The organism is Chitinophaga niabensis, from assembly GCF_039545795.1.
Classification (GTDB): domain Bacteria; phylum Bacteroidota; class Bacteroidia; order Chitinophagales; family Chitinophagaceae; genus Chitinophaga; species Chitinophaga niabensis_B.
The window spans coordinates 6,287,354-6,345,024 of the sequence record NZ_CP154260.1 but is presented as its reverse complement, the minus strand read 5'-3'; the positions used below and the strand labels follow the sequence as shown (position 1 = coordinate 6,345,024).

The window sequence follows — 57,671 nt, the reverse complement described above, 5'->3', positions numbered from 1 at the left end:
CCATGCCGCCGGAGTCGTACGACATGACCTTCCGCGCAAAACTCTACCTCGCGAAATTTGTAGAAACCTACGCCAATATCCCAACTGTTGGAGCCTCCGGCGCAGTATTCGGAATATTGTTCGCATTCGGGTATCTTTTCCCCAACAACTATTTGTTCATTCTGCCCATTCCTTTCCCCATCAAAGCAAAATATTTCATCGGTGGATACATCCTCCTGGAGCTGTATATGGGCATTAAAAATTCAGGAGAAGATAATGTGGCACACTGGGCACACCTGGGTGGTGCATTATTTGGTTATCTCTTGCTGAAGTTCTGGAACAAACGGAACCGGCGGACACTTTATTGATCTCAAAAGCTTAAATTTGTATACAAATACCAGCGCCATGCAAGTAGCGGAAAAAGAGAGGATGCCCCGTTTATCACTCGGGGAAGAGAAGAACATGGTAACGCAGCTGCTGCTCCTGAATATCACTGTTTACATCTTACTGTTGTTCATACGGGTGATCTATATGATGGAGAATTACGGCCTGCCCGCGTTTGACCGGGACATAATGGCTAATACCATGTTGCCCGCAGCCCCCATGACCTTACTCACCAAACCCTGGACCATCATTACTGCCATGTTTGCCCATATTCAGTTCTGGGACATCTTCAGTAACATGGTGTGGTTGTTCTGCTTTGGTACCATCCTTCAGAATATTTCCGGCAATAACCGCCTGGTAGTTCCTTTATATATTTTCGGCAGTATTTGCGGTATGGCGTTTTATGTGCTCGGCATGAACCTCATTCCGGCTTTCCGTACACTTGCTTCCACCAGTTCCCTGATGGGCGCAGGGGCTGGCGTAATGGCTTTGGCTGTTGGCGCCACTGTACTTGAACCCAAAGGCCGCGTTTTTCCCCTGCTCATGCAGGGTGGTGCCCCCATCTGGCTGATCACACTCATCTTCTTAGCCCTTCATGGTACAGCTATTGTTGCCGGAGGAGGAAGTTTAACCATTCTGCTTTACCTGCTGGGCGGAGCTTTCATGGGTTACATGTTTATGGCGCAATTCAAAAAAGGCCATAACTGGGGTTCATGGGTGAACGACCTGTTCTTCAACATCAGCCACATGTTCCATCCCAAAGAAAAGAAAGAAGCCCTCAAAGCAGAGATCAATACCACCCGCAGCGGTTTCCGCGCTACGCCCGTTCCCTTCACCAAAGTAGGGAATGTACCGGAGCATAAAGTGAATGAGATCCTCGATAAGATCAACGAACAGGGAATTGATATGCTCACTGCGGAAGAAAAAGAAACACTCCTCCGCGCAAGCAAAGAAAGAGAAGTATAGTTTGTAAGAACAAGCGCTTACGCAACAAACATCGCTCCCTCATGCCTGCTCCCCAAACAGGCATAGCCCTTCATACTTACCTCTTCAACAAAGTATCCCTTTTTCATACTAACTCCTCCCGCCAGGTATAGCTTTTTTAAAAGCATTATCCTATCCATATATTTAATATCTCCAACATGTGTGAAGCCCTGTCGCAGTAACCCTTTCCGGCCATGCAACAATTTTCACCACTTATATGAATTCTTTGTTTCCAGGTTCTTTTTATCACGGCTACACGCTATTTTTGTGACTCATAAATTTAGCCCCTGCCTTGAAAATTGCTCTTACTGTCATCCGTCGTTTATTGCTTTGGGGCAACGTGCTCCTTGCCGCCGGACTACTGCTTTCGTACTTTATTCCCTTTACCAATCCCAGCAGTTTCTGGCCCGGTGGTTTTGCGGGACTTCCATTTCCATTTTTCTGGTTAGCCTGTATCTTTTTCATTCCCCTCTGGATCATTTATCGCCGTAAATACTGGCTGATCTCTTTGATAGCCGCCGTTGTTACGCTGGGTGGAGTTTTCAGCACCTGGGGTATTCATCTCTTCGGTGGAAGCAATGCTAATAGCAATACCTCTTTCACCCTGATGACCTACAACTGCAGCAGCATGGGCATCAAAGGATACAAAGAAGTTCCCGAAGTGCGCAAAAGCATGTACGAAGAACTGAAAAAAGCCAGTCCGGATGTGCTTTGCCTCCAGGAATTCTACACCAACACCAACCCGGATAAACCCGATAACTTAGACAGTATCCGCAAAGAACTGAATTACCCCCACCATTATTTTGTGAGGAGCCTTATCCACTGGGATACCTGGCACTATGGCACTGTTATTTTCTCCCGCTTCCCCATCATAGATACCACAAGGGTAAAACTTTTCGAAGTTTCCAAAGGCCCTGGCACAGAAGACCTGATCGCTGCAAGCCTCCTGATCAAAGGAGATACTGTAAGGATCATATCCGCTCACCTGGCTTCCTACAAGATTCAGCAGGATGACTATCAGACCGTGGCCTCCGCAGAAGTGCACAAAGTCCGTGGCATCCTGTATAAGATGCGCCGTACCTTCAAACTCAGATCAGAACAGGCACATATCATCAGGAACGAGATAGATCGCAGTAAACATCCGCTTATTGTAGTAGGGGATTTCAATGATGTACCCGTTTCCTACACTTACCGCACCATCCGTGGAAGCCTCCAGGATGCTTTCCTGGAACAGGGTTCCGGCTTTGGCAGAACCTTTTCTGCCATCTCACCCACACTACGGATAGATTACATTCTGCCGGATAAGTTCTTTACCGTGGAGGAATTTTCCATCCATCGCAGGCGGGGTTTCGAGCACTTTCCCATTATGGCCAGGTTATCTATAAACAGAAAAGATTAACACCTTGTCTTTTAATGCGTTAAATTTATAGCGGCCAAACTATCTGCCTGTTGAAATTTTTACGACTTTTTACAAAAGGATTTTTCCTTATCGTGAACGTGGTAACTGTTCTATTTTTCCTGCTGGCCTGCCTGGCGCCCTTTATTTCGCCGGTCAGGTTCTGGCCGATCAGTTTTATCACGCTGGGTTTCCCGTTTCTGCTGGTAGTGCTGCTGTTATTCCTCATCTTCTGGATCATCTTCCATCCTAAATATGCATTGATACCACTGGTAGCCCTGGTGATCGGCTGGAAGTCTGTTTCTGCCTTTTTCTCCCTTCGCTGGCCCACCAAATGGGAAACATCCAATAAACCGGAAGGCACCATCAATGTAATGAGCTATAACGTAGCCCTGTTTGGCCTCTACGCCAAGAAAAACAGCAAGCCCACCCGCGAAGCGATGTTTGATCTCATCCAACGGCAACAGCCGGATGTACTTTGCCTCCAGGACTTTTACACTTCAGAAAAATCAGATGATTTCAATAACCGGGAAGATCTTTCCCACGTCATGAAACTGCCCTACCGTTTCTTTTCCAGCGATTTTAACCGCAATGGTACACAACACTGGGGCAGCATCATCTATTCAAAATTTCCCATTATCCTGTCAGATAAGGTAAAACTTTCTCCCGGCCCAATGGGTGAAAGCCTCATCTATGCAGATATTCAGCGGAATAAGGATACCATCCGCATCGTAAATATGCACCTGGAATCCTATCGCTTCAACGCCAAAGATTATCAGTCTATCGAAAAAATAAAGAAACAGGAAGATACCGGGCTTGTTGCCGCAAAAGGTATTGTGGTGAAAATGCGGGATGCTTATGTTCGCCGCAGCCGACAGGCCAATATTGTAGCGGACTTCATCAGAACCAGCCCGCATCCCGTGATCGTTTGCGGAGATTTTAATGATACGCCTGCTTCCTACACATATTTCACCATCAAAGGAAACCTGCAGGATGCTTTCCTCAAAAAAGGCAGTGGCATCGGCAGAACATTTACCGGCCTCTCACCCACACTGCGAATAGATTACATCTTTATCGACAGAAGCTTTACCATCAACGGTTTCCGAACTGTACATTCTGAGCTCAGTGATCATTACCCGGTCATTGCCAATGTGAGCATTCCCTAGAATTTCCACTTTTGCTTAAAAAATTCGACATTCGGGTTGAAATATCCGAAATTCGCCGATCCACAATATCAGATAATGTCAGAACAGCTTAAACTACACAATACCCTAAGCCGGCAAAAAGAACTATTCACTCCGTTATATCCCGGGCACGTTGGCATGTACGTATGCGGACCAACTGTTTCCGGAGAGTCGCACCTGGGCCATGCACGCCCCTTCATTACATTCGATGTAGTGTACCGTTACCTGTTACACCTGGGTTATAAGGTACGTTATGTAAGGAATATAACAGACGCCGGCCATTTTGAAGAAGAAGGCCGCGCCGCAGAAGATAAGATCGCCAAATTTGCACAGCTGGAAAAACTGGAGCCCATGGAACTGGTGCAGAAATACACCAATCTCTTCCACTGGGCCATGGAACAATTCAATACTTTAAAACCAAGTATAGAACCTACCGCTACCGGCCATATCGTAGAGCAGATAGAAATGATCAAAAAGATCATGGATGAAGGATTTGCCTATGAAGCAAACGGCTCTGTTTATTTTGATGTAATGAAATATTCAGAAGGTCACCATTACGGCATCCTCAGCGGCCGCGTTTTGGAAGATCAGCTGGAAACCACCCGCGAACTGGAGAACCAGGACGAGAAAAAGAACAAAGTGGATTTTGCCCTCTGGAAAAAAGCGCCACCTGAACACCTGATGCGCTGGCCAAGCCCATGGGGAGAAGGTTTCCCCGGATGGCATATCGAATGCTCTGCTATGAGCAGTAAATACCTGGGGCAGCAGTTTGATATCCATGGTGGTGGTATGGACCTTCAATTCCCCCATCACGAATGTGAAATTGCACAAAGCGAAATTGCACATGGAGAAATGATGGCGCGTTACTGGGTGCACAATAACATGATCACCATCAACGGTAAAAAGATGGGTAAAAGTTATGGCAACGTGATCCGCCTCACGGACCTGTTCGCCGGCACGCATCCCCTACTGGAAAAGGGTTATAGCCCTATGACCATCCGTTTCTTTATTTTGCAGACGCATTACCGCAGCACACTGGATTTCTCCAATGAAGCCCTGCAGGCCGCGGAGAAAGGTTTGCAGCGTTTATGGTATGCTTACGAAGTACTACAGAAATTGGTATACACCGCCAACGGTGCAGACATCAATAAAGAACTGGATGATCAGGTACAGGCCTGGTGTAATGATTGCGCCGTTTCCATGAACGATGATATCAGCACCGCCAAAGTACTGGCCAATCTTTTCGAACTTTCTCCCGTTATTAATTCATTGAAAGGCGGACAGGTAAAGATGCATGAGATCAGTGAAAATACTTTCACACTCCTGCAGCAAACCTGGAAAACTTATCTGATCGATGTACTCGGTCTCCAGCCTGAAAAACCGGCAGAAACAGATAAACTGGACGGCGTATTGCAATTGCTGATAGATATCCGCAAGGAAGCCAAAGGCAAAAAGGATTATGCTACTTCAGATAAGATCCGCAATCAGCTGCTCACTATCGGTATTCAACTGAAAGATGAGAAAGACGGCACCGTATCTTATGCTATTGAATAAATGAGTAAACCATGAGGAGGCTGATCCTGCTGGCTGCAATTACTTTCGCAGCCTGTAATAACAATAACAGTAATCAGAACACGGAAGAAGAAAAGCAGGCCAGCGTAAATGCGCCCGTATTTTCTGCAGACACTGCTTATGCTGCCGTAGAAAAACAGGTAGCCTTCGGCCCCCGGATCCCTGGAACGCCAGCCCAGGAAGCCTGTGCAGCCTGGTTGATCGGTTATTTCAAAAACCTGGCGGATACGGTTTATGTGCAACGCACAAAAGTGATAGCACCTAGAAAGAAAGAACTGCCCTGCATTAATATCATCGCTTCTTTTAATCCTGCTGCAAAGACCAGGGTGTTGTTATTCTCCCATTGGGATACCCGCCCGTTTGCAGATAAAGATGCTTTCGATAAAAAGAAACAACTGGATGGGGCAGACGATGGTGCCAGCGGAGTAGGTGTATTAATGGAAGTCGCCCGCCAGTTCCATGCAAAGAAACCTGCCATAGGCGTGGATATCCTGCTCACCGATGTGGAAGATTACGGCGAATCTGATGTGGCCGATAGTTATTGCCTTGGTACACAGTATTGGGCCAAAAATCCTCACATCAATGGCTACACGGCCCAATACGGCATCCTGCTGGATATGGTGGGGGGCCGCAATGCCAGCTTTTACATGGAAGGCCATTCTAAACAATACGCCTATCCGCAGATGAAAATGTTCTGGGATGTTGCCAATACCCTCGGTTATTCAGATCTCTTCCGCTATGAAGAATCACTGGGAGGCCCCGCATTTATTACAGACGATCATGCTTACGTGAACACACTGGCCAAGATCCCTTCCTTCGATATCATTGCCACCCAGCCGAAAGGAGATTTTATGCCGCACCACCATACTTCCAACGATAATATGTCTGTGATAGACAAAAGAACATTGCAGGCTGTAGGTCAAACCCTCCTGCATGTGATCTATGGTGAACCGTTCAATTATTAAACACATGGCACGCACTTCCACCCATCACGATATCTATATCCCGCATCTGCACAAGGATAAAAAGCTTAAACGCATTGTGATGGAACCACTGGAAGTGATCCCCATCCGGAAGAATATTGCCCTGAAACTCATTGGCTCCATCATGAGCCAGCAATTGTCTGTAAGAGTAGCTGAAGTGATCTATGCCCGCTTCCTTAACCTCTATGGCGGCAAAGAACCAAAAGCACAACAGGTCCTGGATACAGACCCTGCCGTACTGCGCAGCATCGGATTATCCAATGCAAAGGTCTCTTATGTGCACAACGTAGCCCGCTTTGTGATCGAAGAAAAATTAACAGATGCCAAACTGCATAAGCTCAGCAACGAGGAAGTGATCGCTTATCTCACCCGGATTAAAGGTGTGGGCAAATGGACGGTGGAAATGTTGCTGATGTTCTACCTGGGCAGAGAAGATGTTTTTTCGATAGATGATTGGGGTATTCAACAAGCCATGATCAGATTATATAAACTGGACGCAACAGATAAGAAAGCCTACCGCGCAAAACTATTGGAGCTTTCCGGGAAATGGTCCCCTTACAGAACACATGCCTGCCGGTATTTGTGGTCCTGGAAAGATACTAAGGCTTGATCGTATAATTCCGCAACCGCGTAGTATCCTCGAACCTGTCCAGCTCTATCAGCCCCACTCCCTTTGCATAATAATTCGTACTTAAGATCTGTGGTGGTATAAAGGGCGGAACGGAAACTTCCATCTCCACACCTATTACATTCGTATAAGCCTTACCCAGTACCGTTTTGTTACTCCCTTTCTGAATGATGGTGTAGCGGATGTTCAGCATAAAATCCCCCAGCCCTGTAATGGTGATGGGAATATCTTCAGACCACCCCTGGCCCAAAGGAACATTCTCTTTCAGGTAAGTTGTTTTGATAGGTTGCGTGGGTGCATTGGGAATACCTGTAACCGCCAGCAGTTGCACATAATCTCCGCCACCGCAATCAAAGAGAGAAAATTCCCCCGTAATATCATCTTCCAGCATACGATAGCTTTCATTCCCGATAACAGAATCTCCTTTTACCAGCAATACAAAGTCACCCGACATGGGCGGGTTCACATTCACGAACTCATAATTAAAGCTGGAGCCTGTTGTATAAGGCGAGTAATTACAAACATGACTTTGAAGCGGGCCTTCATCACTCTTTTCTTTCTTACACGCGGCCAGTACCATTATTACGAAAACTAAACATAAAAAGGGGCTCAGTTTCATGGTGTTATCAATTCTATCCCTAAGTTACCCGATATTTTTCTAAATATATAGGTCAATTTGACACTTAATTTTCGAAAATATTTAAAAGGAAACAAGATAACTTTAGCATACAAAGAAAAACCTTAATTCTTAACCCACTTTCTAAATCGATCTACAGTATGAAACCCATTCCACGTTATGGCGGAGCCATTCTCATGGCCGTATTCGCCTTATTTGCCGGAGGCATGTCCGTCTCCCATGCGCAAACAACACCCACACAAACATCCAAAAACATCACAGTCAAAGGCAGGATCAGGGATGTGCAGAACATTTCCCTTCCCGGTGTAACAATTGTGGTGAAAGGGACCAGTAAAGGAACCGTGTCTGATGAAAAAGGGAATTTCTCTCTTTCGGACATAGACCCACAGGCTGTACTGGTCCTTCAGTTCATCGGGTACGAACAGCAGGAGTACCCTTTGAATGGATCAGCCTCCGTTAGCATCCTGCTGAAAGAAACAGAAAAACAGTTGGACGAGTACGTTGTTACCGGTTATGGTACTACAAAAAAAGTGACCAAAACCGGCTCTGTTAGTACGGTAAAAGGCTCCGAGATCAAACAGGCGCCAACAGTGAACATTTCAAACGCATTAGTAGGAAGGGTTTCAGGCCTCATGGCCATCAACAACAGCGGGGAACCCGGTTATGACGGATCGCGGATCCTGATCCGCGGCCGCAGTACTTTCAACAATTCAGATCCGCTCGTAGTGATCGATGGTATTCCCCGGGATGGTTTTCAACGCCTCAATCCTAACGACATTGAAAACATCTCTGTATTGAAAGATGCCTCCGCAGCCATCTTTGGCTCCCGGGCTGCAAATGGCGTTATCCTCATCACCACAAAACGCGGCCGTACCGGCAAACCCTTGTTGAGCTACAATTTCAACCAGGGATTCACACAAGCTACCCGTTTGCCCGAAATGGCCGACGCACCCACTTATGCACGCATCGTAAATGAGATCAACAAAAATGCGGGAGACCAGCCCAAATTCACAGAAGAACAGATCGGCAAATTTGGCGATGGCTCTGATCCCTGGCGTTATCCAAACACGGACTGGATTGATGAAGTAGTGAAACCCTTATCCAGCCAATACCGCCACGATCTTTCGCTCCGCGGAGGTTCCGACAAGTTTATCTATTACGTATCCCTGGGAACACTTTTCCAGGATGGTATTTTCAAGAACAGCGCTACCAAATACCGCCAGCATAACCTGCGCGCAAACCTGGATGCGAACGTAAATAAATACCTCACGGTACGCATAGATGTGGCCGGCAGACTGGAAGACAGGAATTTTCCACCCCGCAGCGCCGGTTCCATTTTCCGTGCATTATTACGCGGAAGGCCTACTGAAGCTGCCCGATGGCCAAACGGCTTACCCGGCCCTGATATTGAATACGGCGATAATCCTGTTGTGACCAGTACCAACGAAATAGGCTACCAGCGGGATAAAACCTATGTGCTCAACTCAAATCTTGGCGCCGTGATATTCATTCCCGGCGTAGAAGGTTTGTCTATTGACGGAAACCTGGCACTGGACCAGAACTTCAATTTCCAGAAACGTTTCATCAAACCCTGGACGTTGTATACCCTGCAAGGGTTTGATGCCAACAACAACCCACAACTGGAAGCCGCCAGCCGTGGTGTAAGTGCTCCGGAAATGGAAGAATGGTATAACCAGAATCAAAGCATCACACTCAACGCCAAGATCAATTACGTGAAGAGTTTCGGGAAACACAACCTCAGCACCATCTGGGCCATAGAACGCAACGAAACCAAAGGTGATAACCTCTGGGCAAGGCGCCGTTATTTTACTTCGGATGCTGTAGACCAGCTCTTTGCAGGTAGTAACGATGAAAAGGATAATACCGGCCGTGGTTTTGATTATGCACGCCTCAATTACTTCGGCCGTATTTCTTATAACTACGATGAAAAATACCTCTTCGATTTTAACTGGCGTTACGATGGATCGCAGAACTTTCCATCCAACAAACGTTTTGGCTTTTTCCCCGGCGTATCTGCAGGCTGGGTACTTTCCCGTGAAAATTTCTGGAAACGCGCCATCGGCACTACAGTGGATTATTTCAAACTCCGCGCCTCTTATGGCCAGATGGGGAACGATCTCATCAATCCTTTCCAGTACATGAACACTTTTGGTATTGCAGAAGGCGGTACTGTATTCGGAGATAAACTGAATACAGGTATCTACACCTTGCGCGTGCCCAATGAAAACATTACCTGGGAAGTATCCAACAACCTGGATGTTGCCATAGAAGCGAAGTTCTTTAATGGTCTCTTTGGTATTGAAGCGGAATACTTTAACACCAACCGCTACAGCATCCTCACCAAAAGATCTGCTTCCATTCCCATCTACACGGGTTTAACCTTACCGGATGAAAACATCGGTAAAGTACAGAACCATGGTATTGATCTGCACCTCACGCATAAACGAAAAGTAGGTAAATGGACGTATGAAGTGGTAGCTAACATTTCCCACGCCCGCAACAAGATTGTGTTCTGGGACGAAGTACCCAATGTGCCGGAATGGCAAATGTCCACCGGTAAACAGATCGGCGCTACGCTGTATTATGAAGCCATTGGTATTTTCAGGGACCAGCGCGCAATAGATGAATATCCGCATGTTGGCGGCGCCATTCCCGGAGATATTAAATTCCGTGATGTAAACAACGATGGTCAGATCAACGACCTGGACCGTGTGCGCGTGAACCGTTCTGAATACCCTGTATGGAATTACGGCGTAACACTCGCAGCAGAATACAGGGGTTTTGATGTTACTATGCTCTGGCAGGCTGCAACCGGAGCCAGTCAGTATATCCGTACGGAATCAGGGCTCATCGGCAACTTTCCCATGAAAATAGTGGAGAACCGCTGGACGCCGGAGAACATAGATGCTGCCTATCCAAGACCCTACGACAGGGACAAAGAATATTGGGTAAGCCGCCAGAATACTTTCTGGTTGTGGAATACAGACTACCTGCGTTTAAAGACCATGGAAATAGGTTATACCTTATCCGAAACCCTGCAAAAACGCATCGGTCTGGACGATCTCCGCATTTATGTAAGCGGGCAGAACCTCATTACTATTGATAAGGTGAAGATCTTTGATCCGGAATCACCCACCGGCAGCGGACAATTTTATCCGCAAACCAGGATCTTCAACGTTGGCCTTAATGTAACCTTCTAAATCGTGCTTTATGAAAAACATCATCTTAGCTATCCTGCTGATAGCCCTGGCTACAGCTTGTAATAAAGACCTTCTCGAAAAGAAACCCTTAACGGAATACATGGAAGATGCCGTGTGGAAGGACCCAAACCTGGTGCAGGCTTATGTGAACGACCTGTATCCTAAAATGCGGCATGGCTTCAATGAAGTAATGTTGTCTTCCATGACAGATGAAAGCAGGTTTATTCATAATTACGGCGCCACAACTTCTGTAACAGAAGCCATGTCTCCTGAAGACCTCGGCGCACTTAACCTTTTCGGCGAATGGGATAAACACTACAAAGCCATCCGCACCTGTAATATCTTCTTTGAGATGGTGGGCAAAACTCCTTTCAAGAGCGAAGCACAGCGCACCAGGCTGAAGGGGGAAGTACATTTTATGCGTGCCTATTTTTATCACATGCTCATCAAATACTGGGGTGGGGTGCCTTTGGTAACACAGATCTTCAAACTCACAGATGGCGAAGCCATGCTGCTCACCCGCAATAGTTTTGATGAATGCGTAAAATACGTAGTAGCTGAATGCGACAGTGCCATTGCCGTATTGCCGGAAACACACGACAGGGATAATAAAGGCAGGGCTACCAAATTCGCTGCCATGGCGCTTAAATCAAGGATCCTGTTATATGCTGCCAGCGACCTCTTTAATAAACCCGGCAACACAAGACCTGAATTAGGATATGTAGGGGGAGACAGGGCCGCCCGTTGGCAATTAGCCAAAGATGCCGCCAATGCACTCATCCTTACGGCTAAGTTTTCTATTTATAAGCCCACAGGCTCTGCTGTAGAGAATTACACCCGGGTATTCCTGGATAAGGATAACCCGGAGATCATCTTCTGCAAATACTTTAACAAACAACAGCTGGGCACTTCCCATGATCTGTACAATGGACCCAATGGTTATCACAACTGGGGAGGCAATGTGCCGCTGGAAAATTTTGTGGAAGGATATCAAATGGCAGATGGTACGGACTTCAACTGGAGCAATCCAGCCATGGCCGCAAAACCTTATGTAGGCCGTGATCCCAGGTTCTATGCCACCATCCTTTATAATGGTGCTCCCTGGAAAAAAAGACCAACAGACGCTGTGGCCAATGATCCGGTAGGTGTTATTCAAACAGCCCGTTATGAAAGGAAAAGAGCAGACGGCTCCATTGAAGTGGTGAATGGATTGGATACCCGCCAAAGCCCCGTAGAAAACTGGAATGGTACCTACACCGGTTATTACATCCGTAAGTTCATGGATATTAACCTGGATGCACAATTCTTCCGGGGAGACCAGTCATGGCCATTCTTCCGTTACGCAGAGATCAAACTGAACTTTGCAGAAGCCTGCCTGGGGCTAAACCAGGAAGCACCGGCAAGAGATGCCATCAATGAAATACGTACACGCGGAGGTATGCCTGCACTGGATCCCAGTGTATCCGGAGATGCTTTGCTAAAGATGTATCGTTATGAAAGACGGTATGAATTAGCCTATGAAGAGCACCGTTATTTTGATGCACGCAGATGGTTAATTGCAGAAACCGTATTCAGTGGTCCTGCTAAAGCTATAGAAATTTATGGCAAACTGAACCCGGATACGCTCCTCTATAATTACAATGTGTTAACAAATGGGGTAGAGATCAGGAAGTTCTCTGAGAAGCACTATTTCCTCCCAATTATGGCCGAGGAGATCCGCCGGAACAGTAAAATGGTTCAAAACCCAAAATACTAAAACCTCCAACAGGTTTGCCTGTAGCCGGAGTTTGGCTACAGGCAAACTTAGTGTACAGGATACGCATTGTTATTTAAAAAAAATCTAATGGATTTTGTGTATTGTATGTGCATAAGTCGTACATTCGTCTCCCGATTAACAACTAATTAACCACCAAAAGACAACAAGCTTAAGCTATCGTCCACGAATGAAGTAAAAGACAGGTTCATAACATTAAGGCAACGATCTGCTCACATTTACTTAACTACCCCTTAATGTTCCGATAACGCCAGCATCTGAAATTTGTGGTGAAAAAAGAAAGGTACCAAAGTATTAGCTAGTACATAAAACCGAACGTACAAGTTAACTTTTAAACAATTAACCATCATGAAACACAGTTTTGTTTGCACACCAAAACACATTTTAACCTTAGTTGCCATTGTTTTAGGACTCAGCATGCAGGCATCTGCACAAAGTGAAACAGCTTATGCATATGCTAATAACCCGGGCTCAAACAAAACCGCAAGGGTTGCACCTGAAAAGAATGAAATGGCCAGAAAAGGCTGCAAGATCGATATTCAACAGGAAGGCGCTGAGCAGCTCCGTTTCCTGGTGCAGATCGAAAACCCTACTGGCGAGAAATTAACCTTGTTCATTAAAGACGCTAATAATAACACCTTGCACAAAGAAGCGCTGGACGTTACTTCACCAAAGTTTGTTGCCCGTTATAATTTGGAAAAGCTGGAAGACGGAGCATATACTTTTGAGATCCGTAACGGCAAGAACAAGCTGGAGAAAGCTGTAGACATTAAAACACAGCTCATGGTAAACAGAGTTGTATCTGTTGAGTAAGTAAATATTTTTAACCCCGAAAAGAAAGGCTGTATCTGTTGAGATACAGCCTTTTATATTTTATAACATTGCCTGGTAGAGCGTTTCCATGATATTAGCCCGTACGCTTAGCGAAGATATCTTGTTGTTGGACCCTCCATTCGGGCAAACCCTGTTGCTCAGAAAAACAAACACCAGTTTAGATTGCGGATCTATCCATACACAGGTACCGGTAAATCCCGTATGGCCGAATGTTGCAGCAGACGCACTTTTGCAGGGATAAGCCTCATGCCTGGTGGCGTTATCCTTTTCCGGTTTATCAAAGCCCAGCCCGCGGCGGCTGATCTCAGAATGATAAGCAGAAAAATACTGTATGGTTTCCGGTTTAATATAGGCTTTGCCGTTAAAGCTGCCGCCATTTAATAACATCTGCAGCAATACAGCCAGGTCTGTAGCATTGGAAAAAAGCCCTGCATGCCCGGCCACACCACCAAACATGGCTGCACCCGGATCATGTACATCTCCCCTTATCCACTGTACCCGAAAAAAATTCTCAAATTCTGTAGGCACCAGTTGTGATATGGGCAAACGGCTACGTGGCTCAAAACCTGTGGTCATCAGTCCCAGAGGCTCATAGAATGTTTCCCGTACATAATTATCTAACCTTTTCCCCGTGATCGCTTCCACGATCTTACCCAGGAAAATAAAATCATTATCGCTGTAGATGTATTGTCTTCCTGCAGGGATCAGTTTGCTGTCCAGGATCCTGCGGTAGATGGTATCTGTATACTGCGGTGTCATATACAACCCTTCCGCTACCCGCAAAGTATGCAGCGAATCCTGGTAAGCTTTGTAGATCATGGTATCAGGCCATCCGTTCTCATAGATCGTTTCCTTATAAAAGGGGATATAAGATACAAGTCCTGCCTGGTGCAGCAAAACATCCCGCAGGCGCAGGTGTTCTTTATTACTGCCTCTTACCCAGGTAAGGTAAGTTCCCAGTGTACTGTCCAGGTTTAATTTCCCTTCATCATACAGGCGCATCACAGATAAAGTGGTGGCACATATTTTTGTAACGGAAGCAAGGTCGTATACTGATTTGGAGGTAACCGCTTCCTTCTGACTATAGTCATAATAACCGAAGTTCTTGTTGTACACCATTTTCCCATCCTTCAATGCCAACACCTGGCAGCCGGGCGCAGCGCCTTTCATGATCATATCCCTGGCCAGTGAATCGATCCTTTCCAGTATCTGACCATTCATACCAACCGTTTCAGGTGCTGCTGTTTCCAGCAATGGTGGCGGCGGAGGAGGAGGTATAATGGAAGTGATGCCCGTGCCATAATGGAAATTATTACAAACCGTTACCGGCAGTTTTCCTTTCGGTTCCATTTTGCCAAAGAGCACCTGGGCGGTAGCTTTATGTGTAAGACTGTCATCTTCATACGCAGCAATCACAGTAGGTGCATCACAGAAAAAGCGGATCGCATAAGGATTACCAAATGCAATGGTCACCGCAGGCATTTCTTCAGACAGTTGGTTGATGAAAGCTTTTTCCGCACGGCTGATCCCAAAATCATTGGCAGGGCGGCGGCTGTAATTCTGTACCGCAATGATCACTGACTGGTAATCTGCTTTCAGACGTTTTATCATAGAAGAGATCTGCTCTTCAGACTGGCGGGAAGAAAACACATAGGCATCTGCATCCGGCCGGTATTGTTTTACCGCCTCCACAAAAGTATTGTTACCGCCATCCACGCCAACAGCCACTACGGCCAGCTTTTGAGAAATGGCCGTATCTGAAAGTGGCAACAGGTGATTATCGTTACGCAATAAAGTGATGGCCTCTTCGGAAATCTTTTTCTTTAAAGGTAACACTGCAGCATTGAGATCATTGGTGATATTATTGGCATCGATGGTTTGCAGTTGTGCAAGGCCCAGATCATATTTCGCACGCAAAACTTTTTTCACGCGGCGGTATACTTCTTCTCTGGATACTTTTCCTTTTTTGATGGATTGTGCAATCGCCGTAATACTGCCTTTTGAAGTAGAAGGCAATTCCATCAGGTCGTTGCCCGCCAGTAAGGACTGTAAAGACTCCTGCCCGTTGGTGTAATACTTGGAGATGCCTTTCATTTCCAGTGCGTCCGTAACAATCAGACCATCAAAGCCCAGGTCTTTCTGCAACAGGTTGGTCACTGTTTTATAGGAAATGGAAGTAGGCGTGTTGGCTTTGTTATCAATCGCCGGAATATACAGGTGTGCGATCATGATAGAACCCACACCCGCTTCTATGGCTCTGCGGAAAGGATATAATTCCAGCGAATCCAGTTGTGCGATGGTTTTATTAATAGAAGGAAGGTCGTAGTGAGAATCCACATCCGTATCACCATGTCCGGGAAAGTGTTTGGCACAGGCCATGATACCCGCACCCTGCATACCCCTGATCATAGCAACACCATGTGCTGCAACGCGGTATTTATCTTCTCCGAAAGACCGGTCATTGATCACCGGGTTGTTGGGATTATTATTTACATCCAGTACAGGAGCAAAGTTGTATTGGATGCCCATACGTTTACATTGTTCACCGATCGCTTTTCCAACAGCATAGATGAGGTTGGTATCCTGCACAGCGCCTAACATCAGGTTTCGGGGGAAAGAGATCACACTGTCCACAAACCGCATACCCAGTCCCCATTCACCATCCACTGCAACCAGCAAAGGAACTTTACTGATGGCCTGGTACCTGTTCACCAGTTCTGCCTGGCGGACCGGACCTCCCTGGAAAGTAACGAGCCCGCCTATCTTATTATTCCTGATATCAGCTGTTACTGCTGCAATATGGTCCGCACCCAGGTTGGAATGCATCCGTATCATGATGAGTTGGGCAATACGCTCTTCATGAGAAAGAGAATTGAATACACTATCCACCCATCGGTCTGCGGGCGTTGGTCCCTGTTTAACCTTTTCCGTTTTCTTTGCTTTGTGTTGTTGCTTTTCCTGAGAACCTGTTCCCGGTTGCCCGTTAGCGGTTAACAATAACCCGGTGAGCCCCAATACCAAAAAATGCTTCATCATTTTATAAACATACAAAATTTACCCCGCTCTTCTGCGCCCCAACCGCATCTAAAGTCTGGAAGGCCAACACATTACGGGGAAATAGCATATAAATATAGTTCGGTATTATAGTCGATAGGGCGTTTTTATCATTTGTCTATCGTTTCCCATTATTCCTTGAATTATATTTATTAATTTTCATTATTCTTTTACAGTATTTCAGCAATCTTAATTTTAATTACCAATACATTCAATTGTTTGCTATATTTGCACACTATGCCTTTCGGTAATTCCGTTAAACCTTTTTAGCTTACAACTTGTAAGAGCTTAGGCCAGGATCACTGAAAACTGTAACACGTTTTAAAAAATGGCAGGCGCAGGCTCGCCAAATGAATATTAACAACAACATGGTCAATCTGATTTTATTTGGCCCTCCCGGTAGTGGGAAAGGAACCCAGAGTGCCAACATCATTGAAAAATACGGTCTGATCCACCTGTCAACCGGTGACTTGCTCCGTTCTGAGATCGGGGGCAAAACGCCTTTGGGCCTGGAAGCACAGAAATTCATGGATCAGGGTTTACTGGTTCCGGATGAAGTAGTGATCGGTATGATCAGTTCTAAACTGGATGCCAACCCGGAAGCTGCCGGTTTTATCTTTGACGGCTTTCCACGCACTACCGCTCAGGCAGAGGCGCTGGACAAACTGCTGGCCCTAAAGAAAACGGCTATTCACACCGTATTGAGCCTGGAAGTTCCTGAAGATGAGCTGATCCGCCGTCTGCTTGAACGTGGTCTTACCTCCGGCCGCAGCGATGATGCTTCTGAAAGCATTGTGAAGAACCGCATCGTGGAGTATCATAACAAAACTGCTCCTGTGGCTGACCACTATGCCAAATTCGGCAAGTTCAGAAAGATCAAAGGCGATGGCACCGTGGAAGCCACCTTCGAACTCCTGAGCAAGGAAATAGACGAACTAGTGAGCGTAAGGGCATAATTTCCCGCCTCATTTACAGCGATATTAGAACGCAAAGATCATGTAAGGCCAAACTTTACGATCTTTGCGTTTGTTTTTATAGCCTATCCCCGGTTTAAACGGGATAATGGGAGATTTTGATTATGGAGAATTTTGTTGATTTTATACGGGTATTTTGTAAGTCGGGCCATGGTGGCGCAGGGAGCAGACACTTCATGCGTACCAAGTTCAAAGCCATGGCAGGCCCGGATGGTGGAGACGGCGGCCGCGGCGGACACCTCATTCTGAGAGGCAACGCCCAGCTCTGGACCCTCCTGCATTTACGCTGGTACAAGAACGTAAAAGCCGAAAATGGCGAAAACGGCAGTGGAGACAACTGTACCGGCGCCATGGGTAAGGATATTGTGATTGAAGTACCCCTGGGTACCATTGTGCGGGACGAAGAAACCGGGGAAGTAGATGCGGAGATCCTGCATGACGGGGAAGAAGTGATCTTTATGCCCGGTGGGCAAGGCGGACGGGGAAATGCGTATTTCAAAACCGCCACCAACCAGGCACCTGAACATGCACAACCCGGAGAACCAGGCCAGGAAGGCTGGAAGCTCCTGGAGCTGAAAGTGCTGGCGGATGTAGGGCTCGTTGGTTTCCCCAACGCCGGTAAATCCACCCTGCTTTCTTCCATCACGGCAGCTACACCCAAAATTGCCAACTACGCCTTTACCACCCTCACCCCACAACTGGGCATGGTGGAGTACCGGGATGACAAGTCGTTCTGTATGGCGGACCTTCCCGGGATCATTGAAGGCGCGCATGAAGGCAAAGGTTTAGGGCACCGCTTCCTCCGTCACATTGAACGGAATGCCGTGCTGCTCTTTGTGATCCCCGCCGATAGCGAAGATCATGGAAAAGAGTTTGCCATCCTGAAGAACGAACTGGAACAGTTCAATCCCGAACTGCTGGATAAACAATTCATCATTGCCATCAGCAAAAGCGATATGCTGGACGATGAATTGAAAACCGCGATATCTGCTGAACTGCCAAAGGATGTACCGCATGTGTTCATTTCCGCCGTTACGCAAACGGGCTTGCAGGAATTGAAAGATATTTTGTGGGAAGCCCTTATATCAGAGGAAAATAAGATTGTAGAAAAGGGGGAATAAATACCCGAAGACACTGAAAAGAAGCCGTTCGCTGGTTGCCCAAACCATAGAACGGCTTCTCTCTTTCCAGGGCAAACCCATACTTCACATAGGCTTGACATAGGCTCAAGATAGGAAATGCCTTCTCTCAGGGTATACCCATCCTCCCTGTAACATTCCTCCAGTCCTCCCCGTTTCACCAACAACAACCTCATCTATGCGCCTATCCCTACTTCTGTTCATTTGCCTTTGCCTGGTATCTGATATTGCCAGTGCTCAAAGGATCCGGTTAAAAAGCCTCCAGTTCGGCCCTTCACTTGGTGCGCAGATACAGCGGCAAGACACCACCTTAGCGGACGTCCGCAAACTGGTAAAGGATGCGCAAAACTTCCCAAAGAATGGCCTCGATACCCTTGAAAGGGAATTCGGCCGTGGCCTTTTCCAGGGAAGTATGGGACACATACAGGTTGCCCTGCTCACTACCTGGGAATTCCCCAGCGACAAAAAAATATTATGGGGCCTGCAAAAAGAATGGAGTATAGGTATTGAATACGATTACGCATCAAATCACCAGGAGCGCTGGAGTACCAGGCCATCTTTCACCTCTGTTCAGGACACCATCCACGAGGTTAACTTTCGCCGTAACAATCATGCAATTGCATTATACACCGAATTCCTCTTTAAAAAAGGATTCTCCCGAGACCGCATATCCATCTATGCCGGCTTGGGTGGTACCCTTGCTTATTCCATTGCAGACTATGTTGTGGAAAAAAAGGCCCGCAGGGAAAATTATAAAGAAGTGGCTGTAGAAAAATACCGTCATGACGCCGGGCAACGGAGAGATATTTCAGTGTTGTTCCCGATGGGTGTAATGTTCCGCCCCGGAGGGCTGCGGCGGCCTTTAGGTATAGCAATGGGCATCCGTCCCGGATTTATGATCGTGAAAGAAAAGAACTTTGATGCTTTTGTGCCCGGATTCCTTGGTTATAGCGCAAGGCTCATATATCATGTGCATTAAAAAGGGATGCACTGGCGCCCATCGCTTAGTTGTATTCCTGGTAATTATCAAAATCAGCGTTCAATGTGATCGTTTATTTAGTAGTACCAGCCGCCCATAAAATGGCATTGCCAAACATCTTTTTGAACTCAGCCGATCCCAGCAGGTTAGCATGATGCCCCATTAAAAAATATACATTCCGTGCTTTCATCTTTTCATTCATCCAGATCACGGGATGATCCCCCATTTTGATGTCAGACGGAGGCTGGTAACTGTTTTCATCCACATTCGCCAATACCTTTACATTTGGTCTGGGGTTTTTATCAAACGTATACCATTCATCATCCGGGATAGAAAAAGATGCTGGCAGGCCTTGCATCACAGGGTGGTTTTTATCCTCCACATGCACGGTAGCCGAAGCCCGTTTCGCGATATAATTCTTGAAGCGGATGCCGCCCATGAACTGTGAAAACCAATCCCACATCTTATACCCATCAAATTCCCCCAGCAAAGTAGCATGGTGAAAACCAACCCATCCGCCACGGCCTTCTTCTATATATTTGATGAAAGCAGCCTCCGCTTCTTTACTCCAGGTGTAAGGAGGGAAATTCAGTTGTATGAATACTTTGTATTGAGACAAATAAGCTTCATTGATAGAATCAGCACGGTTGATCACAGTGATCTCAAATTGCTGCTCTTTCGCATAATTGTTCAGCCACTCCAAAGCTGCTGCTACAAAGCCTTCATGCCCGCCGCCGCGTTCTGTGAGCACAAGGGCTTTGAATTTCGGCGCCTGGGCAAAACCATTAGCGATGAAAAACCGGGCATTTACACTTGTATAAGTGATCACCAACAAGAATAGCATTATAAATGCCCTGCAGCGCTGTCTCATAATAGTGGAATTAAGGAAACGAAAACTACAAACCTTCATAGTAAAATCCTATGGCTCAGCGCTGAATTTTGGGGAATGAGAGGTAATGTAGTGGTACTTTTCCGGAAGTGCCGGGTGCAATAATTTGCGTTTAGTGGGTATGGTACCAATATTGATCTCTTCAGAAGTAAAAAAGCCATGCATTTGCATATCGGAACTTCCGGTTGGAGTTATAAAGAATGGAAGGGCTTATACTATCCTGAAAAGTTGAAGTCCGTGCAATGGCTGTATTTTTATAGCCGGGAGTTGTTCAAATGTGTGGAGATCAATTCCAGCTTTTATCATCTGCCTAAAGCGCAAACGGTTTTAAACTGGGCGCTGGCTGTCCCGGATGATTTCCGGTTCTGCCCTAAAATGAGCCGTTATGTCAGCCACTATCAAAAACTCCACGATGCCGCGGATAGTCTCCGGTTGTTTTTCACCATTTTTGATCCCATAAAAGATAAGTTAGGTCCCATTTTAATTCAACTGCCGGCACAGGTTACTTTTAACCGGGAAGTGGCTGCACCATTTTTTGACCTGCTGGTTTCCGTTTACAGGGAATACTCTTTTGCATTGGAGGTGCGTCACGAAAGTTGGTTGCAGCCCCAAAGTGTAGAATTGCTGCAACAGTATGATATCTCATTGGTGATCGCGCAATCCGCGATGCCTTTTCCTTATCATGAGCTCATAACGGCTCATGATGTATACCTGCGATTTCATGGGCCGGGGAAATTATATGCCTCCCGTTATGACGATGCTACGATGTTATCTTATGCGAAAAAATGTGCGCACTGGATGAGTGAAGGGCATTCAATATGGGTATTCTTTAATAACACTTTTCATGGAGATGCTATTGAGAATGCCCGGTTGCTGGAACGGTACATTTTGGAATGTTTGCAGGAGTGACGGGCTTTTTGTTTTGTATACGCAAAAGGATGTTTTTTGTACACAAAAGGGGGTTGTTTCAAAAAAGGCAGATGACATTCTTAAAATACAAAAGGCTGCTCGTTTTTCTAAAAACAAAAAGGTCTTGCTATGCTCCAGTCTAAAACACAGGCCGGCTTCAGAAAGACCCATTCATTAAAAAACAGCGGCTCTCTCTCAACCCTTCTTCATAAAAACACAACCGCTTTCCCTCAACCCTCCTCCTCCCAAAAAAACAAAAAGGTCCGCTAGAAAACGGACCTTTTACTTTACTAACCCAAACAAACGTTTTTAATCTAAAAACGTTTAATAAACTCTTTATACAAATGGCTATGCCATTAATTGTGATCTTAAAATTTCAGGATCTCCTATGCCGTTGCAGCCTGCTCGGCTAACTTCGCCTTGATCTTCGCCTCAATTTCAACAGACACTTCAGGATTATCCAGCAGCAACTGCTTCACGGCATCACGGCCCTGACCCAGTTTGTTGCCTTCGTAGCTGAACCAGCTACCGCTTTTCTGAATGATACCAAACTCAACACCCATATCGATCAGCTCTCCGGATTTGGAGATACCTTGTCCATAGATAATATCAAACTCTGCCATACGGAAAGGCGGCGCTACTTTATTCTTCACCACTTTCACTTTCACGCGGTTACCTACAGCTTCATCGCCATCTTTGATCTGGCTCATTCTGCGGATATCCAGCCTGATGGAAGCATAGAACTTCAGGGCATTACCACCGGTGGTTGTTTCAGGGTTACCGAACATCACACCGATCTTTTCACGCAACTGGTTGATGAAAATACAGCAGCAGTTGGTTTTAGAGATCGTGGCAGTAAGTTTCCGGAGGGCCTGGGACATCAAACGGGCTTGCAGACCCATTTTGCTCTCTCCCATTTCTCCTTCCAGCTCCGATTTCGGAACCAGTGCAGCCACAGAGTCAATAACCACCACATCCACAGCGCCGGAAAGGATCAGGCGGTCTGCAATTTCCAGGGCCTGTTCACCATGGTCAGGCTGGGAGATCAGGAGCGAATCCACATCCACCCCCAGTCTGCGTGCATAACTGCTGTCAAAGGCATGTTCCGCATCTATGATGGCACAGATACCGCCTTTCTTCTGCGCTTCTGCAATAGTATGTATAGCTATAGTAGTTTTACCGGAAGACTCTGGCCCGTAGATCTCTACTACACGGCCTTTAGGCAATCCACCAACACCCAGGGCAATATCCAGGCCCAGGGAACCGGTAGAGATAACCTCCATGGGTGCCTCTGTCTTTTCACCCATCATCATTACAGCTCCTTTTCCAAAATCCTTGTCGATCTTGTCCATTGTAAGACGGAGCGCTTTCAGTTTGTCAGTATTGGTGTTTGACATAATTAGTAAGTATTTGTTACAAATTTAATGGTAGTGCAAGTTATAATTTAATTTTCGAATTGTCCTAAAAAATTTAGCATTTCTTGCTTAATACTAAGTTTAATAGCATCCGGTGTTTGTTTCAAATGGGGTAACACGCAATGGACAATACAAAGGTGCTGCCCGCTTGCGCAGAGAATGTGCGTAGTAAAAAAAGATTATTTTTTATCCCACAATGGAATAGGCGATCACCTGGGACAGGATGCCTACAATGAACCCTGCATATACTTCAGCCGTTGTATGTGCATGCAGCACAAGCCTGGAAGTTGCTGCAATACCAGCCAGCACAAAAGCCAGCGCCAGCGGCAAAGCCACATTCATCTGCATGCCCCACATCATGCAAAGCATAAAACCCAATACCCCGCCCCAGCCTGTGGTATGCATGCTGATCTTGGCGAAGTTGTTCAATACAAAGGAAACGATCACCGCAATAAAAATGCCCAGGAAAAAGGCATTGAGGAATTCAGGGCTCCAGCCCTGGCGGATAAATGTATAAAAGGTCCAGAAGTAAAAGATGATGGTGGACACATAAGGGATGATCCTGTCTCTTTGCACCTCCAGCCGGATGCTGCCCACAAAACCAAGCAGCCTGGCCAGTACCACTACCAGCAGAGGAAACAATAAAGTAGAAACAGCCACTCTTATATATAAGGTGTCGAAAGGGAAAACACGGCTATCAGATTTAAAGATCGAAAAATACTCCGGCAGCGCAGTCACAGCCACCAGCGTAATGAGCAGCGGTATGAATAAAGGATGCAGCAAATAAGAAAATACTTGTGCTGTAGCCCGCAGTCCGGACGAAAAGGTAATTGGTGCTTTCTGCTCTTCCATAATTATAGTTCCTTGCGCAGCCTTGCTACGGGGATGTTTAGTTGCTCTCTGTATTTTGCTACTGTCCGGCGGGCAATGTTATAACCCTTATCCTGCAGCATCTTAGTCAGGTTCTCATCGCTCAGCGGTTTGCGCTTATTCTCTCCCTCTATCATATCCGAAAGGATCTTTTTAACCTCCCTCGTAGATACTTCCTCACCACTGTCTGTTGACAAGGACTCAGAGAAAAAGAATTTCAGCTTGAACGTGCCGAACTCTGTTTGTACATATTTACTATTCGCTACCCGGCTAACGGTAGAAATATCCAGTTGTGTAATATCCGCTATGTCCTTCAGGATCATAGGGCGCATAGTGGTTTCATCGCCGGTAAGGAAGAAGTCGTATTGATAGTTCATGATCGCTTCCATGGTACTCAGCAATGTATGCTGGCGTTGCTTGATAGCATCTATGAACCATTTGGCGGCATCTATTTTCTGCTTGATGAACAATACCGCCTCTTTCTGACGTTTATCTTTCTTATCTCCGCGGTCATATTCCTTCAGCATATCCCGGTATCCTTCTGAAATACGCAGGTCCGGTGCATTTTTACTGTTGAGGGACAGTTCCAGCTTGCCTACATTGTTCATGATGAAAAAATCCGGGATCACATAGCTCTCGGCTTTGTTCATCACACTATAATTTCCACCCGGTTTTGGATTCAGCCGGATGATCTGGCCGATCGCTTCCTTCAGATCTTCATCTGTAAGGTTGAGTGAACGCTGGATCTTTTCGTAGTGTTTCTTGGTAAATTCATCGAAGTAATTATCCAGGATCTGCGTAGCGTTAACCACACCGGGATCTTCAGGACTCTTACGTTTCAACTGTAATACCAGGCATTCTTTGAGATCAACACAGCAAACGCCCGGAGGATCAAATTGCTGGATCAGTTTGATCAGATCCCTGATCTCCTCTTCTTCTGTTTGTACATTCTGTGAGAAAGAAAGGTCATCTACAATAGCACTTACTTCCCTGCGCAGGTAACCATCATCATCAATACTGCCAATGATCTGCTCTGCAATACGTGCCCTGCGGTCATCCAGACTCAGCATACCCAGCTGGTCCAGCAGGTGATCATGAAAAGTAGTTTCCACGCGAACAGGAATGGTGCGGGATTCATCGGGATCGGGGTAGTTATCATCCCGCAGCCTGTAGTCGGCAATATCATCATCGCCTTCAGACACATATTCTGAGATATCTATATTGTCGTATTCATTCTCACTGCCATCCGGTTCAAAATCCTCTTCTCCTTCCTTGGCTTCAAAATCTTCACTGGGCTCTTTGAATTCTTCTTCCTGACCATCTTCACCATATTCTAAAGCAGGGTTCTCTTCCAGTTCTTCTTTGATACGTTCTTCGAGTACGGCCGTAGGCACCTGCAACAGCTTCATTAACTGAATCTGTTGTGGTGATAACTTCTGTAATAATTTCTGTTGTTGCGATTGCTTTAACATGGCTCTATCCTATTTTACCACTTTTCCTCCCCATCCAAACTTAACTGATCCGGTAACAAACGAAACGTCCTGCGGTGATAGGGCGTGTCGCCATGTGCGCGGATGGCATCCCGGTGATACCTGGTTGGATAACCTTTGTTTTCCTTCCAGCCGTATTGCGGGAACTGTTCATGCAGCTGATGCATATATTCATCCCGGTAGGTCTTTGCCAGGATGGATGCCGCCGCTATCGAAGCATAAATTCCGTCTCCCTGAATTACGCAGGTATGCGGGATATTGCCATAGGGATTGAAACGATTACCGTCAATGAGTAACATCTGGGGCTGAATCAATAATCGTGCCAATGCCTCGTGCATCGCTTTGAAAGAGGCTTTCAGGATATTTATCCTGTCAATTTCCTCATTATCGATACTGGCCACCGCATACGCTATTGCCTTCTGTTCGATCACTACTCTCAATTCATCCCGCTGACTCTCCTTAAGCTGTTTGGAATCATTCAGCAAAGGATGACGAAAATCCCGTGGCAATATTACTGCCGCCGCAAATACAGGACCTGCGAGGCAGCCCCTTCCGGCTTCATCGCAACCGGCTTCCGTAAGCGTTTCCTGGTAAAATGGCAATAACAAGTTAACTTATTTTATGGGCGATAAAATTACTAAATCAGTCGCGCTACTGCAAAATCATTCCAAAATTGATAAAAATCATTCCATGTGGCGGCGGATTAACCCTAATTTTGCTACGTTTATGGATATGCAGCAAAATAAGCAGAATAAAGCTATAATAATCTGGCTTTTCACGGGAGTTTTTATGATCATCGTGCAGGTACTCCTGGGAGGCATTACCCGTTTGACAGGTTCAGGACTTTCTATCACGGAATGGAAACCCATACTGGGCGCAATCCCGCCAATGAATGAAGAAGCCTGGCAGGCTGCTTTTGCCAAATACCAGGAGATCGGTCAGGCAAAATATATTAATAGTCATTTTACCTTATCCGATTTTAAAGGCATTTATTTTTGGGAATGGTTGCATCGCAACTGGGGCCGCCTGATAGGTATCGTGTTTTTTATTCCCTTCATTTATTTTATTATAAAGAAGAAGATCGATAAAAGCATGATCGTTCCCATGATCATTTTATTTCTCCTGGGAGGCCTGCAGGGAGCCATCGGCTGGATCATGGTGCAGAGCGGATTAAATGATGAGGATCTGTACGTTAGCCATATTCGTTTAGCCATTCACTTTATTGCCGCACTGAGCCTCTTGTGGTACACACTCTGGTTCGCACTGAAGCTCAGCATTCCGCAAAAAAATCTCGTTTCAGCGCCTTCCCTCCGTAAATTATCCGGCTGGATCTTAGGACTACTCACCCTTCAGTTAATATATGGTGCCTTCATGGCAGGTCTCCATGCTGCATTGTCTGCCAGCACCTGGCCAACGATCAATGGTATGTGGTGGCCCCTGGGCATGTTCACACAAGGCGGATTCCTGGAAGATATCACCCACAATCCCATCACCATCCAATTCATTCACCGTGGCCTTGCTTACCTGCTCACTATATTGATTGCAGTGTGGTATTTCCGCGCCAGGCCTTTTTCCCAGCTGGATGCTGTTCGCGCAATAGCATTACTGGTAGTACTCGCACAGGTTTTATTGGGCGTGCTCACTGTTTTAAACAGCCAGGTGAAAATTCCGCTCGGTTTTGCACTGGCACATCAGTTTACCGGTATGGCGCTGCTCATGGTATTGGTTTGGGCCAGGTTTGTAACTAAGAAATAAAACCTCTTTTGCTGCAACGGCACACTCATTCATTTATTATTTATGGCCTTTCATATTTAAATAATTTGTAAATTTTAAATTTGCTTTTTATTTCTTCGTAATTTATACCTGTGAAAAGACTTTGGCTAAGATTCTTCTATTCTTTCCCTATTCAGCTCCTGCTGCTTCATTTCCGTAAGTACCAGGTCCTGCTGATCTTCTGGGCCATTTTATTCAGCACCATCAATGGAGGCTTCGCCAAAGTGTTTGGCGGGGATGCATTATACCTGGCGCCGGAATACATGGGGAAGGTGAATTTTTACAGCACCACTGTGATGGGGGTTGCTACGGCCATCTTTACAATGAGCTGGAACATCACCTCTTTTATCCTGCATAGCGGCCGTTTCAAATTCCTGGCCACCACCTCACAACCCTTTTTCCGTTATTGCCTGAACAATGCTATCATCCCCGGTGCGTTCCTGTTTAATCTTCTATGGCGCGGATGGCAATACCAGCGCTGGCAGGAACTGAATTCCGTTCCACAGGTCCTGCTGCTGGCAGAAGGTTTCATCTGCGGATTCCTGGTTGTTATCTTTTTCTCTTTCTTTTATTTCTTCAATGCAGATAAAAATATAGGCAGACGTTTATACAAGAAATTCGGCAACCCGCGCAACTTCCTGAAAACAGTTTTAAAACCTACGCAGGAAAGAGATGAGAATGCATTACCCGTTATCAATTATTTCTCCAGCCCCTGGCGCGTCCGCAGAGCCAGGAATGTTGATCACTATAATAAACACTATCTCGATAACATCTTCAAGCAGCACCATTTTGCTGCCATGATAACAGTAGGCCTGGCATTGGTATTCCTCGTGATCATGGCCTACCTGATGGACTACAACGCTTTCCGTATACCTGCCGGCGCCAGCGTAATGATCTTCTTTGCTTTCCTGATCGGCGTTGCCGGAGCTTACGCTTATCTGCTGGAAACATGGGCCATTCCCATACTGATCGGGCTTATCCTGGGTATGAACTGGATGGTGAAAAATCAATGGATCGATAACCGGAACAAAGCATACGGGCTGGATTACATGGAGAAAGATAAACGCCCGCTGTATAGTGTGCAAAGCCTGCAGGACTTTTTCACAGCCTCCCGCAGCGAAGGAGATAAAAAACAAACCTTACAGATACTCGAAAACTGGAAAGCCAAATTCCCCGCCGGCTCCAAACCTCCGTTCATCGTGATCAATACCAGCGGCGGCGGCAGCCGTTCCGCTGCATGGACCATGAATGTACTGCAGCGGTACGACAGTCTTACGAAAGGAAAACTACTCAAACACACCATGCTCATGACGGGAGCCTCCGGAGGAATGATGGGCGCCACTTATTTCCGGGAATTATATCTCCGGGAACAAATGGGCAAACTGAACGGCCCTGATCTATACGACAGTCTTTATTGCGACAGGATCTCCCGCGATCTGCTGAACTCTGTATTCAGCTCTTTTGCGGTGAATGATTTCATCACACCTTTCAGGCATTTCTACATTGGCAAAAACCGTTACGCAAAAGACCGTGGTTATGCATTCGAAATGCAGCTGAACATTAATACGGACAATGTGTTGAATAAAACGGTTTCCGACTACCGGGAAGCAGAGTTCACAGCAAAGATCCCTATGATGATCTGGTGCGCAACCATCAATGCAGACGGGCGCCGCCTTTTTATTTCTCCGCAACCGGTAAGTTATCTCTGCGCTGCAGATTATCAATATCCTACCCGCAGTATCCGGGATGTTGATGGTGTAGATTTCGGGCAATTCTTTAACCTGCAGCATGCTGAACATCTGCGTGTAACCAGCGCCATCCGCATGAGCGCTACATTCCCATATGTATTACCCAATGTATTCCTGCCCAGTAACCCTATTGTGGATGTAATGGATGCCGGCATCAGGGATAATTTCGGGCAGGAAACCAGTCTTCGTTTCCTCTACACCTTCCGGGAATGGATCAATGAAAATACCAGTGGCGTAATCTTCATGCAGGTAAGGGATACACGTAAAAACGATGTAAGCCCCATCAAACAAAAGAAAGACCTGGGAGACCTGATCTTTGAACCGCTCTTTTCCATGCAGGCGCATTGGATGAGCATGCAGGATTTTCACCAGGATCACCTGATCAATTATATGGAGGGTTATTTCCCCGGGAAGTTCAAACGCCTCATTTTCCAATATGTTCCGCAACAGGCTGAAAAGGCCGCTGCGCTTAGCTTACACCTCACACCACGTGAAAAGCAGGATATTGCACGGGGCCTGGAAAACCCGGGTAACATACAGGCGTTCCAGTTATTGCAGGAGGCTTTAGAGGAATTCAAGTAAGGCTTTCCTGAATTGCCCGAAACTTTCAATATGCGGCAAATGCCCTATCCCTTCCAGCTCCACGAGTTTAGCTGAAGGTATCCTCCCCGCAGCCCTTCTTCCAAGAACGGGATAATTTCCCAATGTATCCTTTACTGCGGCGGGCGCATTTGCTTTACCCAGCGCCGTTCTGTCCCGCTGCCCGATGATCAGTAAGCTGGGTACTTTGATCTGCTCAAACTCATAATACACCGGTTGTGTAAAGATCATGTCGTACGTAAGTGCTGCATTCCAGGCCACCTTAGGATAATCCGGATGTACCGTCCAGCCGGCCAGCAGGCGTGCCCATTTATCATAAGCAGGTGTCCACTGCCCGGCGTAGTAATTATCCAGCTGGTACTTTTTGATCTTTTCATAATTCTGCGCCAGCTCTCCTTTATACCACTGATCGATGGATTGATAAGGTACTGCTGTTTTCCAGTCTTCCAGCCCGATGGGATTCTCCAGGATCAGCTTTTCCGTGATATCCGGATACATTAATGTGAACCGCACAGCCAGCATGCCGCCCATAGAATGGCCCAGCACGGCCACTTTTGTGATCTTCAGCGAATCCAGCAGAGCTTTGGTGTTCTGTGCCAGTAACTGAAAAGAATATTGCAGGGATGCCGGTTTGGAAGATTTGCCAAACCCTACCTGATCCGGTACGATTACCCGAAACCCTTTTTGGGTAAGGGCTGCAGCCGTACTATCCCAATAAGCGCCACAGAAATTTTTGCCGTGCAGCAATACCACTGTTCTGCCGTTTGCTTTGGAAGGCTTCACATCCATATAGGCCATTTTAAGCCGCTGGCCCTGACTTGAAAGGTAAAAGAAGTGAACAGGATAAGGATAGATGTAGGTGCTGAGTTCTGCATCATACGCTTTTACTTCCTGCGCATTTATATTCACTGTTATAAAAAACAGGATCAAGAAACTGCTGATTTTCCGCATAAATTGTTGATTATGAATGTAAAGGAAGCAGTGCAAATATGATGCCCGTGCAGAATGTCTGCATTCTGTTATTTCACAGTTATTTAAGAGTACCCTACTCCAAATACCACGTATTATTCGTACCTTTGCGCCTTCATTTAGGAGTTGCCTGTGAAAAAAGGAAGTTCGAAAGAACTTTTTAGGCAGCTAAATAATTCATTCTCATGCAATTAAGAAACATCGCCATTATCGCGCACGTAGACCACGGTAAGACTACCCTGGTGGATAAAATCCTCCACTCTACGAACGTATTCCGTTCCAACCAGGAAACGGGAGAATTGATCATGGATAATAACGACCTGGAAAAGGAACGTGGTATCACGATCTTAGCCAAGAACGTATCCGTAATGTACAAGGACGTGAAGATCAACGTGATCGATACCCCAGGCCACGCCGACTTTGGCGGAGAGGTTGAACGGGTATTGAAAATGGCAGATGGTGTGATCCTGCTGGTGGATGCATTTGAAGGACCCATGCCGCAAACACGTTTTGTGCTGCAAAAAGCCCTCAATCTGAATTTGAAACCTATCGTTGTAATCAATAAGGTAGATAAACCTAACTGCCGTCCTGACGAAGTACATGACGCAGTATTTGAACTGTTCTTTAACCTGGACGCAACGGAAGAGCAATTGAACTTCCCTACCTACTACGGTTCAGGTAAAAATGGCTGGTTCAATGATTCATTGACGCCACGTGAAGATATCCTGCCCCTGCTGGATGGTATCCTGGAACACGTTCCGCAACCTAAAATAGCAGAAGGTACCCTGCAAATGCAGATCACTTCCCTGGATTACTCTACTTTCCTTGGCCGTATCGCCATCGGAAAAGTAACCCGTGGTAAACTGGTGGAAAACCAACCTATCTCCCTGGTACAGGCAGATGGTACTATTAAAAAATCCCGCGTTCGCGAATTATATATTTTCGAAGCACTTGGTAAAAAGAAGGTAACGGAAGTATACCCTGGTGATATCTGTGCGCTGGTTGGTCTTGAAGATTTTGGTATTGGTGATACAGTAGCTGATTTCGAAAATCCGGAAGCACTGCCTATCACTTATGTGGATGAGCCTACCATGAACATGACGTTCAGCATCAACAACTCTCCTTTCTTTGGTAAAGATGGTAAGTTCGTGACCTCCCGTCACCTGCGTGACCGTTTGATGAAAGAAACAGAGAAGAACCTGGCGCTGCGTGTAATGGATACAGATGCTGCTGATAGCTTCCTCGTTTACGGACGTGGTATCCTTCACTTAGGTGTACTGGTAGAAACCATGCGCCGTGAAGGTTATGAATTAACAGTGGGTCAACCACAGGTAATTGTGAAGATCATTGACGGCAAACGTTCTGAACCATTTGAAACACTGGTAGTAGACGTTCCGCAGGAATTTGCTTCTAAAGTAATTGACCTCGTTACCCGCCGTAAAGGTGAAATGCTGATCATGGAAACCAAAGGTGATATGCAGCATTTGGAATTTGAGATCCCTTCCCGCGGTCTGATCGGTTTGCGTACGCAAATGCTCACCAACACTGCAGGTGAAGCTGTAATGGCCCACCGTTTCAATGAATACAAACCATGGAAAGGACCAATTCCTGGCCGTAACAATGGTGTACTGGTAGCTAAAGAAGCTGGTACCACTACCGGTTACTCCCTGGATAAACTGCAGGACAGGGGTTCATTCTTCGTTGATCCGGGAGAAGAAGTTTACAAAGGCATGATCATCGGTGAAACCAACAAACCTGGTGACCTGGTGGTAAACCCTAACGAAGGAAAGAAACTGACGAATATGCGTGCAAGTGGTACGGATGGTGCTGCTAACATTGCTCCGAAGATATTGATGACCCTGGAAGAATGTATGGAATACATTCAACAGGACGAGTGTATTGAAGTTACGCCAAATCATATCCGTATGCGTAAAACGATCCTCGACGAAGAAGAAAGGAAGAAGTATCAAAAAATGCTGAAGACCGAAGAGGTAGGATAAGAAGCTAAAGACAAAAAGGATATATAAGCCGGGCAGGATCTGCCCGGCTTTTTTTATTGTACGTTCTGCTACATCCCCGGTAATCCCATACCTCCCAGCATTCCACCTGCCACACCTTTCATTTCTGTTTCCCATGCATTCTCCGCATTCTTCAAGGCACGGTTGAGAGCTGTGATCAGCAGGTCTTCCAACTCCTCCTTGCGCTCCGCCACCAAAAGTCCCGGCTCAATTTCCAGGCTTTGCACTTCCCGGTTGCCGGACACAACCACCTTTACAGCTCCGTTACCAGCTTCGCCTTCCACTGAAATGTGTTTAAGGCGTTCTTTACTGTCAGCCATTTTCTGCTGCGCTTCCTGCAGCTTTCCGAACAGATCTCCGAACATATTTTCCTGTTTTAGGCAAAGATATATATTTCCTCCGCGGAGCCAGAATACGTATCTTGGCCCTCTATTCGGAATAATAGCTTATGATCACCACTTCAGTATGTATTATAGGTGCAGGCCCCGGCGGGGCAACTGCTGCGCTGCAATTAGACAGGTTAGGCATTTCCTGCGTTGTTGTTGATAAAGCCGTTTTCCCCCGCGATAAAGTTTGCGGCGATGGGCTTAGTGGAAAAGTATTATCCTGGCTTGAAAAGATCGACAAAGGCATTGCCCAAAGATTGCAGCAGCTGGTGGAAAAAGAGAACAGCTGGGGCGTTACGTTTGTTTCTCCCAGCCGCCAGAGTATGGACGTGCCTTACAAACCTGATTATAACAAAACCGCAGAATCCCCTATCGGCTTCGTTTGCAAACGCATCCACTTTGATAATTTTATGGTGGATGAATTGAAACGCAGCCCGAACGTTCAGTTATTTGAAGGCACTGCAGTAGATAAATATACGCAGGAAGAAGACGGCTACCTGGTTTCAGATGCCTCCGGCCAGTTCCAGGTAAAGGCAAAACTCCTGATCATAGCCAATGGCGCACATTCTTCTTTCACGAGAGAGGTAGCACAGATCAAAATGGAACCAAAGTATTATGCAGCGGGCATCCGTGCATACTATAAAGGTGTAAAAGGCATGCATGAGGATAGTTTTATTGAACTGCATTTCCTGAAGAACCTCCTGCCCGGTTACCTCTGGATCTTCCCATTACCAAACGGAGAAGCCAATGTAGGGATGGATATGTTGAGCGATGCAGTGCGTGACAGGAAAGTGAACCTCAAAACACTGCTCACCGATACCCTGAAACAGGATCCGATCTTTGCAGAACGTTTCCGCGATGCAGAAATGACAAGCACTCTGGATGGATATGGCCTTCCCTTAGGTTCCAAAAAACGCGTGATCTCCGGCAACCGTTATATGCTGGTGGGGGATGCGGCTTTTATTATAGATCCGTTTACAGGTGAAGGGATCGGTAATGCTATCTGTACGGGGGTTATTGCAGCCCAACAGGCTGCTGCCTGCCTGAAAGCAGATAACTATTCCGCCGAAGCAATGGTAGCCTACGATGAACGTGTTTATCGGGTGCTGTGGCCGGAACTGAGCCTTAGCTACAAATTGCAGCGCCTGGTGAAATACCCGCGGCTCTTCAACTGGCTGTTTAAAATGGGGGTGAAAAACAAGCAATTAAGGGATGTGATCTCCAGCATGTTCTATGAGGTAGATTTAAGAAAAAAGCTTACCAGACCATCTTTTTATTTTAAATTGTTGTTGAACCGGTAGAGATATACACTATGAAAGTAATTACGCTGTTGCTGGGCCTCCTGGGTACCGTGAATGTCTTCGCACAATCTCCCTTATACGATGTAAAGGATGGACAGTTGAGATTAACAACTGAAGGTGCCGTGCATTTTGCGCAATTACCGCTGAAGTGTATGCAGCATGAGTTCCCCTATAAAACAGGTATTGTATTTTCAGACTCTTCCCTCATCAAAGCTCCCCGGGAGTATCATCCGGCCTTTTATGGTTGCTACGACTGGCATAGCAGTGTTCATGGTCACTGGATGCTGGTGCGCTTATTGAAAACATTCCCTGATCTGCCCAATGCTGCATTGATCAGGAAAAAACTCGCAGAGAATTTATCACAGGAAAATATCAATACGGAATTACTCATTTTCAGGAGCAAAGAGAACAAAGGTTTTGAACGTATCTATGGCTGGAGCTGGCTGATGCAATTGCAAACAGAACTGCTCACCTGGGATGATCCGCTGGCCCGTCAGCTGAGCCGTAACATTGCCCCGCTGGCAGGTTTATTCAATAATGCCTACCGCGATTTCCTGAAAAAGATCGCTTATCCCATCCGCGTGGGTGAGCATACCAATCTGGCTTTCGGTTTAAGACTGGCCTGGGATTATGCCATAGTCAGCAATGCAGCCAATCTACAGGCTTCCATCAAAGAAACCGCGATGCGTTTCTATGGAAACGACCGGGATTGCCCTGCCAGCTGGGAACCCGGAGGATATGACTTTCTCTCTCCCTGCCTGGAAGAAGCAGACCTGATGTGGCGGATACTCCCTGCCGCAGATTACCAGAAATGGATCCAGGCCTTCCTGCCCGGCTTATTTCAACCAGATATTCAACTCTTTCATATAGCTACCGTGAACGACAGAACAGACGGAAAACTGGTACACCTCGATGGTTTAAACCTGAGCCGTGCCTGGTGCCTTTACGGAATTGCCAAACATGCCGGCCGGAACAGTGCCGCCATACGGGACCTTGCTACCAAACATTTACAGGCAGCCCTGCCGCATGTTGCCAGCGGCGATTATGCAGGAGAACATTGGCTGGCTACTTTTGCCGTATATGCGATGACGGTAGAATACTAACCCGCAGAGAATTTAAAAATATTTATTCCCATGTACCGCTATTCCTTCCTGTTACTACTGCTACTCTTGCCTGCGCTTGGTTGGGCGCAGGGAAAGAATTTTTCCACGGCCGCAAAGCCGGGATGGCTCGTTCCCTACAAGCCGGATGCTTCTTTAACCACCAGCACAAAAGACGTCAGCGAAGGTTATTACCTGTTGCTGTTTGAAGAACAATACCACGTTGAACAAAAAACCATCTACCGGCATATCATCCGCGATATCGTTTCTGAAGCCGGTATACAGAACGGCTCACAGATCAATGTTTCCTATAATCCGGAATATGAAAAGCTGCTGTTCCACGAAGTGCTGATCCGCCGGAATGGAGAGATCATTAACCGCCTTACGCCCGGTAAATTCAAGATCCTTCAGAAAGAGGAAGAACTATCCCTGCATATTTACAGCGGTACATACGATGCTTTTTACCTGGTAGAAGATGTGCGGAAGGGAGATCAGATTGAATATGCTTATTCTGTTACGGGGGAGAATCCCATTTTCGCCAACAAGTTTTCTGAAATACTCTATCTCACTTCATACGAACCGGTCACCAATTTTTACAAGGCGCTGATCGCAAGTCCTGCCCGGAAGTTACATTTCAAAGCCTTCAACAATGCGCCGGAACCGGCAAAGCGGTCCATGAACGGCCTTGACCTGTATGAGTGGAACCTGGGCAATAAAGTGGACATACTGGACCCGGAAGACTACCAACCCTCCTGGTATACGGGTTACCCGCATTATGAGATCAGCGAGTATAACAGCTGGAAAGAAGTCATCGACTGGGCGGCAAAAGTGAATGATGTGTCTTTAGCTGGTACAGAATTACAATCCCGTATTGCACAGATCAAAAAGCTGGCGGGAGATGATAAAGAGAAATATCTGCTGGAAGCCATTCGTTTTGTGCAGGACGATATCCGGTATATGGGCATAGAAATGGGAGAATATTCTCATCGCCCTAATATGCCGGAAAAGGTGTGCAGGCAACGGTTTGGAGATTGTAAAGATAAATCCCTGCTGCTATGTGCCCTCCTTCGTGCAAATGGTATCACAGCCTATATGGCTTATGTGAACACCAGCCTGAAAGGAAAGGTGGAAGAAGAGCAGCCCAGCCCGGGCCGTTTCAATCACGTGATCGCAAAAGTGCTTTTAAATGATCAGACGTATTGGGTAGACGCCACTTTTTCCTTACAGCGTGGAAGCCTGAAAAACCGCTACAATCCTGAATTCAGGAAAGCCCTGGTATTAGGAGATGGCTCTACCACATTAACAGATATCCCACTGAAAAACTTTGGCAAACTGGTGGTGAACGAAGATATCACGCTGGCTGATTTTGATAATGACTCTGCCAGGCTCACGGTGCTTACAGAATATACCGGTTTGTATGCAGACAATCTCCGCTCCATGGTGGCCAACACCAGCATGAAGAACTTAGAGACCAGCTACCAGGATTTCTACAAGAAGATCTATGGAAAAGTAACCCTGCTGGATTCTATCCGTATCACTGATCTTGCTGAAGAGAACAAGATCAAAGTAGAAGAAAAGTACAGGATAGAAGAACCCTGGAAGATAGACAGCGCCAATAATAACAGGCTTTCTTTCACCAGCAGCGCGCATATCCTTAAGGATAAAATAATCATTGTGAATGAGAGCCGGAAAACGCCTGTAACTCTGCTTTTCCCGAATGAACTGAAGTATAATATCTCCATAAAATTCCCGGAACCCTGGTCGCTGGATGCAAAATCCTACACCTTAGATAGTAAGTACTATACGTTTACATTCACACCAATCCTGAATAATAAGATCATTTCCCTGAAATATGATTTCGAGGCTAAGAGTGATCATATTCCCACAGAGGGAATGAAACAATACATCAAAGACATGGATGAACTGGTGAACTCCACCGGGTATGTTTTTAGCTATGATCCTTCCAAAGCCGCAAAAGGAAATACCGGATCTTCCGGGATCAACTGGCTGGTATTATTCCTGGCAGTGGCCAGTGGTGCCTTTTTTATTTACCTCGCAACGAAATATTATAAACGCTCTGTTCCAAAGCTGCATCCTACTGATCAGGCCTGGGCAATCAGTGGCTGGTTAGCGTTATTGGGGATTGGTGTGTCTATCGGACCAGTGGTTCTGCTGGTAGGTCTCTTTCAGGTGGAAACATTCCAGAATACGGTATGGACTAACCTGAGCATCGCCTATCCCGATAAGAACCTTTCCCTGATGCAGTTATTCCTGATCCTGGAAGTGGTGGGCAATGTGTTCCTGGTTGTACTCAGCTGTTTAATGCCTTTCCTCTATTTCCGCAGGAGAGACCTTTTCCCGCGTACCATGGTCTTTATGCTGGCATTCAATGTAGTGTTCATAATACTTGATTACATCGCCACAGATGCTATATTCGATACACATGTACTGGCAGAAAACGCGAAAGAATTTGTGAGGCCAATAGTGGCTGCTGTTATATGGATCCCATATCTGCTGGTGTCCGAGCGGGTCAAACATACTTTCATTGTGCCTTACGATGAGGAAGCATAAAAAAACGGGGCTTAAAGGCCCCGTTTCAATTTTATAGCTGGATAGTTTCCGAATCAAAGATCACTACTTTCTCCCAGAGGTGATTGCAGTTCTCAATGAATTTCAGATGCACCGGGTGTTCCTGGTAAATATCGTGCCCGGCTTCATCGTTAAAAACGGTGAGCAGGCAATAGCTGTAACTCCTGTCTATTACCGGACGGTCTGTCTTTGCGGGTTTGCCTACATTGAATACCAGCAGGCTCTCTATTTTTCCCAGCGCGCTTACTCCTTCTTCAAATGCCCTTACATCTGCGGCAGACAAGTCAGGTTTGAGATAGAAGTTTACAACGTGCACGAATTTTCTTGTGTAAGGCATGACTCTTTATTTTTGAACAGTGGACAAGTTACTGGTTCCCTGCTTAAAAATCAAGCCGTCTTTCATCACAAAGCTCACCTGCCCCATGGCCTGGATATCTTTCAGCGGATCTCCGTTAACGGCTGTGAAGTCTGCTATCTTTCCTGCTTCTACGCTTCCCAGCTGTTCTTCCATGCCCAGTAATTGTGCTGCTTTAATGGTTGCGGATTTAATGGCATCCATAGCAGGCATTCCGCTTTCCACCATATAAGTGAATTCAAGCCAGTTGCGGCCATGCATATATACACCTGCATCTGTACCAAATGCGATCTTCACTCCTTTCTTCCAGGCTTTGGCGAAAGTTTGCTGGATCATTGGACCAATGGATTCAGCTTTGGGTTTTACGATCTCAGGATAATAACCGGGGATCTTGGCAGAATCTGCTACAGAACGGCCTGCAGTGATAGTGGGTACATACCAGGTGCCGTGTTTAATAGCCAGGGCCATACCCTCATCGTCCATTTTGGTGCCATGCTCTATTGAATTAACCCCTGCACGGATAGCTCTTTTAATGCCTTCCGCACCATGCGCATGAGCGGCCACTTTCATGTTGTAGTCCTTTGCAGTACTAACAATCGCCTGCAGTTCCTCTTCCGTGAACTGGGGACTGCTGCCATCTTTTGCCACACTCAATACACCACCGGTTGCGGTGATCTTAATAAGGTCCGATCCATTTTTATATGCCTGCCTTACAGCTTTGCGGCATTCGTCCGGGCCATTTACAACACCGGCTTCAGGTCCCGGATCTCCCATCAGGTCTTTACGGAATCCATTGGTTGGGTCAGCATGGCCACCGGTAGTGGCAATGGATTTTCCTGCCGTGAAAACACGCGGGCCTATGATCAGGCCTTTGTTGATGGCATTGCGAAGTGCGATGTTCACACCGGAACCACCAAGGTCTCTTACGGTTGTAAAACCTGTAAGCAAAGTGCGTTCTGCATACCGAACACTGAGGTAGGCAAGGTCAGCAGGGTTTTGTGTAAATTTATCCGAATACGCGGTTTTACTGGTTTCTGATTCTAAATGCACATGCATGTCCATCCAGCCGGGCATAACGCTTTGCGTTTTCAGGTCTATCACTTTATCACCTGCACCGGGTGTTATATAACCCGGCTTTACCTCCAGGATCTTTTTGCCTTCAATGATCACAGACATTTGCTGACGGGGTTTGTCAGACACACCATCTATCAGGGTGCCGCAATGCAGGATTGTTTTCTGCGCAAAGGCAGTGCTCATGCATGCAAGGGAAACAAGTAGGAACAGGGTCTTTTTCATAATGAGAGATTTACATACCAGCAATATGCTTTTTTACCGACCTGAGATTTACGATATACACCAGCAACAGGATCACGGCCGTGGCAACAACAGCTGCAATCCCCGGCATGGCAGACACAAACATCTTGTGTTTTGCCAGGATCCCTGAAACCCACCATTGCAATCCAGCCACCAGCACCAGGGCCAGTAAGCCTATCACAATATACAAAGGCACAAACTGTTTCAGCAGGTATCTCTGTAACTGTCGCGGGGCAGCTCCTAATGTGATCAATAACCTGATCTCCTTCCGGCAGGATTCTATCACTAACTGGATGAACATACTGAACACCAGCAGCGCAAAGATCAGTAATACCAATCCAAAGAAGCCCACTACGCTTACAATGGTTTGTACTATAACACGGGTTTTACTGAAACGCGTTTTTTCTCTATTGGTGGAGTAGTTATGTGTATCCAGGTATTTACTGAGTATAGGATCGCTCGGGTCTTTGGATTTGATGATCACCCTCGAAGGGGCTTTGACTTTACCTGTCCCGAAAGCCACATTACCCCATTCCATTAAAGACAGGGGTACCAGTACTGTGGAAATACGATCTGAGAATCCTACGATCCTCGCTGCAAAACGACCACTGCGCATGCCCTGGCTGATCACAACGCTGGGAGATAATGTTTTAATGGTTTCTTCAGAGAACTGCGGCATACCGTTGCCCATGGCAAATCCAAAGTTGAACATATCCAGGAAACTACTGGGTATGATCACAGGGATCTCCTGCTGGCCCTCCGTCCATTTCCAGTCTGTGGACTTCACATCAATAAAACTATCCGGTACTGCTTCAAAGAAGAGTTCCGAGGTGATGCCCAGTTTATCCATTTCCAGCTTTACACTGAAATCTGCTGCAGTAACAATGCCGAAGCCGTTCACAAAAGGTTGTGCGGCCAGGTCTTTAATTTCTTCAGGAGTGAAGGTGCTCATTTCCGGCCTGCCCATCATATCGTTCGTGATCTTTTTATTGATCACCAGGAAGTCTGCCGTTTCGTTCTCATTCTTCTCGCTGTGCAATAGTTCGTTAAAGTTCTGATGCACCTGCAGGGCCACGAGTATCAGCAGCATGGCTATTCCCAGGCCAATAGCGGCCATCCAGAAACGTCCTTTGCCAACGCCGGTGCGGATGATCTTTTTGAGTATCTGATAAAACTGCATGTTATAAATGATAGGTCAGGTGATAGTCGAAATGTTGATCATGATCGAGGTCTGTAAGAACGAAGCCGGCTTTGCGGGCACTGCATTCTTCTGCGATCAGTTTGGCTGCTTTGGTAGCATTGGCTTCATCCAGGTGGCTGAACGGTTCGTCCATCATCAGCCATTCGAAAGGTTGCATGAGTGCCCTGATAATGGCAATCCGCTGTCTTTCCCCGTAAGATAAAGTAGCGCCACTCTGGTTGAGTACATGGCTTACGCCCAGGCGGTCTGCCATTTCCTTTATCTTTTCTGCCGGGTAGTAAGGCTCCGGCTGCATCACTCTTTTCAGTTCTATATTCTCCAAAGCCGTAAGCTGATCAAACAGGCGGAGGTCCTGGAATATTACGCTGATCTGTTGCTGGCGCATAACGGCCAGCTGATCTTTGGAATATGAGGGCCAGGGCTTATCATTGATGCGGATAGTTCCGGTATAGTCGTACCGGATATTGTACAGGTAATGTACCAGCGTGGTTTTACCGGTACCGGAAGGTGCCTTGATCTTAATGAATTGTGCGGGCGAAAACGTAATGTCGCGGTTCCAGATGTCCGACTGCTGCTGCAATACTTTATCGCGCAGCGGAACGGGCACTACCGCAGATAACTGGATCTGCATGTACTTTCTGTTTGAAAGAATAAATATAACGATAAATAAAAAGCTGCCCCGTTATGGAGCAGCTTTTTAAACAAGGATAATATTGCCTTTATTAATTAGTTGCCGGTGCTGCTGGTACAGCCACAGCCGTAGAGTCAACTACCACAGCAGAATCAACTACCGCAGCATCACCACCCCATGCAGCTTCCTGCTCTTTCTTATGTGCGCTGTAGTAAGCGAACATTTTCTTAGAGAAGTTAACGATCTGCACCAGGGTGTTCTGATTTTCATTTTTGAAGTTCAGTTCCATGGTAGAGCGCTGAGATTTGCCATTGCTGGGTTCTGTAGATACGGTAAAGTCTTTCAGGAGACCTTTCACATCGTTCAGTACGCTGTCTGGCAGTTTCATTTCTTCAGCAGGCAGGTTGTTTACCAGTTTTTCTACGCTCAGGTACATGCTCATTACATTACCTTTTGCTTTATCCAGCACACCTGCGTCCAGTTTTACTTTGGATTTACCTTCTGAGTAAGAAGTCAGCAGACCATTATCAGAAGCTGCGAGGATGCGTTTATCATTGATAGATACTGCTACTTCACCCATTGGTTGGTTGGGTACATATTCAGTGCCTTGTTTGGTGAACATCTGACCTACCATCGGCGTGTTCATTACTTTTTCGAAAGCTGCTTTATCGCCTACTTTCATGCTGAACACCCATTTAACTTCGGGTTTGGTTACTTTATAAGTACTGTCCCATTCAGAAGGTTTGCTTACTACGCTGAAATCAGAAGCTACCAGTGCAATTTCACCTGTGAAGGCTTTCAGGATATCATCCAGGGTAAGACCGGTTTCGGCCAGGCCCATGTTAGCAAAACCATCCATACCCATCAGTTTGATGATATCTCCCAGCATGCGCAGGTCAAAGTTCATCAGGGCAAAACCTAATACGTTTTCAGAAGGATAAGTTTCCAGTGCACTGATGTTCACTTTCTCCATTGGATATTTCTTCATAATATCCTGGATCTCTTTCCCTGCATATGCAAGGCTGTTCACCTTGATCTTGCCATTCTCGAAATGCGCTGCAGCAGTTTGATAAGAACCTGCAGTGAGTTTCTTGATATTGGTAGTAACCAGTGCGGCCATACCAGAAGGTGTTCCCGGATTGAAAGCATAGATCTGCTCGCTGCTCATCCAGAAGAAAACATCTCCTTTTTCTTTTTGTACCTCTTTGAAAGATTCGATAGTACCTACAGACTCATCTGCTTTCAGGTGAAAGAGGCCATTCAGTACCTCTACCCATGCTTTTTCGTCTGCTTCAGTACCCGTGGCATTAGCAACACCCACATCTCCGGTAAATTCAAATTTGTTAGGATTTATCACAAATACGCCGATGATCGTTTCTTTGTTGAAACCTACCAGGCCTTCTTTATCAACGATGTATTTAAAGTCTGTTCCTGCTTTAACCTCTTTTTTAGATTTCTCTTTGATGAAGGCTTCAAACTTAGCGGCATCGTCAAGCTTTGCAACAACAGAAGCATAGCTCTTGCCTTTTTCACCGGGAACCAGTGCGATATATACATCGCCTTTCAGGTCAACGCCGGAATTCTCTGCTTCTTTCAGCGCTTTGGACAGTTTGTTGGAAGTATCCTTGTCCTGTACGGCTTCGAATATTTTATCAACAGAAAGGCCTTCTTTTACCAGCTTGTCCTGAATTTGCTTAGAGTTGATCCCGAAAACGAGCGCAGCTGTTTTAGGAATATGTTTGCCTCCTTCCGGAGTCTTGGAACAGGCGGTTAACAACAAGACCGCTGCACCGAAAATCATGAGGAGTGCACTTGTAGTCGTTCTTTTCATAGAGAGAAAGATGTTAAATGGATTTGAAAATTACCGTCAAAAATACAATGTTTTTTGCTAATACGTTTAAAAAATTGTTAGGAAGGCAGTACGGGTAGCAGGTATCAACAATTTGTCTACCTTTGTAAATATTCTGATTTTTAACCATTTACTGAAAGACCGACAAAACTATGTATCTGATCCTGGTTCAATACATCCGCCCCTTAGCGGCCATAGACCACTATATCGAGGCGCACAACGCTTTCCTGGAAAAACAGTACAGGGAAGGTAAGTTCATTCTTTCGGGAAGGCGGAAGCCCCGTACCGGAGGTATTATTCTCTGTAAGGCTACCAGCCGCCGCGAGGTAGAAGCAATCCTGGCAGAAGACCCTTTCGACAAGTTTCAACTGGCTGTTTACGACATCATTGAGTTCGAGCCAAATATCTATGCTGAATTAGCAGACCTCAGTTCCTAAGCTTTTCCCTTCCCTACGTTCTTTCCCCCAATTTTTCTTAACTGACCGCAATTTACATTGCCGGCGTAAAATTTAATTGCAAAACTTATCCTGAAAAGCTTCCTATTTTAAAATTTAGTTTGTAATTTCAATTACCGCCCATCCGTGATAAACGCCATTACCCTGTTTTATTAACCATTTAAACCCGAGCACGTTTACAAAGAAAAACTATCTTTTCATTATTAACCTAACACGCGTTTATGAAAAAAGGACCTTCTGTATCATGCCCACCGGGCACAATTAGCCAATTCTATTACCAAATCTGAATCAGAGATGTTGACCAGGGGGAAACCCGTTCTTTCACTTTAAACTCAAAAGGCATGAAGAAAAAAACCGTACCACCTGCGGTGTAAAAACTGCGCGCATTCGCTATGCTAAATCGATTTTGTTAACCGGGAGGAACCAAATTTTCCATCCTAAACTAAACATGTATGTACTTCCACGTAAACTGCAGTGCCCGCAGGCACTTAGCCGTATGGCTACTCCTATTCCTGTGCTCAACCACCTGGGCGCAATCTGTAAGCATTACCGGTAAAGTAACCGGCAGTCTTGATAAAACACCTCTGCCCGGCGTAACGGTTGTCATCAAAGGTACCAGCCAGGGCACGGTAACTGATCCTACCGGCACCTACAAGATCACAGCCCCCTCCGGCAGCACGCTTCTTTTCTCTTTTATAGGTTTCATGCCTAAAGAAGTAAAAATAAGTGGCGCAACACAACTCGATGTAGAGCTGACAGAAAATGCCGGTACACTCAATGAAGTTGTGGTAACAGGCTATGGCAGCCAATCTAAAAAGGATATCACAGGCGCAGTTGCCACCGTTAATGTAAAACAACTGCTCTCTGCCCCTGCCACTAATGTGGGCCAGGCTTTGCAGGGACGCGTTGCAGGAGTTACGGTTGGAAATGAAAATGCGCCAGGCGGAAATGTGATGGTCCGCATCCGCGGATACGGTACCATCAATGATAACTCCCCGCTTTATGTAATTGACGGTGTTCCCACCAAAGGCAACCTGAACACACTCAACCTGAATGATATTGAAACCATGCAGGTATTGAAGGATGCCTCTGCATCCTCCATCTATGGCTCCCGTGCAGGGAATGGCGTGGTGATCATCACCACCAAAAAAGGAAAGATCGGAAGGCCAAGGCTCACGTATGATATGTATTATGGTACACAAAGGCCCGGAGAATTCCTCGACCTGCTGAATACCACTGAATATGCAAGCCTGCTCTGGGAATCACGTATCAATGCAGGAAACGTTGATCCTGTAACGGGTTTCCCCAAACACGCGCAGTTTGGCAGCGGCGCCAATCCTGTTACACCGGATTATATTTTCCCGGATGGCGCTTCTGCAAACGATCCGCGGGTAAACCCCGCCAACTACAGTACAGATATAGATGGGGCGGACTTCAAAAAAACAAAATGGCTGATCACCAAAGCCAATAAAGCAGGGACCAACTGGATGGATGAGATCTTTGATCCGGCACCCATTCAATCCCACCAGGTGGGCGTTTCCGGGGGAACAGATGGTGGCCGCTATGCTATGAGCCTCGGTTATTATGATCAGAAAGGGATTATGATCCATACCGGTTTCAAACGTTACTCCCTCCGCGCCAATACAGAATTTAATATCAACAAAAGGTTCCGCGCGGGAGAGAACTTACAGGTTTCTTACAGCGAAAGAGTAGGTCAGCCTGCCGGTAACCAGAATGAAGGAAACCCTGTTTCCTTCGCTTACCGCATGCAGCCCATCATCCCGGTATATGATATCATGGGGAATTTTGCAGGAACAAAAGGCGGCGACCTGGATAATGCAAAGAACCCCGTAGCGGCATTGTACCGTAACAAGGACAATGTGGGGAAAGAGATAAGGCTGTTCGGTAATGCTTACCTGGAAGCGGATATCTTACCTAATCTTACCGCACGTACGAGTATTGGTATAGACTATAGTAATTTCAATATCCGTACCTATACTATCCGGGATATTGAATCTTCTGAATCTGCCTCCAACAGTAATCTCAGCACAAATAACAACTACGAGGCCACCTGGACCTGGTATAACACGCTTACATATAAATTCCAGCTGGGCGCCTTACATCGTTTCAACCTGATCGTAGGTACGGAGTCTATTGGCAATTATGCGGAAGCATTTGCAGCGGGCCGTGCCGGTTTCTTTGTGGATGACCTGGACAATCGTTACCTGGATGCAGGCAACGGCGGAACTTCCACCAACAGCGGCAGCGCCTCCAACTGGCGGCTGGCTTCTGAATTCAGCAAGCTGAACTATGTGTATAACGACAGGTACCTGCTGGACCTTACGCTCCGTCGTGATCGATCTTCCCGTTTTTCCGAACAGTTCAGGGTGGCCTATTTCCCTGCGGCCAGTGTGGGATGGCGTTTATCTGAAGAAGATTTCATGAAGGGCGTTTCCTTTGTGAACGACCTGAAATTAAGGGCGGCATATGGCCAGACGGGTAACCAGGAGATAGGTAACTATAATGCGTACACGTTCTTCGGCACCAATCCCACCACTTCTTTCTATGACCTGAACGGTTCCCGCACTTCTGCATTGCAGGGATATGATCTCACGCAGTTCGGGAATCTCCGCGCGAAGTGGGAAACCACCAGTTCGCTGGACATCGGCGTGGATGCCAGTATGATGAAAGGTAGACTGGGTTTTAATTTCGACTGGTTCCGCCGTAAAACCACAGACATGTTATTCCCCGTTGAATTACAGTTCACACAAGGTATTGCCACAAATCCATTCAGGAACATCGGCTCGATGGTGAACAAGGGGATTGAGCTGGGCATCAGTTTTCTCAGTGATGCCGCAGGAGGAGATTTCACATATGATATCAACCTGAATTTCTCGAGCTACCGAAATAATGTTGAAGTAACAGATGGCAATCCCAAGACCCGTTACTTTGGCTTCACAACCCGCCTTCCATCCATGACAGTTACCCAGGCCGGCTACCCCATTTCTTCTTTTTTCGGTTACGTGATAGATGGCATCTTTCAAACAGATGCTGAAGGTGCAAAACATGCCGCACAGTTTGGCGGCGGTGCCAATAATAAAGCCGGCCAGTTTATTTTCCGCGACCTGGACTCCAATAATGTGATCAATGCAGATGACCGTACCATCATTGGCAGTCCCCATCCTGATTTCAGTTATGGTGTTAACGTACAGCTTGGCTATAAGAATTTTGGGCTAACGCTTTTTGCGCAGGGAGTACAGGGCAACAAGATCTTCAACTATGTGCGTTACTGGACAGACTTCCCCACTTTTGCCGGGAACCGCAGCCGCCGCATGCTGGAAGACTCCTGGCGGCCGGGAAAAACAAACGCCCTCCTGCCCCAATTACGGTCGAATGATGTGATCAGCAGTAACCCTTCCACTTATTACCTGGAAAATGGTTCTTACCTGCGGATGAAGAATGTGCAGCTGTCTTATAAACTCCCTGCCAGCCTGATCAAACGGGTAGGCATTGAGCAGTTGCAGGTTTATCTGCAGGCGCAGAACCTTTTCACGATCACAAAGTACACAGGCCTGGACCCTGAGATCAACCTGCGTGCTTACAGTCCTAATAACGACAGGCACATGGGCGTGGATGAAGGAGCTTATCCCACATCCAAAGTATACCTGATCGGCGCAAACCTTACTTTCTAAATTCAAACTTACTGTTATGCACATACGTAAAATAATAATGGCCATGGTGCTGTTGCTGCTTGCTGTTTCCTGCGGAGATGGTTTCCTGGATGTAAAACCGAAAGGCGTATTACTCCCTGAGCAGCTCAATAACCGAAAAGGTGTGAACGCGTTGCTGATTGCGGCTTATTCTTTGGTAGATGGTGTTGGTTCCGGGGGTACTTCCTGGCATGGTTCTGCGGATAACTGGATCTATGGCAGTGTGGCCTCTGATGATGCTTATAAAGGTTCCACCTCTGGGGACCAGCCGGAAATATCTTTTATTGAAACACGGAAAATATTACCGGACAATGGTCATTTCCGTGGAAAATGGCGTGCGGTATATGATGGTGTAGCCAGGTGTAATGATGTACTGATCGCACTTTCAAAAGCTACGGACATCCCTGATGCGGAAAAACCGCTGATCGCTGCGGAGGCTCGTTTCCTGCGGGGGCACTTTCATTTTGAAGCAAAAAAGATGTTCAAAAATGTGCCCTATGTAGATGAAAAAACCTACAACCCGGAAGATCCAAACAGTACCAAACTGCCCAATACAGAAGAGATCTGGCCAAAGATCGGGGAAGACCTGCTTTTTGCTTATCAGCAATTGCCACCCAGGCAAACGCAAAAAGGCCGTGCTACAAAGTGGGCAGCATCTGCCCTGCTGGCAAAGGCTTACCTGTTCCAGCAAAAGTATGCGGAGGCCAAACCTTTGCTGGATGAGATCATGACCCAGGGAGGATATATTTTAACAGAACGGTATGCAGATAATTTCCGGGCCGCCACAAACAACAATAGCGAATCCATTTTTGAAGTAGAACATTCCGTGAATGATGGCGCGGGAGGAGGTGAAAATGGCAACCAGGGCGCTACGTTGAATTATCCTTATGGTGGGCCCACTACCTGCTGCGGGTTCTTTCAACCTTCGCAGAACCTGGTGAATGCATTTAAAACAGATGCGAATGGCTTACCCTTACTGGATAACTTCAACGATGCAGATGTAACCAACGACCAGGGAATTGAATCTACAGCTCCCTTCACACCTTATGCCGGTACGCTGGATGCAAGGCTGGATTGGACGGTTGGCCGGAGAGGTATTCCCTTCCTCGATCATGGCGATCATCCGGGTAAAGCTTACGTCAGGGACCAGGCTTATGCGGGGCCTTATTCTCCTAAAAAACACCTGTTCTATAAATCAGATATCGGCAGCGCCACCTTTAACAGTAACCCGCGGTTGAATGCTAACAACTATAGAATGATCCGTTATTCTCATGTGATCCTCTGGCTGGCAGAATGTGAAATAGAACTGGGCGGGCTGGAGAGAGCAAGAGAACTGGTGAATATGATCCGCACGCGCGCATTAAATCCTGTAGGATTTGTGAAAAAAGTGGATGGCAGCAATGCAGCGAACTATAAGGTGGGTTTGTACACTGCAGCCTGGGCAGATCCTGTGATGGCAAGGAAAGCAGTACGTTTTGAAGAGCGTTTGGAGTTTGGCATGGAAGGCCACCGGTTCTTTGACCTGGTGCGCTGGGGGATTGCAGACCTTACATTGAATGCCTATTATGATAAAGAAAAACTGAAACGAACTTATTTGAATGGGGTGTTATTCGAGAAAGGCAAACATGAATATTATCCTATACCGGCGCAGGAGATCCTTAACAGCACTAAGGATGGCCAGGCCACGCTGAAGCAGAACCCTAATTATTAATTCAGGAAGAGCCCGTTTGTGTAAGCACAAGCGGGTTCTTCTCTTATGGAAATATTATCCTGTAAGACATTCGCTTATCTATAAAACTGAGAGCTTAAGCCGGTACAGGGGTTTGTTCCGGAGGCATTCATAGGGGAGGTTCGGTTTTCCAATAAACGATTTACTCCTTCTCTTTAAACTTCTTTTCCGCGTCCTGTGCCTTGTCAAAATCCAGGATAACGGAATTGATGCAATAACGCAAACCTGTTGGTGGCGGTCCATCATCAAAAACGTGTCCGAGATGTGCTTTACATCTGCCACATTGCACTTCGGTACGTGTCATACCATGTGAATTGTCCGGCGTGTAGATCACACTCGTTTTACTGATGGGCTGGTAAAAACTCGGCCAGCCACAGCCGCTTTCAAACTTTGTGTCTGACACAAAAAGCGGATTGCCGCAAGCGGCGCAATAGTAAGTACCTTTTTCTTTGGAGTTCCAGTATTTACCTGTGAACGCCCACTCAGTTCCTTTTTGTCTCGCTATTTCATAAACGTCTTTTGGCAAGGCTTTTTTCCACTCTTCGTCGGTTAGGTTTACTTTACTAGTATCCGTGCGGGAGTACGCAGGATTCTTTTTTTCTTCCATTGGTTTCGTTTTAGCTCCGTTTTGAGAGTAAGTACAGTGGCTGATTATTAAACTAAGGCATAAAAATAGCAGATTACTTGTCTTCATGTTAACTATTGATTATGTGTTAACTACGTCTTAACACCAAGATTAATACTAAGGGCATAGTTGCGGCGTGGCAGGTCAATATTAAAGTTACGAAATGCTGGGACGATTGGTTTGCAACCCGAATGTATTTAACAATATTTTTTTTTAATCCTACCTTTATGCCAAAAGGCAGGCAAGTGGCGGATATCATCAATTTGTTACCGGATAATATAGCAAACCAGATAGCAGCAGGAGAAGTGATTCAGCGGCCGGCTTCGGCAGTGAAGGAACTGCTGGAAAACGCTGTGGACGCGGGCGCAACAGAAATTCAACTCTTCATAAAAGACGCCGGCAAAGAGCTGGTGCAAGTCATAGACAACGGCAGCGGTATGAGTGATACTGATGCCCGTATGTGTTTTGAACGGCATGCTACTTCCAAGATCCAAACCATCGATGATCTTTTTCATATCCGTACTATGGGGTTCCGGGGTGAGGCCCTGGCATCAATTGCAGCCGTAGCCCAGGTGGAGCTTAAATCGCGCAAACATAACGAGGAACTTGGCACTTTCATTGAAATAGATAACAGTGTGGTGAAAAAGCAGGAACCCTGTCAAACTGCACCTGGCACAAGTATCGCCATGAAAAACCTCTTTTTCAATGTGCCTGCCAGAAGAAATTTCCTCAAGAGCAATGCCGCTGAAATGCGTCATATCGTGGATGAATTTATTCGTGTAGCGCTCGCTTTTCCTCATTTGCAGTTCTCTCTTAACTCAAATGGGCAGGAAATGTTCCATCTTGAAAAAGGCTCTCTGAAGCAACGTATCGTAAATATCCTGGGGCAGAACTATAATTCCAAATTAGTTACCGTAAAAGAGAGTACGGACTACATGAACGTGTCAGGATTTGTAGGTAAGCCGGATACGGCTAAAAAAACAAGGGGCGATCAGTTCTTTTTTGTTAATAACCGGTTTATAAAGAGCGGTTATCTGAACCATGCGGTAATGTCTGCCTTCTCAGAAATGATCCCTTCTGAGAATTTTCCGCTATATGTACTCTTCATTGATCTCGATCCCGCGCATGTGGATATTAACGTGCATCCTACCAAACAGGAGATCAAGTTCGATGATGAAAAGATCCTCTATGCTTTTGTGCAGGCGGCTGTTAAACACGCGCTGGCACAATTCAACGTAACACCGGCGCTGGATTTTGAACTGGACCCGGGCATTCAATCCCTGGATGCATTAACGCAGCCCTTCACTGATCAAAAGAAAGTGCAGTCTGCCAACACTTCCATTTACCGCTCTTTCACACAAGCCAACCAGGCGCATATGATTGATCACAGCGGTACCAGCAATAGTAATCTCCGTAACTGGAAAGACCTGTACGGGCCGGTGGAAAAACCATTGGAGATGGAAGCGCCTTCCTCTACAGCTTCCGTGATAGATGAACGGTGGCAGGAAGCGGCTACAGATCAGAAAGTACCTGTGCAGGTACATCAGCAATACATCTTATCGCAGATAAAATCTGGTTACATATTGATAGATCAGCGGGCTGCGCATGAACGCATCCTGTATGAACGTTACCAGCGGGCACTTTCTGAAAAACCAATTACCACACAACAAAGTCTTTTCCCCCAAACGCTGGAGTTATTACCAGCAGATGCTGTAGTGATCTCAGAAATGCTGCCGGAGTTACAGGCGCTGGGCTATGACCTGGAACCTTTCGGGATGCATACTTTTGTGGTTCGTGGTACGCCGGCGGATATTCAAACGGGAAATGAGCAGGCAAGTATTGAAGGTTTGCTGGAACAGTTCAAACATTTCAGTCATGAGCTGAAGCTCAATCGCCGCGAACACCTGGTCCGTTCCATGGCGCGCAACAATGCCATTCCGGTTGGAAAACCGCTGGGAACAAGGGAAATGCAGAACATCATCGATGAATTATTTGCCTGTGCCACTCCGAATGCTTCTCCCGGAGGCAGGTTCACTTTTATCTCCTTCAAGCTAAACGACTTAGAGCGGATGTTTGACAGGGGTGCCTAAAATTTCCATCGCTTCTTTTAACTGCTGATACAGCAGGGAGTATGCTTTATAATTTCGCTGGTAAACAGCCTGGTGTTCCGCACCTGGTTCAAAAACCCTTGCGGCGGCTGCGGGATCAAACTGCCATGCATCTATCTTTTCCAAAGCATGCCATCCCAGCAAAGCTGCTCCCAATGCAGAGGCATCTTCATCCTGGTGCAGGATCATGGGTTTCTGGAAAATGTCTGCCAGCAATTGGATCCATAAGGGAGATGCCGTGAATCCCCCACTTACCGTTATTTCCCGGATAGGGCTTACCACACTTTCCAGTGCTTCGCCCACACTATATAATCCAAAACAAATGCCTTCTATCAATGCGCGTTGAAAATGCGCAGAACCATGTTGCTGCTGTATGCCAACAAAAGCTCCGCGGGCACGGCTATCCCATACAGGTGCACGTTCTCCCAGCAGATAAGGTAAACACAATAAGCCATCTGAGCCGGGAGGCGCTGTGAATGCTACTTTCAGAAAATCGTTGTAATCAGACCAGGGGAGGAATGTTTTGGAGAACCACTGCAAAGCCCCGCCCCCATTATTTGTGGCACCGCCACATACATAATGGTCCGGTGTGAGCACATAGGAAAACAATCTTCCTTTTTCATCTGCTGCCGGTTTGGCGGTCATCATCCTGATGGCGCTGCTGGTACCAATTGTGAGTGCAGCATGGCCAGGTTGCACTGCTCCGCTGCCTAATTGTGCAAGGCATCCGTCACTGCTGCCAGCCATGATAAGGGTATCTGGTGAAACCCCCAAAGCTCCTGCCATGGCCTGGTCCATTCCAATCAGCAAACGGGTGGTCTCTACCGGAATAGGTAAACGTTCGTCTGTAATGCCGGCTACCTGCAATGCTTCAGGATGCCAGTCCAGTGTGCGGATATCGAATAATCCTGTTGCCGAAGCAATGGAATAATCTGTGATGAATTCATGAAAACAGCGATGCAGGAATAATTCCTTGATGCCCATGAAACAGGCTGCCTTTTGAAAAACTTCCGGCAGGTTCTCCCTGATCCATTGGATCTTGCATAAAGGAGACATGGGATGAATGGGCGTACCAGTTGCTGCGTAGATCCTTTTGCCAGCCTCCGTATTTTTCAGTGCGGCGGCATATTTTTCGCTGCGGTTGTCTGCCCAGGTCATCAGGGGAGTCAAAGGTTGCCCGTTTTCGTCTACAGCCATGAAACTGTGCATGGCACAACTCAGGGAAATGGCTGCCGGGGAGGAACCCATTTGCGCCACGGTATGTTGAATGGTACTGATAATAGCTGCCAATACGGCTTGCGGGTCCTGTTCACTGAAACCGGGTTGCGGAAGCATTGTTGGATAAGCCTGCCTGTGTGCAGCAGAGATCTGGCCGTTGGGATGTACGGCAACTGCTTTGGCGCTTCCTGTGCCAATGTCTACTCCCAGGATATAAGGTATGTTAGTCGTCATAGAATAGAAGCCGAAAGTAAAAAACACTTTTCATTTCCGCATTTAATTTATAGATTTAAAGCCTTACAGGTCAAATCTTTCATAAAACAATCCACGTTCCTAATGGCATTTGAGATAAAAAAACAGGCCAGGGTGTATGACGTTTGCATCGTTGGCTCCGGAGCCGGTGGCGGTATGGCAGCAAAAGTGCTATCTGAAGCTGGCTTAAAGGTAGCGCTTCTGGAAGCGGGACCCAAATATGATCCGGCAGATCCGAAACAGCAAACCCAGCTAAAGTGGCCTTATGAATCTCCCCGCCGTGGTGCTAACACCACGCGGCCTTTCGGAGATTTTGACGCAGCTTATGGCGGATGGGAAATTAACGGAGAACCTTACACGCAAAAGAACGGCACCAAATTCGACTGGTTCCGCTCCCGCATGCTGGGTGGCCGAACCAATCACTGGGGGCGCATCTCCCTTCGTTTTGGGCCCAATGATTTTAAACATGCAAGTATTGATGGGCATGGAGATGACTGGCCAATTGGTTATGATGATGTGAAACCTTTTTACGACCGCGTGGATAAACTGATCGGTGTATTTGGTTCCAAAGAAGGTATCCATAATGAACCGGACGGATTTTTCCTTCCTCCTCCAAAACCCCGTTTGCATGAGCTGATGGTGAAAAAGGCGGGAGATAAACTGAAGATCCCTGTGATCCATTCACGCATGTCTATGCTAACAAGGCCTGTGAATAAAGAACGCGGCAGCTGTTTCTTTTGCGGTCAGTGTGGCCGTGGTTGCAGTGTGTACGCTGACTTCTCCTCTTCTACCTGTCTTGTTAAACCGGCATTGAAGATCGGAACCATGGAACTCTTTACCGATGCCATGGTGCGTGAAGTATTAACCGATGCTTCCGGCAAGGCAACCGGTGTTTCTTATGTTGACAGGAATACTTTGGAAGAACATCAGATCTCTGCGCGTGTGGTAGTATTAGCCGCCAGCGCCTGTGAATCTGCGCGTTTGCTGCTCAATTCAAAATCTCCCATGCATCCCAACGGGCTGGCTAATTCCAGTGGTGTGGTGGGTAAATATCTGCATGATTCTACCGGCGCATCCAGGTCAGCTTTTGTTCCTGCATTGATGAACCGCAAGCGGTATAATGAAGATGGCGTAGGTGGCATGCACATGTATGTTCCCTGGTGGCTGGATAATAAAAAACTTGATTTTGCGAGAGGGTATCATATTGAAATGGGTGGCGGCATGAGCATGCCGGGTTATGGATTTGGTTTCGGGGTTGAAAGCGTACATGTAAAAGAGGCAGGCAGGGCACTAAGAAATGCCGGCGGATATGGCGCTGCACTGAAAGATGACTATCGCCGTTATTATGGCGCCAGCATTGGATTTGCAGGAAGAGGGGAAGCTATTCCGCGGATAGATAATTATTGCGAGATAGACCCGAACGTAGTGGATAAATTCGGTATCCCTGTATTACGTTTCAATTATACCTGGAGTGAACATGAGATCAAACAGGCCAAACACATGCAGGATACATTCGAGCAGCTCTTCCATGAAATCGGCGCTATTCCGAATGGAACAAAAGCCGGGCCTGAAACTATGTACGGACTGGAAAACCCTGGCCGTATCATTCACGAAGTAGGTACTACGCGTATGGGGAATGATCCGAAAACCTCTGTGCTGAACAAGTTCAACCAGGCGCATGATGTGAAGAACCTGTTTGTGGTAGATGGTGGCGCCTTTGTTTCGCAGGCGGATAAAAATCCTACCTGGACGATCCTTGCATTGTCTATGCGCGCATCAGAATACATTGTTGATGAATTGAAAAAACAAAATCTCTAATTATCATGGATAGAAGAGAATCGCTGAAAGCCTTGATGATAGGCACTTTGTCCTCCGGCGTGATCCTGAGTGCCTGTGATCCTAAACCGAAGGAAGAAGCTAAAGTGGGTGCGGGTGTATTAAAGGATTATGGCCGGCAACCGGAAGAAGTGTTGCGGGATAATGCACTGCTGGCTGAAAAGTTCTTTACGGATGCAGAGATGAAAACAATCGCTGTATTGGTGGATATCATCATCCCAAAAGATGAACATTCCGGCAGTGCTACGGATGCTAAAGTGCCGGATTTCATTGAGTTCATTGTAAAAGATCAGCCAAAATTCCAAACGCCCATACGCGGAGGTTTACGCTGGCTGGATATGCATTCCATGAAAAAGCATAATAAATCATTCACGGAGCTTGCTGCTGCAGAGCAACTGGGCGTGGTGGATGAGATTGCATTCCCTGAGAGGGCCACGCCTCTTGTAAGCCAGGGCGTTGCGTTTTTTAGTACGATACGGAATCTGACAGCAACTGGTTTCTTCACCAGCAAAATGGGATTGGAAGATCTCGGCTACAAAGGCAATCAGCCCAATGAATGGGATGGTGTACCTGCAGATGTATTGCAGCAGTATGGCTTAGCGTATGATGAAAAGATGCTGGCCGTTTGTTTGAAGAAAGAAGACAGGGGGAAGATAATGACCTGGGAAAGCTAACATCATTAAAAAAAACAAATCCCCATCCTGGGGCTTGGTGCTTTATGCAAAGAGGGTGTTTCGCTGCCGGCAAAACACCCTCTTTTCATTTATGTATTTGCTTTGAAAACCCTGTTCAACCAGCGTAACATCACAAATATGATCCCCGCCGAAAAGATCAGCAGTACAAAGTTCACGAGGAAGTAATTCGCTTTATTCTCATAGAGATCCCATGTGGCAGCTAATACGCCAGACAGTTTATTCCCCATGGAAGTAGCCAGGAACCAACCTCCCATCATCAGGGAAGTGAGCCTCGGCGGACTGAGTTTCGAAACCAGTGAAAGCCCCATCGGACTTAATAATAATTCCCCTGCAGTGATCACACCATAACATCCGAAGAGCCACCAGAAAGACGCTTTCTCCTGTCCGTTGCCACAGGCCATCACAGCCGCTACCATCATAAAAGTGGACAAGGATGAAATAACAAGGCCCCAGGCGATCTTAGTAGGTGTGGACGGTTCTTTCTTCCGTTTTCTCAGGAAAGCAAAAAAGGCAACTACCAGTGGCGTGAGCACAATCACGAAGAAAGGGTTCACAGATTGGAATTGTTCCGTGTTGATAAGATTGATACTTTCTCCTTCCGGCGGCATTTTTTCCGGCGCTACATTTTTCAGGTATACCGGTTTGCCAAATTCTTTTACGGGTTTGCCATCCGCATTTTTGATCACACGGAATTCATTGTCGTAGGATACTACGGAATCCTGTTTATTGGTCACCGTTTCAGAGAGCATGAGTGTTTTTGCAGGAGCAACCAGGGCAGCCGGCATTTCTCTGTCAGTATAATATTGTGCCCAGGTGGTGAGTGCCGTACCATTTTGTTTGAACACTGCCCAGAATAAAATGGATACAGCGAAAATAGCCAGCAGGGCTTTTACCGGCTGTTTATCTGTGGCACCGGCTTTGCGCAGCAGGTTGGCAAAGAAATATACAATAGGCAGACAGGCGAAAATGAATGCGTCAGTAGAATCCGTACCAAAAATATTTCCGGGAATGAACCATCCGATGGCCCCAACCACCAATACAGGAATGAATACCTGCGCAAAAATATTGTTCAGGCTCATATCTCCCGGTTGTTCTGGTTTGCGCACATCTGCATGCCGGTAATGTTTAAGTCCGATCGCAAAAATGATCACACCAATGAACATCCCTATACCTGCAGCAATGAATGCAGCACCCCATCCTATGGTGTTCCTCAGGTAGGCAGCAATGAATGTACAGGTAAAAGCCCCAAGGTTGATACCCATATAAAAGATATTGTACCCGGTATCTTTCAGTTCTTTGTAGCGTTCATCATTATATACATTACCCAAGAGGGTTGAAATATTGGGTTTGAAAAAACCGTTACCTATACATATGAGGGCCAGGGAGGCATAAAAAACGGTGAGGTTGTGTACAGCAAGACCGCAATAGCCGATCCCCATGAGGATACCGCCCCAGATAATGGATTGGATATATCCTATTTTCCGGTCTGCCAGCAGGCCGCCCACAAAGGGGGTGAGGTAAACAAAGGCGATAAAAGTACCGAAGATATCTACCGCTGTTTTGCGGTCCATAGCCCATCCGCCGGTTTCAGCATCAGTGAGGTACATTTGTAAAATGGCCAGGAGCAGGTAAAAGCCGAACCTTTCCCACATTTCGGAAAAGAATAAGAACGGCAGCGCTGCCGGATGCTTGCGGGTAGAACTCATTTTAGCAGGTTGTTTTGATGGCGCTAAAAATAACAACAAATACCCATAGCGGCCAAATTTAATGATGGCTTAACCGGGCTATTTATTAACTTGTATGCCTTGCGGGAAGGGCTTCTTCCTCAAACCCTGTATAAAAACGATTTAGCAAAGGAACCGCCCATAGATTTTATTGGAAATACTAAAGTTTTTTCTATTATATTGAACGAAA

At 46.5% G+C, this 57,671-nt stretch carries 43 protein-coding genes (1 of these 43 cut by a window edge); 26 read left to right on the top strand and 17 right to left on the bottom strand.

Annotated features, from left to right (window positions below):
* The 7 genes from AAHN97_RS25490 to AAHN97_RS25460 all read left to right on the top strand — a co-directional run.
* On the top strand, positions 1-347 hold the final stretch of the coding sequence (locus AAHN97_RS25490) for a rhomboid family intramembrane serine protease (RefSeq protein WP_343304910.1). Its footprint begins 508 nt before the window's first position; the window shows 347 of its 855 coding nt (coding positions 509-855); its start codon lies beyond the left edge, outside the window; its stop codon occupies positions 345-347.
* A gap of 37 nt (positions 348-384) precedes the next feature.
* Positions 385-1,329: a rhomboid family intramembrane serine protease gene (locus tag AAHN97_RS25485; RefSeq protein WP_343304909.1), complete on the top strand. Its 945-nt coding sequence runs from the start codon at positions 385-387 to the stop codon at positions 1,327-1,329.
* Between the two features lie 310 nt (positions 1,330-1,639).
* Positions 1,640-2,746, top strand: coding sequence for an endonuclease/exonuclease/phosphatase family protein (locus tag AAHN97_RS25480; protein WP_343304908.1), 1,107 nt, complete (start codon positions 1,640-1,642; stop codon positions 2,744-2,746).
* Positions 2,747-2,796: 50 nt separating this feature from the next.
* Positions 2,797-3,909: an endonuclease/exonuclease/phosphatase family protein gene (locus AAHN97_RS25475; protein WP_343304907.1), complete on the top strand. Its 1,113-nt coding sequence runs from the start codon at positions 2,797-2,799 to the stop codon at positions 3,907-3,909.
* 75 nt (positions 3,910-3,984) lie between these two features.
* A complete protein-coding gene (cysS, locus tag AAHN97_RS25470) occupies positions 3,985-5,481 on the top strand; it encodes a cysteine--tRNA ligase (protein WP_343304906.1) in 1,497 nt (498 codons plus the stop codon).
* An 11-nt stretch (positions 5,482-5,492) separates the two neighbouring features.
* Positions 5,493-6,464, top strand: coding sequence for a M28 family peptidase (locus AAHN97_RS25465; protein WP_343304905.1), 972 nt, complete (start codon positions 5,493-5,495; stop codon positions 6,462-6,464).
* A 4-nt stretch (positions 6,465-6,468) separates the two neighbouring features.
* A complete protein-coding gene (locus AAHN97_RS25460) occupies positions 6,469-7,092 on the top strand; it encodes a DNA-3-methyladenine glycosylase family protein (protein WP_343304904.1) in 624 nt (207 codons plus the stop codon).
* On the opposite strand, the gene AAHN97_RS25455 is transcribed toward AAHN97_RS25460, so the two are convergent.
* Positions 7,082-7,690, bottom strand: a complete 609-nt coding sequence (locus AAHN97_RS25455; RefSeq protein ID WP_343304903.1) for a hypothetical protein — start codon at positions 7,688-7,690, stop codon at positions 7,082-7,084. The genes AAHN97_RS25460 and AAHN97_RS25455 overlap by 11 nt on opposite strands.
* A 197-nt stretch (positions 7,691-7,887) precedes the next feature.
* Between AAHN97_RS25455 and AAHN97_RS25450 the strand changes: the two genes are divergently transcribed.
* The 3 genes from AAHN97_RS25450 to AAHN97_RS25440 all read left to right on the top strand — a co-directional run bounded on the left by AAHN97_RS25450 (position 7,888) and on the right by AAHN97_RS25440 (position 13,555).
* Positions 7,888-10,968 (top strand): SusC/RagA family TonB-linked outer membrane protein, encoded by a 3,081-nt coding sequence (locus AAHN97_RS25450; protein ID WP_343304902.1) that lies wholly within the window; start codon positions 7,888-7,890, stop codon positions 10,966-10,968.
* A gap of 10 nt (positions 10,969-10,978) precedes the next feature.
* The gene (locus AAHN97_RS25445; protein ID WP_343304901.1) at positions 10,979-12,724 is read left to right on the top strand and encodes a RagB/SusD family nutrient uptake outer membrane protein; all 1,746 of its coding nucleotides are present in this window, start codon (positions 10,979-10,981) and stop codon (positions 12,722-12,724) included.
* 366 nt (positions 12,725-13,090) lie between these two features.
* Positions 13,091-13,555 (top strand): hypothetical protein, encoded by a 465-nt coding sequence (locus AAHN97_RS25440; RefSeq protein ID WP_343304900.1) that lies wholly within the window; start codon positions 13,091-13,093, stop codon positions 13,553-13,555.
* A gap of 60 nt (positions 13,556-13,615) precedes the next feature.
* Here the strand turns inward: AAHN97_RS25440 and AAHN97_RS25435 are convergent, their stop codons facing one another.
* Positions 13,616-16,609: a glycoside hydrolase family 3 N-terminal domain-containing protein gene (locus tag AAHN97_RS25435; protein ID WP_343304899.1), complete on the bottom strand. Its 2,994-nt coding sequence runs from the start codon at positions 16,607-16,609 to the stop codon at positions 13,616-13,618.
* Between the two features lie 389 nt (positions 16,610-16,998).
* Between AAHN97_RS25435 and AAHN97_RS25430 the strand changes: the two genes are divergently transcribed.
* The 3 genes from AAHN97_RS25430 (at position 16,999) to AAHN97_RS25420 (ending at position 19,722) form a co-directional block, all read left to right on the top strand.
* Positions 16,999-17,586 (top strand): adenylate kinase, encoded by a 588-nt coding sequence (locus AAHN97_RS25430; protein WP_074243117.1) that lies wholly within the window; start codon positions 16,999-17,001, stop codon positions 17,584-17,586.
* A 122-nt stretch (positions 17,587-17,708) separates the two neighbouring features.
* On the top strand, positions 17,709-18,725 hold the full coding sequence (obgE, locus tag AAHN97_RS25425; RefSeq protein ID WP_343304898.1) for a GTPase ObgE: 1,017 nt from the start codon (positions 17,709-17,711) through the stop codon (positions 18,723-18,725).
* Between the two features lie 196 nt (positions 18,726-18,921).
* On the top strand, positions 18,922-19,722 hold the full coding sequence (locus AAHN97_RS25420) for a hypothetical protein (RefSeq protein ID WP_343304897.1): 801 nt from the start codon (positions 18,922-18,924) through the stop codon (positions 19,720-19,722).
* A 73-nt stretch (positions 19,723-19,795) separates the two neighbouring features.
* Here AAHN97_RS25420 and AAHN97_RS25415 read toward each other — a convergent pair whose 3' ends face one another.
* A complete protein-coding gene (locus AAHN97_RS25415; RefSeq protein WP_343304896.1) occupies positions 19,796-20,593 on the bottom strand; it encodes a ThuA domain-containing protein in 798 nt (265 codons plus the stop codon).
* Positions 20,594-20,770: 177 nt separating this feature from the next.
* Here AAHN97_RS25415 and AAHN97_RS25410 point away from each other — a divergent pair, with 177 nt between their 5' ends.
* Positions 20,771-21,520: a DUF72 domain-containing protein gene (locus AAHN97_RS25410; protein WP_343304895.1), complete on the top strand. Its 750-nt coding sequence runs from the start codon at positions 20,771-20,773 to the stop codon at positions 21,518-21,520.
* Between the two features lie 386 nt (positions 21,521-21,906).
* Here AAHN97_RS25410 and recA read toward each other — a convergent pair whose 3' ends face one another.
* From recA to AAHN97_RS25390, 4 genes are all read right to left on the bottom strand, one after another.
* Positions 21,907-22,917 carry a recombinase RecA gene (gene recA, locus AAHN97_RS25405; protein WP_343304894.1) on the bottom strand — a complete coding sequence of 337 codons (1,011 nt, stop codon included), beginning with the start codon at positions 22,915-22,917 and terminating at the stop codon, positions 21,907-21,909.
* Positions 22,918-23,121: 204 nt separating this feature from the next.
* Entirely contained in the window at positions 23,122-23,787 is a 666-nt protein-coding gene (locus tag AAHN97_RS25400) for a hypothetical protein (RefSeq protein ID WP_343304893.1), read from the bottom strand.
* A 2-nt stretch (positions 23,788-23,789) separates the two neighbouring features.
* On the bottom strand, positions 23,790-25,214 hold the full coding sequence (gene rpoN, locus AAHN97_RS25395) for an RNA polymerase factor sigma-54 (RefSeq protein ID WP_430516970.1): 1,425 nt from the start codon (positions 25,212-25,214) through the stop codon (positions 23,790-23,792).
* Between the two features lie 77 nt (positions 25,215-25,291).
* Entirely contained in the window at positions 25,292-25,903 is a 612-nt protein-coding gene (locus AAHN97_RS25390; RefSeq protein WP_343304891.1) for a ribonuclease HII, read from the bottom strand.
* An 82-nt stretch (positions 25,904-25,985) separates the two neighbouring features.
* Here AAHN97_RS25390 and AAHN97_RS25385 point away from each other — a divergent pair, with 82 nt between their 5' ends.
* Positions 25,986-27,050, top strand: coding sequence for a COX15/CtaA family protein (locus AAHN97_RS25385; protein ID WP_343304890.1), 1,065 nt, complete (start codon positions 25,986-25,988; stop codon positions 27,048-27,050).
* 110 nt (positions 27,051-27,160) lie between these two features.
* The gene (locus AAHN97_RS25380; protein WP_343304889.1) at positions 27,161-29,398 is read left to right on the top strand and encodes a patatin-like phospholipase family protein; all 2,238 of its coding nucleotides are present in this window, start codon (positions 27,161-27,163) and stop codon (positions 29,396-29,398) included.
* Here AAHN97_RS25380 and AAHN97_RS25375 read toward each other — a convergent pair.
* A complete protein-coding gene (locus AAHN97_RS25375) occupies positions 29,381-30,367 on the bottom strand; it encodes an alpha/beta fold hydrolase (RefSeq protein ID WP_343304888.1) in 987 nt (328 codons plus the stop codon). The two genes, AAHN97_RS25380 and AAHN97_RS25375, sit on opposite strands and share 18 nt — an antisense overlap.
* A gap of 203 nt (positions 30,368-30,570) precedes the next feature.
* Here AAHN97_RS25375 and typA point away from each other — a divergent pair, with 203 nt between their 5' ends.
* Complete coding sequence (typA, locus tag AAHN97_RS25370; RefSeq protein WP_343304887.1) at positions 30,571-32,385, top strand: translational GTPase TypA; 1,815 nt, start codon at positions 30,571-30,573, stop codon at positions 32,383-32,385.
* Positions 32,386-32,453: 68 nt separating this feature from the next.
* Here typA and AAHN97_RS25365 read toward each other — a convergent pair whose 3' ends face one another.
* Positions 32,454-32,768 (bottom strand): YbaB/EbfC family nucleoid-associated protein, encoded by a 315-nt coding sequence (locus tag AAHN97_RS25365; RefSeq protein ID WP_343304886.1) that lies wholly within the window; start codon positions 32,766-32,768, stop codon positions 32,454-32,456.
* Positions 32,769-32,851: 83 nt separating this feature from the next.
* Between AAHN97_RS25365 and AAHN97_RS25360 the strand changes: the two genes are divergently transcribed.
* From AAHN97_RS25360 to AAHN97_RS25350, 3 genes are read left to right on the top strand one after another with little or no spacing between them, the layout of a single operon-like run.
* Positions 32,852-34,090, top strand: coding sequence for an NAD(P)/FAD-dependent oxidoreductase (locus tag AAHN97_RS25360; RefSeq protein ID WP_343304885.1), 1,239 nt, complete (start codon positions 32,852-32,854; stop codon positions 34,088-34,090).
* An 11-nt stretch (positions 34,091-34,101) separates the two neighbouring features.
* Positions 34,102-35,193, top strand: a complete 1,092-nt coding sequence (locus AAHN97_RS25355) for a DUF2891 domain-containing protein (RefSeq protein ID WP_343304884.1) — start codon at positions 34,102-34,104, stop codon at positions 35,191-35,193.
* Between the two features lie 30 nt (positions 35,194-35,223).
* Positions 35,224-37,761, top strand: a complete 2,538-nt coding sequence (locus AAHN97_RS25350; protein ID WP_343304883.1) for a DUF3857 domain-containing protein — start codon at positions 35,224-35,226, stop codon at positions 37,759-37,761.
* Between the two features lie 31 nt (positions 37,762-37,792).
* Here the strand turns inward: AAHN97_RS25350 and AAHN97_RS25345 are convergent, their stop codons facing one another.
* From AAHN97_RS25345 to AAHN97_RS25325, 5 genes are all read right to left on the bottom strand, one after another.
* Positions 37,793-38,116, bottom strand: a complete 324-nt coding sequence (locus AAHN97_RS25345) for a Dabb family protein (RefSeq protein ID WP_343304882.1) — start codon at positions 38,114-38,116, stop codon at positions 37,793-37,795.
* Positions 38,117-38,122: 6 nt separating this feature from the next.
* Positions 38,123-39,430 carry a metal-dependent hydrolase family protein gene (locus tag AAHN97_RS25340; RefSeq protein WP_343304881.1) on the bottom strand — a complete coding sequence of 436 codons (1,308 nt, stop codon included), beginning with the start codon at positions 39,428-39,430 and terminating at the stop codon, positions 38,123-38,125.
* A gap of 10 nt (positions 39,431-39,440) precedes the next feature.
* Positions 39,441-40,628, bottom strand: coding sequence for an FtsX-like permease family protein (locus AAHN97_RS25335; RefSeq protein WP_343304880.1), 1,188 nt, complete (start codon positions 40,626-40,628; stop codon positions 39,441-39,443).
* A gap of 1 nt (position 40,629) precedes the next feature.
* Positions 40,630-41,280 carry an ATP-binding cassette domain-containing protein gene (locus tag AAHN97_RS25330; protein ID WP_343304879.1) on the bottom strand — a complete coding sequence of 217 codons (651 nt, stop codon included), beginning with the start codon at positions 41,278-41,280 and terminating at the stop codon, positions 40,630-40,632.
* Positions 41,281-41,371: 91 nt separating this feature from the next.
* Positions 41,372-43,111, bottom strand: coding sequence for a DUF4836 family protein (locus AAHN97_RS25325; protein ID WP_343304878.1), 1,740 nt, complete (start codon positions 43,109-43,111; stop codon positions 41,372-41,374).
* Positions 43,112-43,281: 170 nt separating this feature from the next.
* On the opposite strand from AAHN97_RS25325, the gene AAHN97_RS25320 reads away from it, so the two are divergent.
* The 3 genes from AAHN97_RS25320 (at position 43,282) to AAHN97_RS25310 (ending at position 49,005) form a co-directional block, all read left to right on the top strand.
* Entirely contained in the window at positions 43,282-43,566 is a 285-nt protein-coding gene (locus tag AAHN97_RS25320) for a YciI family protein (RefSeq protein WP_343304877.1), read from the top strand.
* Between the two features lie 470 nt (positions 43,567-44,036).
* Positions 44,037-47,276, top strand: coding sequence for a SusC/RagA family TonB-linked outer membrane protein (locus tag AAHN97_RS25315; protein WP_343304876.1), 3,240 nt, complete (start codon positions 44,037-44,039; stop codon positions 47,274-47,276).
* A gap of 16 nt (positions 47,277-47,292) precedes the next feature.
* Positions 47,293-49,005, top strand: a complete 1,713-nt coding sequence (locus AAHN97_RS25310; protein ID WP_343304875.1) for a RagB/SusD family nutrient uptake outer membrane protein — start codon at positions 47,293-47,295, stop codon at positions 49,003-49,005.
* A 160-nt stretch (positions 49,006-49,165) separates the two neighbouring features.
* Here AAHN97_RS25310 and msrB read toward each other — a convergent pair whose 3' ends face one another.
* A complete protein-coding gene (msrB, locus tag AAHN97_RS25305) occupies positions 49,166-49,630 on the bottom strand; it encodes a peptide-methionine (R)-S-oxide reductase MsrB (protein ID WP_343304874.1) in 465 nt (154 codons plus the stop codon).
* Positions 49,631-49,875: 245 nt separating this feature from the next.
* On the opposite strand from msrB, the gene mutL reads away from it, so the two are divergent.
* Entirely contained in the window at positions 49,876-51,738 is a 1,863-nt protein-coding gene (gene mutL / locus AAHN97_RS25300; protein ID WP_343304873.1) for a DNA mismatch repair endonuclease MutL, read from the top strand.
* Here mutL and AAHN97_RS25295 read toward each other — a convergent pair.
* The gene (locus AAHN97_RS25295) at positions 51,709-53,208 is read right to left on the bottom strand and encodes a gluconokinase (RefSeq protein WP_343304872.1); all 1,500 of its coding nucleotides are present in this window, start codon (positions 53,206-53,208) and stop codon (positions 51,709-51,711) included. The genes mutL and AAHN97_RS25295 overlap by 30 nt on opposite strands.
* 102 nt (positions 53,209-53,310) lie before the next feature.
* Between AAHN97_RS25295 and AAHN97_RS25290 the strand changes: the two genes are divergently transcribed.
* Positions 53,311-55,044, top strand: coding sequence for a GMC family oxidoreductase (locus AAHN97_RS25290; protein WP_343304871.1), 1,734 nt, complete (start codon positions 53,311-53,313; stop codon positions 55,042-55,044).
* A 5-nt stretch (positions 55,045-55,049) separates the two neighbouring features.
* On the top strand, positions 55,050-55,736 hold the full coding sequence (locus AAHN97_RS25285) for a gluconate 2-dehydrogenase subunit 3 family protein (RefSeq protein ID WP_343304870.1): 687 nt from the start codon (positions 55,050-55,052) through the stop codon (positions 55,734-55,736).
* A gap of 89 nt (positions 55,737-55,825) precedes the next feature.
* Here the strand turns inward: AAHN97_RS25285 and AAHN97_RS25280 are convergent, their stop codons facing one another.
* On the bottom strand, positions 55,826-57,463 hold the full coding sequence (locus AAHN97_RS25280) for a peptide MFS transporter (protein ID WP_343304869.1): 1,638 nt from the start codon (positions 57,461-57,463) through the stop codon (positions 55,826-55,828).
* Positions 57,464-57,671: the final 208 nt, after the last annotated feature.

Bases quoted from the DNA above. Each gene is read 5' to 3' on its own strand.
- AAHN97_RS25385 (WP_343304890.1), top strand. From the start codon at position 25,986: ATGTGGCGGCGGATTAACCCTAATTTTGCTACGTTTATGGATATGCAG.
- AAHN97_RS25330 (WP_343304879.1), bottom strand. From the start codon at position 41,280: ATGCAGATCCAGTTATCTGCGGTAGTGCCCGTTCCGCTGCGCGATAAA.
- AAHN97_RS25355 (WP_343304884.1), top strand. From the start codon at position 34,102: ATGAAAGTAATTACGCTGTTGCTGGGCCTCCTGGGTACCGTGAATGTC.
- msrB (WP_343304874.1), bottom strand. From the start codon at position 49,630: ATGGAAGAAAAAAAGAATCCTGCGTACTCCCGCACGGATACTAGTAAA.
- AAHN97_RS25350 (WP_343304883.1), top strand. From the start codon at position 35,224: ATGTACCGCTATTCCTTCCTGTTACTACTGCTACTCTTGCCTGCGCTT.
- AAHN97_RS25315 (WP_343304876.1), top strand. From the start codon at position 44,037: ATGTACTTCCACGTAAACTGCAGTGCCCGCAGGCACTTAGCCGTATGG.
- AAHN97_RS25360 (WP_343304885.1), top strand. From the start codon at position 32,852: ATGATCACCACTTCAGTATGTATTATAGGTGCAGGCCCCGGCGGGGCA.
- AAHN97_RS25435 (WP_343304899.1), bottom strand. From the start codon at position 16,609: ATGAAGCATTTTTTGGTATTGGGGCTCACCGGGTTATTGTTAACCGCT.
- AAHN97_RS25280 (WP_343304869.1), bottom strand. From the start codon at position 57,463: ATGAGTTCTACCCGCAAGCATCCGGCAGCGCTGCCGTTCTTATTCTTT.
- AAHN97_RS25320 (WP_343304877.1), top strand. From the start codon at position 43,282: ATGTATCTGATCCTGGTTCAATACATCCGCCCCTTAGCGGCCATAGAC.
- AAHN97_RS25420 (WP_343304897.1), top strand. From the start codon at position 18,922: ATGCGCCTATCCCTACTTCTGTTCATTTGCCTTTGCCTGGTATCTGAT.
- AAHN97_RS25455 (WP_343304903.1), bottom strand. From the start codon at position 7,690: ATGGTACTGGCCGCGTGTAAGAAAGAAAAGAGTGATGAAGGCCCGCTT.
- AAHN97_RS25485 (WP_343304909.1), top strand. From the start codon at position 385: ATGCAAGTAGCGGAAAAAGAGAGGATGCCCCGTTTATCACTCGGGGAA.
- AAHN97_RS25335 (WP_343304880.1), bottom strand. From the start codon at position 40,628: ATGCAGTTTTATCAGATACTCAAAAAGATCATCCGCACCGGCGTTGGC.
- AAHN97_RS25285 (WP_343304870.1), top strand. From the start codon at position 55,050: ATGGATAGAAGAGAATCGCTGAAAGCCTTGATGATAGGCACTTTGTCC.
- AAHN97_RS25340 (WP_343304881.1), bottom strand. From the start codon at position 39,430: ATGAAAAAGACCCTGTTCCTACTTGTTTCCCTTGCATGCATGAGCACT.
- AAHN97_RS25290 (WP_343304871.1), top strand. From the start codon at position 53,311: ATGGCATTTGAGATAAAAAAACAGGCCAGGGTGTATGACGTTTGCATC.
- AAHN97_RS25365 (WP_343304886.1), bottom strand. From the start codon at position 32,768: ATGTTCGGAGATCTGTTCGGAAAGCTGCAGGAAGCGCAGCAGAAAATG.
- AAHN97_RS25460 (WP_343304904.1), top strand. From the start codon at position 6,469: ATGGCACGCACTTCCACCCATCACGATATCTATATCCCGCATCTGCAC.
- rpoN (WP_430516970.1), bottom strand. From the start codon at position 25,214: ATGAAGCTGTTGCAGGTGCCTACGGCCGTACTCGAAGAACGTATCAAA.
- AAHN97_RS25345 (WP_343304882.1), bottom strand. From the start codon at position 38,116: ATGCCTTACACAAGAAAATTCGTGCACGTTGTAAACTTCTATCTCAAA.
- AAHN97_RS25295 (WP_343304872.1), bottom strand. From the start codon at position 53,208: ATGACGACTAACATACCTTATATCCTGGGAGTAGACATTGGCACAGGA.
- AAHN97_RS25440 (WP_343304900.1), top strand. From the start codon at position 13,091: ATGAAACACAGTTTTGTTTGCACACCAAAACACATTTTAACCTTAGTT.
- AAHN97_RS25445 (WP_343304901.1), top strand. From the start codon at position 10,979: ATGAAAAACATCATCTTAGCTATCCTGCTGATAGCCCTGGCTACAGCT.
- AAHN97_RS25415 (WP_343304896.1), bottom strand. From the start codon at position 20,593: ATGAGACAGCGCTGCAGGGCATTTATAATGCTATTCTTGTTGGTGATC.
- recA (WP_343304894.1), bottom strand. From the start codon at position 22,917: ATGTCAAACACCAATACTGACAAACTGAAAGCGCTCCGTCTTACAATG.
- mutL (WP_343304873.1), top strand. From the start codon at position 49,876: ATGCCAAAAGGCAGGCAAGTGGCGGATATCATCAATTTGTTACCGGAT.
- typA (WP_343304887.1), top strand. From the start codon at position 30,571: ATGCAATTAAGAAACATCGCCATTATCGCGCACGTAGACCACGGTAAG.
- AAHN97_RS25325 (WP_343304878.1), bottom strand. From the start codon at position 43,111: ATGAAAAGAACGACTACAAGTGCACTCCTCATGATTTTCGGTGCAGCG.
- AAHN97_RS25400 (WP_343304893.1), bottom strand. From the start codon at position 23,787: ATGGAAGAGCAGAAAGCACCAATTACCTTTTCGTCCGGACTGCGGGCT.
- AAHN97_RS25465 (WP_343304905.1), top strand. From the start codon at position 5,493: ATGAGGAGGCTGATCCTGCTGGCTGCAATTACTTTCGCAGCCTGTAAT.
- AAHN97_RS25375 (WP_343304888.1), bottom strand. From the start codon at position 30,367: ATGCGGAAAATCAGCAGTTTCTTGATCCTGTTTTTTATAACAGTGAAT.
- AAHN97_RS25410 (WP_343304895.1), top strand. From the start codon at position 20,771: ATGCATTTGCATATCGGAACTTCCGGTTGGAGTTATAAAGAATGGAAG.
- obgE (WP_343304898.1), top strand. From the start codon at position 17,709: ATGGAGAATTTTGTTGATTTTATACGGGTATTTTGTAAGTCGGGCCAT.
- AAHN97_RS25430 (WP_074243117.1), top strand. From the start codon at position 16,999: ATGGTCAATCTGATTTTATTTGGCCCTCCCGGTAGTGGGAAAGGAACC.
- cysS (WP_343304906.1), top strand. From the start codon at position 3,985: ATGTCAGAACAGCTTAAACTACACAATACCCTAAGCCGGCAAAAAGAA.
- AAHN97_RS25450 (WP_343304902.1), top strand. From the start codon at position 7,888: ATGAAACCCATTCCACGTTATGGCGGAGCCATTCTCATGGCCGTATTC.
- AAHN97_RS25310 (WP_343304875.1), top strand. From the start codon at position 47,293: ATGCACATACGTAAAATAATAATGGCCATGGTGCTGTTGCTGCTTGCT.